This is a genomic window from Blautia caecimuris (genome assembly GCF_024622975.1).
GTDB lineage: Bacteria > Bacillota > Clostridia > Lachnospirales > Lachnospiraceae > Blautia_A > Blautia_A caecimuris.
In genome coordinates this window covers 1-48,837 of the sequence record NZ_JANJZT010000028.1, presented here as the reverse complement: position 1 = coordinate 48,837, position 48,837 = coordinate 1, and the positions used below count along the sequence as shown (strand labels likewise).

General features: G+C 39.9%; 45 protein-coding genes and 1 pseudogene. 32 read left to right on the top strand and 14 right to left on the bottom strand.

Annotated elements, in window-relative coordinates; all coding sequences use genetic code 11:
- Window positions 1-73 precede the first annotated feature (73 nt).
- Both NSA57_RS15400 and NSA57_RS15395 read left to right on the top strand, forming a co-directional pair.
- Window positions 74-646 (top strand): annotated as a pseudogene (locus NSA57_RS15400) (type IV secretory system conjugative DNA transfer family protein); the annotation flags it as partial.
- Between the two features lie 25 nt (window positions 647-671).
- Window positions 672-1,601, top strand: a complete 930-nt coding sequence (locus tag NSA57_RS15395; RefSeq protein ID WP_004223626.1) for a S1 RNA-binding domain protein — start codon at window positions 672-674, stop codon at window positions 1,599-1,601.
- Between the two features lie 587 nt (window positions 1,602-2,188).
- On the opposite strand, the gene NSA57_RS15390 is transcribed toward NSA57_RS15395, so the two are convergent.
- Genes NSA57_RS15390 through NSA57_RS15380 form a run of 3 tightly spaced genes read right to left on the bottom strand, consistent with a single transcriptional unit; the run spans window position 2,189 to window position 4,201 of the window.
- Window positions 2,189-2,881 (bottom strand): hypothetical protein, encoded by a 693-nt coding sequence (locus NSA57_RS15390; protein ID WP_005340366.1) that lies wholly within the window; start codon window positions 2,879-2,881, stop codon window positions 2,189-2,191.
- Between the two features lie 10 nt (window positions 2,882-2,891).
- Complete coding sequence (locus tag NSA57_RS15385) at window positions 2,892-3,332, bottom strand: hypothetical protein (RefSeq protein ID WP_005340365.1); 441 nt, start codon at window positions 3,330-3,332, stop codon at window positions 2,892-2,894.
- Between the two features lie 2 nt (window positions 3,333-3,334).
- Window positions 3,335-4,201, bottom strand: a complete 867-nt coding sequence (locus NSA57_RS15380; RefSeq protein ID WP_005340364.1) for an MBL fold metallo-hydrolase — start codon at window positions 4,199-4,201, stop codon at window positions 3,335-3,337.
- A 272-nt stretch (window positions 4,202-4,473) separates the two neighbouring features.
- Between NSA57_RS15380 and NSA57_RS15375 the strand changes: the two genes are divergently transcribed.
- The 13 genes from NSA57_RS15375 (at window position 4,474) to NSA57_RS15315 (ending at window position 20,965) form a co-directional block, all read left to right on the top strand.
- Window positions 4,474-5,847: an AAA family ATPase gene (locus tag NSA57_RS15375; RefSeq protein WP_257465327.1), complete on the top strand. Its 1,374-nt coding sequence runs from the start codon at window positions 4,474-4,476 to the stop codon at window positions 5,845-5,847.
- A gap of 392 nt (window positions 5,848-6,239) precedes the next feature.
- Complete coding sequence (locus NSA57_RS15370; protein ID WP_005340361.1) at window positions 6,240-6,620, top strand: hypothetical protein; 381 nt, start codon at window positions 6,240-6,242, stop codon at window positions 6,618-6,620.
- Window positions 6,621-6,644: 24 nt separating this feature from the next.
- The gene (locus NSA57_RS15365) at window positions 6,645-7,355 is read left to right on the top strand and encodes a conjugal transfer protein TrbL family protein (RefSeq protein WP_004223652.1); all 711 of its coding nucleotides are present in this window, start codon (window positions 6,645-6,647) and stop codon (window positions 7,353-7,355) included.
- Window positions 7,356-7,368: 13 nt separating this feature from the next.
- Window positions 7,369-8,292 carry a hypothetical protein gene (locus NSA57_RS15360; RefSeq protein WP_015526852.1) on the top strand — a complete coding sequence of 308 codons (924 nt, stop codon included), beginning with the start codon at window positions 7,369-7,371 and terminating at the stop codon, window positions 8,290-8,292.
- 2 nt (window positions 8,293-8,294) lie between these two features.
- Window positions 8,295-10,118, top strand: a complete 1,824-nt coding sequence (locus tag NSA57_RS15355) for a lysozyme family protein (protein ID WP_257465326.1) — start codon at window positions 8,295-8,297, stop codon at window positions 10,116-10,118.
- A gap of 11 nt (window positions 10,119-10,129) precedes the next feature.
- Window positions 10,130-10,753 (top strand): DUF5038 domain-containing protein, encoded by a 624-nt coding sequence (locus NSA57_RS15350; RefSeq protein ID WP_257465325.1) that lies wholly within the window; start codon window positions 10,130-10,132, stop codon window positions 10,751-10,753.
- A complete protein-coding gene (locus NSA57_RS15345; protein ID WP_257465324.1) occupies window positions 10,750-13,932 on the top strand; it encodes a TraG/VirB4 family ATPase in 3,183 nt (1,060 codons plus the stop codon). Before NSA57_RS15350 ends, NSA57_RS15345 begins: the two co-directional genes overlap by 4 nt.
- Before the next feature lie 54 nt (window positions 13,933-13,986).
- Window positions 13,987-17,970: a VaFE repeat-containing surface-anchored protein gene (locus NSA57_RS15340; protein WP_257465323.1), complete on the top strand. Its 3,984-nt coding sequence runs from the start codon at window positions 13,987-13,989 to the stop codon at window positions 17,968-17,970.
- Window positions 17,971-18,030: 60 nt separating this feature from the next.
- Entirely contained in the window at window positions 18,031-18,393 is a 363-nt protein-coding gene (locus NSA57_RS15335; protein ID WP_257465322.1) for a hypothetical protein, read from the top strand.
- A 446-nt stretch (window positions 18,394-18,839) separates the two neighbouring features.
- Window positions 18,840-19,250, top strand: a complete 411-nt coding sequence (locus NSA57_RS15330) for a zinc-finger-containing protein (protein ID WP_004223692.1) — start codon at window positions 18,840-18,842, stop codon at window positions 19,248-19,250.
- Between the two features lie 15 nt (window positions 19,251-19,265).
- On the top strand, window positions 19,266-19,835 hold the full coding sequence (locus NSA57_RS15325; protein ID WP_257465321.1) for a sigma-70 family RNA polymerase sigma factor: 570 nt from the start codon (window positions 19,266-19,268) through the stop codon (window positions 19,833-19,835).
- Between the two features lie 13 nt (window positions 19,836-19,848).
- Entirely contained in the window at window positions 19,849-20,535 is a 687-nt protein-coding gene (locus tag NSA57_RS15320) for a cell division protein (protein WP_257465320.1), read from the top strand.
- Window positions 20,536-20,548: 13 nt separating this feature from the next.
- Window positions 20,549-20,965 carry a hypothetical protein gene (locus tag NSA57_RS15315; protein ID WP_257465319.1) on the top strand — a complete coding sequence of 139 codons (417 nt, stop codon included), beginning with the start codon at window positions 20,549-20,551 and terminating at the stop codon, window positions 20,963-20,965.
- 113 nt (window positions 20,966-21,078) lie between these two features.
- Here NSA57_RS15315 and NSA57_RS15310 read toward each other — a convergent pair whose 3' ends face one another.
- The 8 genes from NSA57_RS15310 to NSA57_RS15275 form a co-directional block, all read right to left on the bottom strand.
- Complete coding sequence (locus NSA57_RS15310; protein WP_118014659.1) at window positions 21,079-21,288, bottom strand: putative bacteriocin precursor; 210 nt, start codon at window positions 21,286-21,288, stop codon at window positions 21,079-21,081.
- A gap of 64 nt (window positions 21,289-21,352) precedes the next feature.
- Window positions 21,353-22,900 (bottom strand): radical SAM protein, encoded by a 1,548-nt coding sequence (locus NSA57_RS15305; RefSeq protein WP_257465318.1) that lies wholly within the window; start codon window positions 22,898-22,900, stop codon window positions 21,353-21,355.
- Window positions 22,887-24,665 (bottom strand): ABC transporter ATP-binding protein, encoded by a 1,779-nt coding sequence (locus tag NSA57_RS15300; protein WP_257465317.1) that lies wholly within the window; start codon window positions 24,663-24,665, stop codon window positions 22,887-22,889. Before NSA57_RS15300 ends, NSA57_RS15305 begins: the two co-directional genes overlap by 14 nt.
- A gap of 77 nt (window positions 24,666-24,742) precedes the next feature.
- On the bottom strand, window positions 24,743-25,978 hold the full coding sequence (locus NSA57_RS15295; protein ID WP_257465316.1) for an ABC transporter permease: 1,236 nt from the start codon (window positions 25,976-25,978) through the stop codon (window positions 24,743-24,745).
- A complete protein-coding gene (locus NSA57_RS15290; protein WP_257465315.1) occupies window positions 25,978-26,865 on the bottom strand; it encodes an ABC transporter ATP-binding protein in 888 nt (295 codons plus the stop codon). The genes NSA57_RS15295 and NSA57_RS15290 overlap by 1 nt, the downstream gene beginning before the upstream one ends.
- Window positions 26,837-27,607, bottom strand: coding sequence for a hypothetical protein (locus NSA57_RS15285; protein ID WP_257465314.1), 771 nt, complete (start codon window positions 27,605-27,607; stop codon window positions 26,837-26,839). The genes NSA57_RS15290 and NSA57_RS15285 overlap by 29 nt, the downstream gene beginning before the upstream one ends.
- On the bottom strand, window positions 27,597-28,115 hold the full coding sequence (locus NSA57_RS15280; RefSeq protein ID WP_257465313.1) for an RNA polymerase sigma factor: 519 nt from the start codon (window positions 28,113-28,115) through the stop codon (window positions 27,597-27,599). Before NSA57_RS15280 ends, NSA57_RS15285 begins: the two co-directional genes overlap by 11 nt.
- A 262-nt stretch (window positions 28,116-28,377) precedes the next feature.
- The gene (locus NSA57_RS15275; protein ID WP_117576858.1) at window positions 28,378-28,617 is read right to left on the bottom strand and encodes a flagellar export protein FliJ; all 240 of its coding nucleotides are present in this window, start codon (window positions 28,615-28,617) and stop codon (window positions 28,378-28,380) included.
- A gap of 180 nt (window positions 28,618-28,797) precedes the next feature.
- Here NSA57_RS15275 and mgtA (NSA57_RS15270) point away from each other — a divergent pair, with 180 nt between their 5' ends.
- The 17 genes from mgtA (NSA57_RS15270) to NSA57_RS15190 all read left to right on the top strand — a co-directional run bounded on the left by mgtA (NSA57_RS15270) (window position 28,798) and on the right by NSA57_RS15190 (window position 46,333).
- Window positions 28,798-31,461 carry a magnesium-translocating P-type ATPase gene (gene mgtA / locus NSA57_RS15270; protein WP_257465312.1) on the top strand — a complete coding sequence of 888 codons (2,664 nt, stop codon included), beginning with the start codon at window positions 28,798-28,800 and terminating at the stop codon, window positions 31,459-31,461.
- A gap of 14 nt (window positions 31,462-31,475) precedes the next feature.
- A complete protein-coding gene (locus NSA57_RS15265; RefSeq protein WP_257465328.1) occupies window positions 31,476-31,979 on the top strand; it encodes a winged helix-turn-helix domain-containing protein in 504 nt (167 codons plus the stop codon).
- A 167-nt stretch (window positions 31,980-32,146) separates the two neighbouring features.
- Window positions 32,147-32,386 (top strand): conjugal transfer protein, encoded by a 240-nt coding sequence (locus tag NSA57_RS15260; RefSeq protein WP_227164722.1) that lies wholly within the window; start codon window positions 32,147-32,149, stop codon window positions 32,384-32,386.
- Between the two features lie 15 nt (window positions 32,387-32,401).
- Complete coding sequence (locus tag NSA57_RS15255) at window positions 32,402-32,713, top strand: DUF3784 domain-containing protein (RefSeq protein ID WP_257465311.1); 312 nt, start codon at window positions 32,402-32,404, stop codon at window positions 32,711-32,713.
- A 165-nt stretch (window positions 32,714-32,878) separates the two neighbouring features.
- Window positions 32,879-35,644 (top strand): magnesium-translocating P-type ATPase, encoded by a 2,766-nt coding sequence (gene mgtA / locus NSA57_RS15250; RefSeq protein ID WP_257465310.1) that lies wholly within the window; start codon window positions 32,879-32,881, stop codon window positions 35,642-35,644.
- Between the two features lie 12 nt (window positions 35,645-35,656).
- Complete coding sequence (locus tag NSA57_RS15245; protein ID WP_004223734.1) at window positions 35,657-35,836, top strand: hypothetical protein; 180 nt, start codon at window positions 35,657-35,659, stop codon at window positions 35,834-35,836.
- A 295-nt stretch (window positions 35,837-36,131) separates the two neighbouring features.
- Window positions 36,132-36,776, top strand: a complete 645-nt coding sequence (locus NSA57_RS15240) for a single-stranded DNA-binding protein (protein ID WP_257465309.1) — start codon at window positions 36,132-36,134, stop codon at window positions 36,774-36,776.
- Window positions 36,777-36,875: 99 nt separating this feature from the next.
- Entirely contained in the window at window positions 36,876-37,661 is a 786-nt protein-coding gene (locus NSA57_RS15235) for a hypothetical protein (protein WP_257465308.1), read from the top strand.
- A gap of 11 nt (window positions 37,662-37,672) precedes the next feature.
- A complete protein-coding gene (locus tag NSA57_RS15230; protein WP_257465307.1) occupies window positions 37,673-39,490 on the top strand; it encodes an AAA family ATPase in 1,818 nt (605 codons plus the stop codon).
- Complete coding sequence (locus NSA57_RS15225) at window positions 39,378-39,755, top strand: helix-turn-helix domain-containing protein (protein WP_257465306.1); 378 nt, start codon at window positions 39,378-39,380, stop codon at window positions 39,753-39,755. The genes NSA57_RS15230 and NSA57_RS15225 overlap by 113 nt, the downstream gene beginning before the upstream one ends.
- Window positions 39,752-41,881, top strand: coding sequence for a vWA domain-containing protein (locus NSA57_RS15220; RefSeq protein ID WP_257465305.1), 2,130 nt, complete (start codon window positions 39,752-39,754; stop codon window positions 41,879-41,881). Before NSA57_RS15225 ends, NSA57_RS15220 begins: the two co-directional genes overlap by 4 nt.
- A gap of 17 nt (window positions 41,882-41,898) precedes the next feature.
- On the top strand, window positions 41,899-42,642 hold the full coding sequence (locus tag NSA57_RS15215; RefSeq protein ID WP_257465304.1) for a hypothetical protein: 744 nt from the start codon (window positions 41,899-41,901) through the stop codon (window positions 42,640-42,642).
- Between the two features lie 62 nt (window positions 42,643-42,704).
- A complete protein-coding gene (locus NSA57_RS15210; RefSeq protein WP_257465303.1) occupies window positions 42,705-43,253 on the top strand; it encodes an AbrB/MazE/SpoVT family DNA-binding domain-containing protein in 549 nt (182 codons plus the stop codon).
- 1 nt (window position 43,254) lies between these two features.
- Window positions 43,255-44,310: a TRM11 family methyltransferase gene (locus NSA57_RS15205; protein WP_257465302.1), complete on the top strand. Its 1,056-nt coding sequence runs from the start codon at window positions 43,255-43,257 to the stop codon at window positions 44,308-44,310.
- A 55-nt stretch (window positions 44,311-44,365) separates the two neighbouring features.
- Window positions 44,366-44,608, top strand: a complete 243-nt coding sequence (locus tag NSA57_RS15200) for a hypothetical protein (protein WP_015526832.1) — start codon at window positions 44,366-44,368, stop codon at window positions 44,606-44,608.
- Window positions 44,605-45,165, top strand: coding sequence for a hypothetical protein (locus NSA57_RS15195; protein ID WP_257465301.1), 561 nt, complete (start codon window positions 44,605-44,607; stop codon window positions 45,163-45,165). The genes NSA57_RS15200 and NSA57_RS15195 overlap by 4 nt, the downstream gene beginning before the upstream one ends.
- A gap of 70 nt (window positions 45,166-45,235) precedes the next feature.
- The gene (locus NSA57_RS15190) at window positions 45,236-46,333 is read left to right on the top strand and encodes a hypothetical protein (RefSeq protein WP_257465300.1); all 1,098 of its coding nucleotides are present in this window, start codon (window positions 45,236-45,238) and stop codon (window positions 46,331-46,333) included.
- 72 nt (window positions 46,334-46,405) lie between these two features.
- Here the strand turns inward: NSA57_RS15190 and NSA57_RS15185 are convergent, their stop codons facing one another.
- Genes NSA57_RS15185 through NSA57_RS15175 form a run of 3 tightly spaced genes read right to left on the bottom strand, consistent with a single transcriptional unit; the run spans window position 46,406 to window position 48,633 of the window.
- Window positions 46,406-46,993: an SOS response-associated peptidase gene (locus NSA57_RS15185; protein ID WP_257465299.1), complete on the bottom strand. Its 588-nt coding sequence runs from the start codon at window positions 46,991-46,993 to the stop codon at window positions 46,406-46,408.
- 43 nt (window positions 46,994-47,036) lie between these two features.
- Window positions 47,037-47,345, bottom strand: coding sequence for a hypothetical protein (locus NSA57_RS15180; protein WP_257465298.1), 309 nt, complete (start codon window positions 47,343-47,345; stop codon window positions 47,037-47,039).
- 19 nt (window positions 47,346-47,364) lie between these two features.
- A complete protein-coding gene (locus tag NSA57_RS15175; RefSeq protein ID WP_257465297.1) occupies window positions 47,365-48,633 on the bottom strand; it encodes a Y-family DNA polymerase in 1,269 nt (422 codons plus the stop codon).
- Window positions 48,634-48,837 lie beyond the last annotated feature (204 nt).

Genomic DNA, 48,837 nt, shown 5'->3' with positions numbered 1-48,837 from the left:
TCGAGAGGTGTACGTGCGGTTTGGGAGGGAGGGGATGCAAGTCCTGTAAAGGACAAGCTGAACCTTACCTCATGACACCCAGCTCTTTTTGGGCTGCACAGATGAAGTTACTGCTACCTTTATCAGTAACCGCAGCGGCGATGTAACCGTAGGGGTAAGCAGCGAAGCCAAGCAACTCAATAGCTGGCGGGTATCCGACTATACACCGGAATACCGGCAGACAAAATCTATCGGCAAACGAAAACTCTTAACACCAGATGAAATCTTGCGGCTCCCGCTTGATACTGCTTTGGTTATCCTACGTGGACAAAAAGTCCTAAAAGTAGAAAAGTACGATTATACCCTGCATCCAGATGCCCAAAAGCTGACACCAAGAAAAGCATCGGAACACATACCTGAATGGCGCAAAAATGGGTCCTCGGAAGAAACAGATTATCGACCACAGCCCTCATCCGGATTATCCAAAAGGAAACGCCGTTCATCTTCTGCATCAATGGCAAAACAGAAACCACATTTTACATCCGAACCCGTTTATCAGGAACCTACTCCCGATGATTTTATGGAGGATTTACTTCCGGAAAGTTTTATAGAAGATTCCCCCGACTCTGGCATGGTTCCTTTAGATAAAGATTCCATCATGTCATAACACATTTTGAAAGGAGATAACATTTATGGCAAACGAAACAATGAACCTCAACACCCCTATTTTAACCCTTGACTCCGATACTGTATTAGAAACTGCTCAATCAAAAGCGGATTTAATCTGGCATGACATCCAAAATGCCTATCGTACCCGGAAAATTCTCACCGGCATTCTGGGAGGTATTGAAAAGACCGAAGCCGGCAGCTTAATAGCAATTATTTACTATAAAGATTATCGGGCAGTCATCCCCATCTCGGAAATGATGATCAACCTGATCCAGGATGAAACTCATGATTACGGAGATCTCTCTCTTAGACAGAACAAAGTCCTTAATAATATGCTTGGTTGTGAAATCGACTTTGTAATCAAAGGACTGGATACCAAATCCAGAAGCATCGTTGCCAGCCGGAAAGATGCTATGCTGAAGAAACGTCAGATTTTCTATTTTGATCAGGACTCTTCCGGACAGACTAAAATCCACGAAGACCGTATTGTGCAGGCCAGAGTCATTGCCGTTGCTGAAAAAGTAGTCCGGGCAGAAATCTTTGGTGTAGAAACTTCCATCCTTGCAAGAGATCTGTCTTTTGACTGGCTGGGTGATGCCAGGGAACGATTCCAAGTAGGGGAACATATTCTGGTCCGGATCTTAACTATCCAGGGAGATTCCCCGGAAACGCTCTCCATCCATGCAGATGTAAAAAGCGTGGAAGGCAACACCAGCAAAGAAAATCTGAAAAATTGTCGGGTACAGGGAAAATATGCCGGAACGGTGGAAGACATCCACAAAGGAACTGTTTTTGTCCGGTTAGAACTGGGTGTCAACGCCATTGCTCACAGTTGCTACGACAGCCGCACCGTTGGGAAGAAAGATAAGGTGTCCTTTGTTGTGACACATATTGACGAAGATCGAAATGTTGCAGTGGGCATCATTACACGAATTATTAAACAGAATTTATAATCCAGGCATAACACCTCTTATGAACAAGAACATAGCACTTTCAAAATCTTACTTTGATGGTGCTATGTTCTCATATAAACTTATTTTCATTCGATATATACTTCATTTCTTTATCCAAACTCAAAAGGAATTTGACAACTTCCTCTATCTCTGATAGAATAAAAATAGAAAAAGGCACTACCGATAAGCGGTTAGTCCAAAGATATATGTATACTTTTTAAAAAGTAACCGTTTCCTTGGCCGGGGCGGTTACTTTTTTGTATGATCTATGTATGCAATCAAAATCGATACTACGATACCAAGTATCATCAGTACGATGGAGAGCAGTTCAAAATCAGTCATAAAGTTTGCCCTCCTTTCCCAGATTTCCCATAAAGGATTTCTATGTAATCAGAGGGTCCAGTCCCTCTGTTGAAGGACTAACCGCCTACCGTTTTCAAGTAGTGCCCACAATCATTTTACCAGAGTTGTTTTGTTTTGACAAGATATAGCCTTTTTTATCTTGCAATCCTTATATAGTAAAATGGCATACTCGAAAACTTTGGATAAATTTTAATGTTAGGAATAAGCTTTACTGAACCCGCAAATTATCCATTATTTGACATTGTATCTAAAGCTCCAAGCAATGCATAAGCATACTTTTCATCCAGAACAGTATATATCTTTTTATTAACTCCCAAAATCCAAAATAACACAAAGGATATATCTATTATAAGTACGCCCATATTTAATGAAGAATAAAAAAATTCTTTCATATTTATGGGTAACGAAATTGTTATAAGAATAATTATGGCAATAATAGAAAAAATAATCCCAATTATTTTTAAACTTAATAAGTTTTTATAAAATCCCCATAACATATTTTCTTCTTGAACAAGTCTATTCTCTCGTGTATTGTTACGCAACCATTGAATGGCACTGGCACATGCTTCCTTAAACTCATTGCTATTTGTTGGCGTGTCAAAAATACTAAATCCTTCATCCATTAAGCTAAGTTTTCTATAATAACGCTTTTTAGTGCAAGCATTTATATGCCCATCTTCCAAATAAAGATATTTAGCAGTCGTATTTCCATATATCTTATCTTTTTGTATATATCGTTGGAGTGCAAAAAGATAATTAGAAAATGCACATAAAATAGCAATAAATACAACTGAAAAACTAAAACTACGAACCGGCTCATACATTGCGTACAATGTCAAAATAACAGGTGCTATAATAATAATATATACAGACAGTCTCGCTCGTATATTATAAACATCAAATATTTTTATATTCATAGTCCTTCCCTCATAAGTGTTGAAAACATTTTTCTATTCTTTCCATAACTTCCAACTTGGAACAATTATAGAAATCAATTTCTGATTCTGTTATGTCAAATTCAAAACCATAGTCCTTTCCTCTATAACAATATGACAACTCATTTTCTGCAGTAGAGACAAACCATACTTTATCATTTTTCTTAAATCTTTTTAATTTACTTGCATAACAAGTAATCAACACTATAGTTCCTTCCTCGATATTTCTAATATTACTCTTTAAATATTTTCTAACCTGATCATAATGTCCCACAATAAATATTACGGAAAATTCCGCAGTGCCCAAAGGCACTAGCGGAATAAAACCATCAACCGGGTTCTGTGGTATAAAATAAAGTTGAAATATATCATAGAGGTATTTCTGTCTGGCTGCAATTTCTTTGCTTTGATTTTCAGCAATCAAATATCTCACTTTTAATCACCTCTATAGTATGAACGAACCGGTGCATTAATTAGTCCGACTGAATTGGAAGAACATTCCTGATCTCCTTTCAGGGTATTCTTAATATTATATCCCTGTACTGGTAAATCATCTGAACCACCATTGCTGTTACCTGTATTATCCGATACATAATACGTTATACCTACAGAGCCCTTCTGTTCAAATATTCTATCAGCCTGCTCTTTCTTACCATGATGCGGTAACTGAATTAAACTAAAACCAGAAAGTTTATTCTTGATTGCTTCATAACTACTATCTCCACATAGCAACAGATTCTTAGTTCCAACAATAACCTTCACCTGAGTACTGACAGCATTTACAATCGTTTCTTTATCAATTGTATCTCCTTGCCTATTATCAATACGCTTAGCCACAGCATCTAATGCATACTCTTTATCTGGTCCTATAATACTAATTCCATTGCATATAAATGTATCACTGAAAATATCCTTTAGCACCACTTTGCCAGAGAGTGAATAAATGTTTGCAAATATTTCTGAAATCCTTCTTGTTAATGAATCTCTCGTAATACGCTTATCATTTATTTTCTCTAACAGATCATCCTTATATTTTAATAATAGAAGTGTATACACATCTGATATTTTCCCTGCCTCTATAAGATACGGAATTCCATCGAAATGATCCGCATCATTGTGAGAAAGTACCAATTTGGCTTTTGAGTAATGGTGTTTATCCATATAATCGATTACTCGATTTGCATGTTCTTCACACCCACAGTCATAAATAACTAATTCACTGTTCGTGTCAATGAGAATACAGTCTCCCTTATTTTCTCCTGAGTCCTTGTAACCTTGTGATGATAAAAAAATTACTTTCATATACTACTATCCCTTTCTTAAAATATTATGTGCAAAATCAATAAGTTCCTACGGGCGGCCTCCCAATTAATCCGAAAGTAGCACTCACCACTTCCGTCTGCTAACAAAAAGATACCACCTATCCAAGAATATGTCAATCCTGTTTTTTAAGTTTAAACGATTTTTTCGTTTTAACAGCGCATCTTTCTGTGTGATATACTAATTTTATGCATTTTTAAAATTGACAAATTCGTTTTTTCAATATATTATATAAACATATGAGGTGACAAACAATGTTAATAAAATTTTCATTAGCGAACTTTTTATCTTTTAACCAAATGCAAACCTTTTCCATGGAAGCTGGCAAAGCACGAAAAAATTCTAAGCGAGTATACAAAGATAAACATATTAAATTAACGAAATGTGAAGCGATCTTTGGAGCAAATGCCTCTGGAAAGTCTAACTTAATAGAGGCTTTTCAATTTGTTCAGGACATGGTTATAAATGGTTTACCAAATGGATTTACAAATAAATACTTTAGGCAGGAGCCTTGCAACCAATCGCTTCCTTCTTCATTTGAGGTCGAATTACTTCTAGGAAACAAGCATATTGTTTATGGATTTTCTGTCCTACTTAAAACAGGCTCGATTCAAAGAGAATATCTTTATGAAATAACACCAACAAATGTCCAACGACAAATTTTTTGCCGTAATCTTTTAGATGGTACCTTTTTTGTTGGTGACTATTTCAAAGCTACTTCTGGAATTGAAAAATTAAACATATACGGTGAAGATAGCATAGCTGATTCTGAGCTACTCTTTCTTTCAATCATTAATCATGGAAAGGCTAAAATGTATGAAGATAATCCTGAACTTAGAATTCTTCGTAAAGTATATGTTTGGTTTGGGAGTTTACTAACCGTAAGTAACCCCGACAGCATCCTTACTGGATATCCTTATTTTTCACATTCAAACCTGAACGAAATTGCTAATCTTTTAAATGCTCTTGGAACAGGTATAAGTGATTTAAAAATAGTAGAGGTCCCTGTAGATGTTATTAGAAATAAAATCCCAGAAGAATTATTCAACAAAGTTATTTCGGATCTGGAGAAAGACAAAGCAGGAAATGAAAAGCATGACCCTTCCATCATGCTCCGATCTTATAAAGAATTTTATACTTTTGAGTTAGATGAAAATAATAATCTTGTAATCAAAACAATTGAATTTAGCCATGAAAAAAAATCTATCTATTTTAATTTAAAAGAAGAATCCGATGGTACTGCACGTTTATTGGATTTAATAGAAATTCTTCTTAAAATTTCTGATAGACGTACTTTTGTTATTGATGAAATGGATCGCTGCCTCCATCCCATTATGACGACTAGAATAATTGAACTATTCCTCAAAATGGCAGAAGAAAGAAACACCCAACTAATTATTACAAGCCATGAATCACGCTTGTTAGCAGCAGAAATTCTTCGTAACGATGAAATATGTTTTGTTATAAAAAATGATAAAGGAGAATCTATCCTCAATCCATTAGAAAAATATCAATTACGAGCAGATAAAAAAGTATATGCAGCTATGTTCGATGGAACCTTAGAAGATGTACTTCCTTCTTATGACGAACATAAAATACAGAATATTTTAGAAAAAGATAGAAAGTAGAAAATGTCAAAGGACTATTATAACAGAATATGTCCTTTGGCATTTCTTCATATTAGCCTTTTTCAGTAATTTATCACACATCTTCTTCTGTCACATTTCTTTCCTCATCTTGGCTCAACTTGGCACACTTCTGCGATTTACAGGGAAATCTACCCATGTTAGAATGATACTGTCAAAATTATATGTAGCGAAAACGTAGCTTTCCAGAGAATGCCTCTTTTCTGGTGCAAGCTGCGTTTTTTAGTGCATGGAAAGGAGTATCACAACTAAATATGGAATAAGCGTTCCTCCGTATTGACCGGACTGAAGCTTTTATGAGGCAGGAAAACTATAAGCCAGGGCAAAGTGAAAGATCTCACTTTGCCCTCTTTTTATGAAGGAGGTTCATTTACTTGAAAAACCATGTACACAAAGAAGCCCCACCGGGCATGAAACATCATCGGAACTATGGAAAATATCTCTATACTGCCTTCCTTGTCTTCACTCTGATTGCCTGTAATGTACAACCAGTTATGGCTGCTACCATCTGGGACAAAGCTTCAGAAATCATGAAAGACGTATATAACCAGATTATCCTGATTTCCACCATTGCGGCTGTTGTAACTGCATCGGTTGCTTTGCTTTTGATGAATTTTTCCAAATCCGGAAAAACCGTGGATGAATCCAGGGCATGGCTCAAACGAATCATCATTACATGGGCGATTCTCAATGGTCTGGGATTTATCATGGCTTACATCACTCCGTTCTTTGCCGGCGGTCAGTGGAATGGATAATGCAGATAAGGAGGTGGCTCTGTCATGGGAATACTTGACGGAATTGTAGAATGGATTGCCGAACAGGTCATGAACATTCTGGATTTGATTACTACTTCTGTTCTGGGTGCACTGGGATGTTCCATGGATACTTTTCTCCGGTATTTTCCAGCAGCGGAAACAATGTACCAGATTTTTCTGGCACTGGCTATCGGACTCATCCTTTTAAACTGGGTTTGGCAGCTTTTTAAGAATTATTTTATGGGGACAGGGATTGACGCTGAAGATCCAATCAAATTATCACTGCGGACATTTATGTTCCTTTTCCTGACATTTTATGCCAAAGACATCGTGGATCTTCTATTGAATATTGCAGGAACCCCGTATAGCTGGATTCTGACTGAAGATCTTCCACCACTGGAATTTGCCAAATTCAATTCTGTGATTACAGTAATCCTGGGGGTATGTGCCAACGGTGCTGTTGCCATTGTTGCCCTCATACTGGTACTGATCCTTGCCTGGAATTACATCAAGCTGCTTTTTGAAGCTGCGGAACGTTATATACTGCTTGGAGTTCTGGTCTACACCGCACCTGTTGCGTTTTCCACGGGTGCTTCCCAGGCTACCGGAAATGTTTTTAAGAGCTGGTGCCGTATGCTCGGCGGACAGTTCTTTTTGCTTTTAATGAACGCCTGGTGTTTACGGCTGTTTACTTCCATGGTCGGAACATTCCTTGCAAACCCTTTATCACTCTAGGAAGGAGGAGATTATGAAACATAAGAAAACACTGCTCTGCAGCCTGCTATTGATTTCTTGTCTGATTCTTGTAACTTCCATGCCGGTCTTTGCCGCTGAACTTACAGAAGCAGAGGTACAGCAAGCTGTAGATGCACAGGGAAAAGAAACGGTAACCGGTAATGTCTTTATCTGGTTTCTGTGTGCCATTGCTTTTTTGAAGGTTTCTCAAAAGATTGACAGCTTTATGGCAAGTCTGGGAGTCAATGTTGGAAATACTGGTGGAAATATGATGGCTGAACTTTTAATCGCCGGAAGAGGTCTTGCAAGTTCCTTTCGAGGGCATGGAGGTGGAAGCCATAGTAGTTCCCATTCTTCCTCTCCCGGAAGTGCTGCAGTACAAAGTTCTTTCCTTTCCGGAGGATTAGCCGGAGCCGTTGGAAGGCAGACAGAGCGTTCTGCGGTAAATGCAGCCACCGGATATACCGAAGGGCCAAGTATCGGAAATGCACTCTATCAGTCTTCCCTTGAAAAGGGCGGAGATTTTGCCAATAACGTTATCAGCAATATTGCTCAAGGAAACTATGGTCAAGTTGGCTCGATCAAAGGTGATGGGGCTGTTTCTGCATTTCAATCCTACATGGGAATTCAAAATGAAGATAAAACGGATCATTCCTATACCAATGTTGAGATTGGCGGCGGCAGGATAACAGGAGTTGAGTCCGGTTCCAATGGGGACAGCCGGGAATTTGCTATGTACCATGCCGATCAATATACGGCTCCTACCCAGGGAACCTATGAAACTGTTCAATCTGTAGACGGAGCTACCTGGTACAAACAGTATGCTGAAAATACGGTATCCAAAATTCCTTATGATGCTGGCGATGGAAAGATAGCCTACAACGAATCCATTGTCCAAAAGCTTCCCCCTACTCCTCCAAGAAAGGATCGGATTTAGTGATGGATACAGAACGCTCTGGACTTGACGAAGCAATGGATGTAGGCTCCAGTACCATTTCTCATCTAAAGTCCTTAAAAACAGCAGCCACTTTCTCCAAAGCAGGATATGGTGCAGCCCTTGGCGGGCCTTTTTCAGCAGCGATTGGCGCAGTCATAGCCAACCGGAATCAGTTCGCTAAAATTCTTCTTGTTATTCTCGCCATACTGCTGCTTCCGGTTTTATTTATTGTGATGCTCCCTGGTCTGATCTTTGGAAGTCTGACCGACCAAAGCGATGTGCTAAACAGCAACTCTATGATCAGTGAAAACATCCGTGCTTCCCGTGAAGCCATCGTTGTAGTGTTAGAAGAAAGCCATGAAGACATTCTGGCAGAGATCCATGCAGCAATTTCCCGTCTTCCACAAGGTGATACTGCATCCATCAATGATCCCTATACATACAGCATCTCCGTCAATGCCAATCTGCTGATTTCACAATTTTGTGCCAGCCAGGATGACTATAAAAACATCAACCTAAACCAATTAAAGAAACTCATCCGTGAAAACAAAGAAGGACTTTTTTCTTATGATGTAGCAACCGAAACAGTTACCATGGAAGTTACCGTTGATGGCGGTGCAGAAGGAGAAGCCGGCACAGAACAGGGACAGGCACAAACACAGACGGTTACTTTTACGAAACACACCTATACCGTTGTTTATGCTGGGGATTCCTATTTTGCAGACCATGTATTCCATCTTACAGACAAGCAGAAAGAACTTGCCAAAAACTATGCAGAAAATCTGACTGCTTTCTTTGGAACTGCTTCTTCCGGCATAGTAGCTGCTATCAATCTTAGTGATGAGGTATTGTCCTACCGCCCTGCTGTAGAAAGAGCCGCTGCGAAATATGGTATGAGTGATTATGTGGATTTAATCCTGGCAGTCATGATGCAGGAATCTGGCGGACGAGGGCTGGATGTTATGCAAGCAGCGGAAGGTGGATTTAATACCCGCTATCCCCATGTGCCAAATGGGATTACAGATCCTGAATACTCCATTGAATGTGGTATTCAGGAATTAAAATATGCCCTCGACAAAGCCGGCTGTACCGGACCTACGGACTTAGACCGGATTAAACTGGCTCTTCAGGGTTACAACTACGGTTCTGCATACATTGACTGGGCAATGGAGCGTGACGGTGGTTATACCAAAGAAAATGCGATTGCCTACTCTGATATGATGTGTGCAAGACCAAGCTGGCCTTATGACCGGTATGGTGATAAAGAATATGTGGAGCATGTCCTTCGGTATTACCAAATTACTGCCAGTGGCGGCAGCTATCCCGCAAACGGCATGCAGATTCCACACTATCTCCAGACAGACTATGGAAACATTCCATACGGCGGGGGTTCCATCGCCAGCAGCGGATGCGGTCCGACAAGCTTTGCTATGATTGCCAGTTATCTTACAGGCACTACCATTACACCTATTGATGCAATATCCTGGTGCGGAAATTCCTATTACAAACCAGGAGTCGGCACTTACTGGTCTTATTTCCAGGCAGCGTCCGATCATTTTGGGTGTGGGGCTGTCACACAGACCAGTGATCCCAACCAGGTACTTCAGGCTTTATCTGAAGGTCATCCGGTCATCAGTTCCCAAAGAGCTGGGCTTTTTACCAGTGGCGGACATTTTATTGTCCTTCGTGGTGTAACGGCTGGAGGTAAAGTATTAGTCAATGATCCCAATGACAGTTCCTCCAAAAACTACATCAACCGTGAATTCGATATGATGACGGAAGTGCATGCAACCGCAAATGCCTATTGGATCTTCGCTAAAAAATAAAGGAGACACTTATGAACAGAAAAAAAGCAATTCTGGCTATCTTTATGATGGCCTTTTTAATTATCATCGGATTTGTCTTTCCCTCCATCTGGAAATCCCAAAAAGGAAACAAAAAATCCGAGACAGAAAATACTCAACACGATAATAATGAAAATACCGAGACAGAACAAGCAGAAAATAACGAATCCATAAGCTTTCAGGATTTTGAAGCTTTGGAAGACTTTTTCTCCAAGGAACAGGTGAAACTTTTTCAGGAAGAATTGACCTCCTATCTTAAAAACGTAAAACAGATATCTCTAACTTCCATCCGTTTCCTTGCTGATGATACTACCTATCCCAATGCTTCTGATATTAATTTTTTGTTCCAGCTTCCGGATAAGTCCGTTCTTCCTGTGTACTACACTTCCTCTACTGGAAGATTCTTTTTCGGTGAGGAACGTACCCCTGATTCTGGAAAAGAAATCATCTATGAACGTCCGACAGATGACAAACTTCCTTCCATCACAACAGAGGAAATTGAACAGTTGCAAGAAGGAGGTTATGACGATACCTCCGTGAATTCGGAAAAAGTTGCCCCTGTCACAGAAGTTCCTGAAACTCCTTCCATGGAAGAACCAAAGGAGGTGCATCCATGAACAATACTGAAGAACAACATCCTGTCTTCATCCCTCGCAATTTTATAGAAAAAGGGACCTTTATGGGCGGAATGTTTAAAATCCGTAATGCCATCGAAGGCGGTATCCTAGCAATCCTGATCACCATTCCTGTTATCAATCTGCCTCTGACACTCACTGTCAGGATTATTATTCTCTGTATGACTGCTCTGCCTGCAGCTATGATTTCTCTAATTGGAATCGGTGGGGAAAGCATTACTGCGTTTTTAATGAACGCTCTGCGTTTTCTGAAAAACCGCCGGGTTATTTACCGTATGGATGTACATCCGGAGCCGAAAAAAAAGTACCGGATAAAAAAGCCCCGCAACAAAGAACCCAAAACCAAGAAACGCAAACGGCATCCAAAACAACCTGCAGAATCTTCTTCTGAAGAGAACTGCTCACAGATGTCTTCCGAAGAGGAGACAAAAGAATCATCTGCTATTAAAAAAAAAGAACGTCGGCAGTTTGACACTTCTACAAAACGTGGAATACGCAAACAGGCTCGTGAAGACATCCGGATTCTTAAATTTGAGTCCCGACAATTAAAAAAAGAACAAAACGCTGCACGTAAAAGTGCGAAAAGGCAGGCAAAACTTGAAAAACAACAGATAAAGCAGCAACTTTTGGATGAACGAAAAAAAGAAAGAACTGCGAATAAAGCTTCCAACCAGTCATCTGCTGCTTCTGGGAAAAGCAAAAAGAAAAAACGAAAAGAAATCACCTTAGAAGATTATCTTCCTATTGATAAAATTGCCAATGGTGTTATCTACACGACAGACCATCGTTATGTAAAAATTCTGGAGATTGAACCGATCAATTTCCTCTTACGCAGTGCTAGGGAACAACAGGGGATCATTTTCAGCTTCATCTCCTACCTAAAAATCAGTCCTGTGAAACTGCAGATTAAGATGATCTCCAAAAAAGCGGATATCAACAAACATCTGGAACAGTCCCGTTTGGAAATGGAACGGGAATCAGATCCTAACTGCCGGCAGTTACAAAAAGACTATATCCAATTTGTCCGGCAGTTAAGTTCCAGAGAAGCGGTTTCCAGACGTTTTTTCCTAATCTTTGAATACGAACCTTTCAATGTGAATCGGAAGGTGGAGGAAAAGGAAATCCTGGCGGCTTTGGAGACTGCTGCACAGACCGCTAAAACCTTTCTATATCAATGCGGCAACGATGTGCTGGTTCATGACAATGAAGATGAGTTTACAACCGATGTACTCTACACTTTACTGAACCGTACCAAATGTACCGAAACCCCTTTGCCAAAACGGATTAACCAGGTACTTACCCGCTATATGGAATCTGGTCGTGAGCAGGAAGTGGATAACATCCATATCAATGAATTCATTGCACCAGAGTCTTTGGACTTTAAGCACAGCAACTATGTGCTGGTAAATGGCATCTACCATTCTTACCTGCTGGTGCCGTGCGATGGTTACAAAGCAAAAGTAATGCCAGGCTGGCTGTCCCTGCTTATCAATGCTGGCGAAGGAATTGACATTGACTTTTTTCTGCATAAACAGCCCAAAGATAAGATCCAGCAACGTCTTGGACAGCAAATCCGGATCAACCGTTCAAAGATCAAAGATGCCTCTGATACCAATGCGGATTTTGATGATCTGGATTCTGCCATCCGTTCCGGCTATTTCCTCAAACAGGGACTTGCTAATAATGAAGATTTCTATTACATGAATCTTTTGATTACGATTACGGCAGGTGATCTGGAAGAACTGCAATGGCGGATTCAGGAGATGAAAAAACTTCTCATCTCACAGGATATGGATCTGCGGTCTTGTTACTTCCTGCAAGAACAGGGATTTTTATCTTCCCTTCCTCTTGTAAACCTGGATAAGAAGCTCTATGAACTCTCAAAACGAAATGTCTTAACCACCGGAGCTGCCAGTTGCTATCCTTTCGTCAGCTACAGCATTTGCGATGACAACGGCATCCTATTTGGAGTAAATAAGCATAACAACTCTTTAGTGATTGCTGATATTTTTGACTCCAAACAATATAAAAACTCCAATATTGCGATTCTTGGCACTTCTGGATCCGGAAAAACCTTTACCATGCAGACTATGGCACTTCGTATGCGGCGTAAAGGAATCCAGGTATTTATCATCGCACCGTTAAAAGGTCATGAGTTTTATCGGGCTGCCAGAAATGTAGGAGGAACCTTTATCCAGATTTCTCCTGCCAGCCAAAACTGCATCAATGTCATGGAAATCCGAAAAGTAGATAACTCTGTCAATGAGCTGCTGGACGGTCCAACTTTAGACGCATCTGCCTTAGCCAGTAAGATTCAACGTCTGCACGTTTTCTTTTCTCTGCTCATTCCAGATATGAGCCATGAGGAAAAACAGCTTTTGGACGAAGCACTGATTAAAACCTATGCAAGAAAGGGAATCACCCATAAGAATGAATCCCTCATTGATCCCAAACACCCGGATCATTATAAAGCGATGCCAATTCTTGGCGATGTATATGATGTTTTGATGGAAACCGAAGATACCAAACGACTGGCTCACATCCTGAACCGTCTTGTCCATGGCTCTGCTTCCTCTTTTAACCAGCAGACCAATGTAGATCTGACCAATAAATATACCGTTTTGGACATTTCAGAGCTGACTGGTTCCAGTGATCTCTTAACGGTAGGGATGTTTGTTGCTCTGGACTATGTATGGGATAAAGCCAAAGAAAATCGTACCGAAGAAAAAGCCATTTTCGTAGATGAAGTATGGCAGCTCATCGGTGCCTCCAGTAACCGCCTGGCCGCTGAATTCGTTTTGGAGATTGCCAAGATCATCCGGGCATACTCTGGTGCCGGTATTTTTGCAACCCAGGATCTCAACGACTTTTTTGCTCTTGATGACGGAAAATATGGGAAAGGCATTATCAATAACTGTAAAACCAAAATTATTCTTAACATGGAAGATGAAGAGGCACAACGTGTAAAAACCATTCTTCGTCTTTCCGAAACCGAAGTTATGAATATCACCCATTTCCAACGTGGAAACGGGCTGATCTCAACAAACAACAATAATATCACTGTGGAATTTAAAGCTTCCAACCTGGAAAAAGAATTAATTACCACAGACCGACAGGAACTCCTGGAAATCTTGAAACGCCAGGATAAAAAAGTCGGTTAATGTTATCTGCAGCCCGAATGTGGCTGCTTTTCTTTTTAACAAAGGAGGAGATTTATGTTAAAACCAGCAAAACAACCTCATATCCGGCTAACCGCCCTTTTTCTTTGTGTCACGATGTTTTTTAGCACACTCTTTTTCAATGCCCATACCGCTTATGCTGCAGATGGAACCATTGATTATAAGGCAGGAGCCAAAATTCAATATGGGGACTATTATACTTCCCGCATGAGCTTTGATGGCAATAACACGGCTTATTGCGTAGAACCATTAAAGAAAACACCGGCTTCCGGAAAGTATCCTTATAACCTTTTGGGAAAAAATTCCCCACTCAGAAAAGCTCTTTACTACTTAAACGGTGGATATGGTTATGAAAAGGTAATAAAAGATCAATATTTCCAAGGATGGTCCGATGACAATTCTTATGTCATTGGTCATCTGGTCGTTTCCTATATCCATGCAGGAAATAATGGGGACACTGGTGCCTTTCATGGTGCACCCCAAAATTATATTGACAAAGCATTGGAAGTTGCCAACGCCATTGAAGGGCTTCCTGCCCCACCAGAATCCTTCCGTGCTTTTATCGTTCCTGGCGATGCTTCCCAAACTTTTGCAGGAAGCTGGTATCAGGTTCCAAACGGCTTTATCGAACTGCAGAAATCCTCTGCCAATACCGATATTTCCGATAAAAATGGCAATTACTCTTTAGAAGGAGCCAAATACGGAATCTACAAAGGGGAAGAACTGGTAGAAACTCTTGTTACCGATAAAAAAGGATATGCAAAATCCAAAGAACTGGCAGAAGGAAGTTACACCGTTAAAGAAATCAGTGCCCCAGAAGGGTTTGCTATAGATACTTCCGCCCATAATGTTACGGTAAAAGCAGAAGGAACATCTACCGTAAAGGTAAAGGATATTCCTCAAAATAATCCCGTAAAACTGCTCCTTAAAAAGCTGGATGCTGACACCCAGCAAAATTCTGCACAGGGAACCGGCTCTCTCGCTAATGCCGAATTTACAATAAAATTCTATACAGAGCAGTCAGCTACCGATCCCGGAGCAAATGGAAAGAAACCGGTTCGCACCTGGATATTGAAAACAGATGCCTCTGGAGAAATCCATTTTACAAAAGATTATTTGGTATCCGGTGATGAATTTTTCTATGCCAGTGATGGAAAGACCGTCTGCTTCCCACTGGGTACAGTAACCGTACAGGAAACCAAAGCCCCTGCCGGCTATCTTCCAAACGAATCTGTTTTCGTGCAGCAAATCACCAGTACCGGTACGGAAGAAACTATCTCTATTTATAACGCTTCTTCTGTCGAAGAACAGGTCTTCCGAGGCGGCGTCAAAATTCAGAAGCGGGATCTGGAAACTCAGGGAACACAAGCACAAGGAACCGCATCTCTTGCAGATGCCGAATTTACCATTACCACTCTGAACAAACAGCCGGTATGGGTAGATGGAAAGCTCTATGAAAATGGTCAGGCAGTGCTTACGATCAAATCGGATGTACATGGTATTGCTGCAAGTGCCGCTGATGCCCTGCCCCTTGGACATTACCGGATTGAAGAAACCAAAGCGCCTTCCGGATACCTGACCGATGGTTCAAAGGCTCTTGAATTCGACATCACCCAAAATGGAGAAATCGTAGATTTAACAACAGAAGAGACTTCTGTTTCTAACCAGATTATCCGTGGCGGCGTCAAAATCCAAAAACGGGATCTGGAAACAGAAGAAGCCAAACCACAGGGAAGTGCTTCTTTGAAGGATGCAGAATTTACAATCACCAATCTTGGTCCAAATCCTGTTCTTGTGAATGAAACCCTTTACGAAAAAGATCAAGTAGTTCTCACTTTGAAGACAGATGAAAAGGGGCTTGCTTCCACCAAAAAAGATACGCTCCCTTATGGACATTACAGGGTTGATGAGACAAAAGCACCGGAAGGTTATTTGAACGAGGGAAAACTCTCTCAGGAGTTTCATGTCACAGAAAATGGGAAAATTTTGGATTTAACTGCAAACGAAACAGCGATTTCCAATCAGGTAATCCGTGGCGATTTAGAATTCGTAAAGGTCTCTGACGGAGATTTAAACCGGCTGGCAAATGTCCCATTTTCCATTACCTCCAAAACTACAGGAGAAAGTCATACCATTGTAACAGACAAAAATGGCTATGCCAGTACTTCCTCAGAATGGAATAAGCACACTACAAATACCAATCGTGGGGAAACTTCTGAAGACGGAATCTGGTTTGGCTCTTCTAAACCTGATGATACCAAAGGAGCCCTGATTTATGATACCTATATTTTGGAAGAACAACGCTGCGATTCCAATGAAGGTATGAATCTCTTAAAAATTGAGGTCTCTGTATATAAAAATCACGTAGTCGTGGATATGGGAACTTTAACGGATGATCAGATTACCATTGGAACTACTGCCCTTGACAAAGACAGCAACTCCCACTTTGCCAAACCAGAAGAAAAAATCACTCTGGTTGATACCGTAGAATACGAAGGCTTAAAGAAGGGACAGTCTTATAAGCTCATCGGCACACTGATGGATCAGGAATCCGGAAAGCCAATTGAAATAGATGGAAAACCTGTCACAGCAGAAACCACCTTCAAACCAAAAAAATCTTCTGGTTCTGCAAAAGTGACCTTTACGTTCAATGCCTCTTCTCTGAAGGGCAAAACAATCGTAGTATTCGAGGAACTGTACCAGGAGGATTTAAAACTGGCTGTTCATGCGGACATTACAGATCAGGATCAGACTATCTATTTCCCAGAAATCGGGACCACTGCAAAAGATAAGGAAACAGATATGAATCTTTCCCAAGCAGATAAAGAAGTTACCCTTGTAGATACGGTAGCTTACAAAAATCTTCTGCCCGGCGAAGAATATGTTATGACTGGAACCCTTATGGATAAAGAAACCAGAAAACCTGTCGAAATAGATAAGAAAGAGGTTACTGCCGAAACCACATTTACTCCTAAAGAATCCTCTGGAACGGTAGATGTGATTTTTTCTTTTGATGGGACTTCCCTTGCCGGAAAAACCGTAGTTGTTTTTGAATCTGCTACTTATGACGGCAAAGAATTTGCAACACACGCAGATCTTGAAGATAATGGGCAGACCATCTACTTCCCAGAAATCGCTACTACTGCAAAAGATAAAGCAGACGGAGATCATTTTGCCAAAACCGATAAAGAGATTACTATCGTTGACACGGTTAAATATAGTAACCTAATTCCAGAAAAAGAGTATGCACTTACCGGTACCTTGATGGACAAAGAGACAAAAGAACCTCTTCAAGCAGATGGTAAACCGATTACTGCCACTACGACCTTTACTCCTGAAGATGCCTCTGGCAGTATTGAACTTACCTTTACATTTGATGGCAGCATCCTGTCCGGCAAAACAATTGTTGTCTTTGAGTCTTTAACGTATCAGGAAAAAGAGATTGCTGTTCACGCCGATATAGAAGACCATGAACAGTCTATCTACTTCCCAGGAATTGGAACTACTGCGAAGGACAAAGCGGATGGGGATCAGGAAGCCGTTGCTACGAAAGAAGTAACCATCATTGACACCGTATCCTACCAAAATCTGATTCCGGATACTCCATACAAACTGGTCGGCACACTGATGGACAAAACAACCCAAAAGGAAGTTCTGATTGATGGAAAACCTGTCACGGCAGAAACAGAATTTACACTAAAGGATTCCAATGGTTCTGTCGAAGTCATCTTCACTTTTGATGGAAGCACATTGGCTGGACATGATGTAGTCGTTTTTGAAAAACTTTTTTCCCTTGAAGGAGAAACAGCACTTGAAATTGCTTCCCATGAGGATCTGGACGATAAAGGACAGACGATAAAACTTACGGAAGTTCCAAAAGACACACCTGAACCTTCCAAACCAGTCAAGACCGGAGATGAAACAACCATTCTTCCTTATCTTTTACTGGCAGGTGCCGCACTCCTCTTTGCTGCAGGATTTGGTATCTTATATATCCGTAAGCGGAAAAAAGATAAGTAACTATCAATAGATATGCTCACAGGCAGCTTATTACGGCTGCCTGTTATAAAGGTGATGAATATGGAACAATCTCGTTGTAATGCCGATGCCAAACACATCCGGCATTTTTTAGATATTTGTGATGGAAATTGGCATTCCTGTATTTATGTTCGCTGCGTTTCCTGTAAAACCCCAGGTTATTGTAATGGCCCACACTTCTTATATCATCCAGATGAAAACGGCCGTCCTTGTGTCCTGCCCATGGCAGATGCCCGTATGCTCTTCTCCCGCATACCGGAACCAACGGAATGTCTGTCCGCCATAACACTGGAACAGTTTCAGTCCTTATATGGACTCTACTTTACCAAAGAAGCATTGACCGATAAGCCATGTCCTTGTTTTGCTTTACTGCGGCATCAGGAAGCATCCCATTATCACTGGTAAAAGGTTGCACTTTTGGCACTTTCTGCGTACAGGATAAGAAAGGAGGCGATTTTATGTTGAATTTCACTGCTATGATTCAAGGAATCGATACAATATTTACGAACTTTATTTTTATTCCTGCACTTTTAATCCTGTACCTGAAGTTTCGTCCTAGAAAGCCCTGGAGCAGACGCACCAGAAATCTGTATCGGCTATGTATAGCTCTGATTTCTGTTTATGTCATCCGGATTTTCTGTGCAGGGTTCATCTTTACACCAGTAAATTACTCACGTTTTGTAGACAGCGGTTTCTTTCCGCTTATCAAGGCACTGTTCTATTCTTAGATTTTCTGCCATTTTGTGCCATTTAGTCCGAATCTGGGAGTAGTTTCTATGCCCATCCTATGGGAATTCATCACCTGCTTTCTTACAATATACGTATAAAACACGTAAGCGAGGTGAATCTTTATGAAACAGAAACAAATCCGCTGCCCATACTGCGGCAGCATCGCAATTTTAAGGGATGCGTCCTATGTATATGGAAATAAAGCGAAAGATGGAAAACTCTATGTGTGCAGTCACTTCCCACAGTGTAATTCTTATGTAGGAGTTCATCCTGGCACTACCAATGCCAAAGGAAAACTGGCAAACAAAGAGCTTCGTCAAAAAAGAATCCAAGCACACCGGGTGTTTGACCAGATATGGCTAAACCACATCTTTACGAAATCGGAGGCTTATCGTTGGATTGCTGATAAATTCTGTCTGACTGCCAAGGAAGCACACATCGGAGAATTTAGCACTTATATGTGTGATCAACTGATTCTGGAATCCATGAAGATTCTGGAGAATAACCATATCCCTCTCAGGGCCATTGGTTGAAAGGGGGGGATATGCATGATCATCCCGATGACAGATGATGAACGCCGATTGACAGAGGAGTACTTGTATTTGGTACCTGAAATGGTAAAAAAGTTGACTACCCGTTGTGCTTATGTCTCATACGATGAGCAGCAAGACCTTCTGCAAGCCGGAAACTTAGCTTTATGCAAAGCCGCCATGAATTATGACAACACCCGTCCCTTTGCGGTTTACGCCAGAGTTGCCATACGAAATGCCATTTACAGTTATTGGAGAAAACTGCAAAAAGAACGAAAATACACCTGTTCCATGTATGCATCTTCCGAATTTGACATGGAACCCCTGCTTGTAGACCCCAAAACAGAACTGTGGCAGGAACAATGTATGAACCAGGAACCCATTTATAAGCACCTGCAGTCCTTAGAAGCGGGAAGCTGCAATACACTCAGAAAAGGAATACATGCCCTGCTCCTGCAGCAAAAAGGATATACCAACCAAGAAATTTCCAAACATTATGGTGTCCCAATGAATCATGTCCGGGCATGGCAAAGCAAAGCCCGGAAATACTTACAGCAGGATACCAAATTATATACTCTTTTATCTTGAAGGGAGAACGATTATGCTGACACTTTATACTGCAGTCGGAATCCTACGATTCCAGGATTCCATAAAGGAACATAGAACACCGACTGTTATCAATAACCGGCAGGAATACGGACTGACAGAAGAAGAATTCTTTCTGTGGAGCAGCCTCGCATTTCAAATCCGACAGATCCATGAATTGCAGTCTGCTTTTTCTGAACGCTTGAAAAAACATCACCGTTCGGAAAATATCCCCATTGAACCTTACCTGAATCGCCTGCAGCTTCGGGGACTGATTGTAAAAGGGGATGGTTTAACTGGTGTGGATGCCCTGTACCGCCTCTTAGGAGAACTTTATATCAGCCCATTGCAGGACAGTTTTTCAGTACGGCTTTTTACCTGCATCTATCTCTGCATGAAGAAAAAACTGCACACAAAGGAACTGATCCATTATCTAAAAAAGCCGGCACGGACTGCTATAGAGGACACGGTACTCCAAATAGCAAAAAAAGTACAGATTTCTACGGCAGAGCTTGTAACCTGTGTAGAACAGGGCATCCATCCACAAAATACAGAGCAACTTTTGACGCAGCTCTATGAAACCTCGGATGCAACATTCCGTACCCTGGCACAGGATATCCAATTCACCCATGCCGGTTATCCTGTACTGGAAGCCATCAGTAATTTGTACCTCAATAAACAGATTGCATTTGAAAAATTATAGGAAGGAGCAAATTATGCCAAAACCATTTCTTAATAAGCTGATTGTCCATGGGGCAATCGGCTTTTTCTGTGCCTTATTTGGATGTATTTACGGATTTGTAACAGATGACCAGATATTTCTCCTCATGAGTCTTTGCATCGGTGTTGGAACTGCCATACGAATTGTGAGTCTGCTACATACCATCAAGATGCATGACTATACCGAATTAACTGGAACCTGTACAAAACGTGAAGTCAGCCCACTTACCAAGAAACAGAAAATTATTTTCCGGTCCACTGACCAGAAAGAATATCACTTTACATTCGATAAAAATATCCGCCTTTTATCTGGACATTATTATCGCCTATATTTTCGGAATGTAGCAAACCTTTCGGGTGAAGAAAAGGTTCCTCCGGATTTACTTGCCTATGAGGAATTATCATCCCCTTAATAAAAATCTTTCCTCGAAGAACCAGATTTTTTTCTAAATATATCAGAAGAAGGTGTCGCTCAATCATCTAATTTGATAACTTTGCGACACCCTTCTACCTGTATCATGCTAATTTACACGCTTGCTCTGTCTGCGTTACTTGCTGTGGAAGCATTAGAACCATGATTCCAAGGCCAGCAGTTGCAACCGCAGTTGCTGCAGTTATCACTGTCACCTAACGCACTAGAAAGTGCAAAACCATTACGGCACATACACGCTCTAGGATTGATATCATTATCAGCATTTAATGATACATTTCTTCCTACAGGATTTGTGAGTTTCATGCAATCTCCTCCTTTCTTTTGTATTTTTATACAAAGATAATCAGTAAATCTGATATCCTTATATCTAATCCAATTCCATTTCATTTAAAGGAATTAATAATTTAGGATTTCTTTCTAAAATTTCGTGGTATTGAATCAACTGGTTTTCAATTCCAAACTTTTCACTGATACAACGAATTTTCTTTGTATCCATATCTAAGCCATTTTCGTCATAACAAGACGCATAGCATATGCCACATAAATGAGCTGCCCAGCAATTTTGACAATATTTTCGTGACTGTTCTATATATTCATCAATATATTTTTCTTGTATTCTAGGAATATTAATTCCATCCATAACATTTCCGATATTTGGAGCTTCACCAATTCTTTCACAGATATGATATTCACCATCAACCGTTATATATAAGCGTCTTCCACCTGGTATGCAGCATCCATTAAAATAGTATTTTTTCATTGGTGTATCTGATAATCCTCTTTTTTGTATTTTTAATAAACCTTTTAACATACTTCCCCACGTAAAAATCCTATTTGGTTCTTCTATATCTTGGAATTTCTCAATAGACCAACATTGAATCGGATTGTATCGTTCCATAAATTGAATATTATTTTCTATTTTTTCTCTCCTTCTCAGTTCGTCTATATCATGTCGCTTTCCATTATCTGCATAACTAAACATAATTGTATTTCTTTCATTTATATAAGGACATTCCTCAATGAATCCTTGAATCTTATCGAAGCGTTCTCTTGTATACGGTGGAGTAATTACCATATTTACAATAATATTTTCGTCCCTATCTCCATAAGCATTACGAAGATTTTTTAATCCCTCCATAGCACGTTCAAAGCTTCCGCTTCCATCTGGACCTTTACGATGTTCGTCATGTAACTCTTTGTTTCCATCAATGCTACAAACTACAGTAAAGTTAGGTACTCCTGCTAAATAATCTGCTATTTCTTTAGTCATCAAAGTCAAATTTGTCGTCATCGAGTACATAATGGTATTGCTCAAATTTAGGGATTTCACATACTCAATACATTGTTTGATCAATTTAAAATTAAGCAGTGGTTCCCCTCCATAAAAAGTAATATAGAATTCATCTTTCATTTTATCTAATGAATAATCTATAACCTTTTTTGCGATTTCAAAGGACATATCTCCATGTTGTGAAAAATCCCGAAACTTTGGATTTTCCTCCTGATATATGCAATAATCGCATCGCAAGTTACATTTCTGTGTTACTTCAAAGGTAATTTGTCCCAATTTATTTTCCAAACTCTTCTTTAAATCTGTCACTTGTTCTCCAGAAAAGGTTTCTAACAATGGAGCTTTCAAAATATTCTCATTATTTACACTTTCCATAATTTGCTTTAATGCACTTTCTATTTCTTTTTCGCTCAACTCCAGTTCTTTTAATCGTCCAAATTCATTTGTATCTTGAAGTTTTTTCAAAACCTCATACACAACCTTCTCACATTCAAATACTTTTCCTGTTCCAGTATCATAATAGTAAAAACGATTTCTGGTTTGAAATACTTTTCCTCTCCTTCTATAATTCCCGTCTTCAACTACTTTTGAAAAAAACTGCTCATAAACCTTATAATTGTTCATTTTCCACATCCTCCTTTGTATGATCTCTTCTCCACATTTGGAAAAACTTTCCCTTCTTCAGTATCAATTCTTTCTCTGTTCCTTCTTCTACTATTTGCCCCTCATCTAATACTAAAATCTTATCCATACCTGACAAATCATGTAAATCATGTGTTATTAAAATCATCATCTTATCCGGATATGTTGTTTCCATTTCTTTTAGTATTTTATTCGCAGATATATGATCCATGCTACTAAAAGGTTCATCTAAGATTACTAAATCTGCTGTTCTAAATAAAGTTCTAGCAAGTCCTATTTTCTGCTGTTCACCTCCCGACAAATAAATTCCTGCTTTATCAAACTCTTTAGACAAAACAGTTTGATTTTTTAATGGCAAATTTTTAATTTTCTCATACACATTTACTGTTTTTAACAATCCATCTACTTGTTCTTCTTCATTCTCATATTCCATAGAAACATTCTGGTTCACCGTCATAGAAAACAATCGAAAATCCTGATACAGAATAGAAAGTCTATTTCTATAATCCTTTTTAGATAAATCACGTAATTCACTGTCGTTAACATAAATGTTCCCACTATATCCTTCGTAAAACCCTAGCAGCAACTTTATAATTGTTGATTTTCCAGATCCATTCTTACCTACAAGTGCAATTCTTTTATTGTTCCTTCCAATAGAAAAATTGATATTATGTAAAATATCCTTATTACTATCCCCATATGAGAAATTCACATTTTCAAAACAGATTTTCTCAATCGTATTTACTTCTTCTTTCCCTTCTCTGGTTCTTCTGTTCATAAATTCAAAATACTTTTCTAAGTCTAATGCATTTGAATATATTTCTGGAACACTTGCAATGGCTGCCTTCATCTGTTGAATCATCTGCTGGATACCTGTATATAAAACAATAAATTCTCCGATAGGTATTTTCCCAAATATTGTATTATATCCTAAATAAATGAGAATAAATATTTCTGTAATGGAGTCAATTAGCATAATGCTTATGTACTGCATACGAATTCGTTTTCCCCATTTATTTGTTATTTTATTCATTCCACTCCACGCAGCCTGATATTTTTTTTCAAAAACTCTACTATTGCTAAATGTGATAATCTCTTTAATATATTCATGAAGATAAAATATTCGATGTATATAATTTATTTCTCTGTTATAAGGAATTGATTCAATCTTAAATTTATATTGAAGATTTTTCATTCTTATGGAACACATGCAGGATATTCCTACACCTATGAACGCACAAGAAATAACCAGAAAGTCATACTGAAGTATAATACTACTTATCCCTATAACACTCATTAAACTAGTAAGTATCCCTGTAGTTAAAGTAATGGCATTCAATATACCAATTTTCCCGTTCTCAGCCACAAAATAATACAAATCATAGAATTCTTCATTATCATATTCTTCCAAATTAAATGTTTTTGCTTTTGCATAAATATCGCCCTGAATTTTTTCAATAATACGGTTTTGTAATAATGGTTCGTATAAATAACTTGCACTTCCATTTATAATTGCAATCACTACTGACAACAGCAACATTACACCTATAATCATCAAGAAATATCTCATTTCTTGCATCGCAATAGTTTCTGTTATATATCTTAAAATGCTTAGATTAATAATATTAAATAAACTTGTAAGTATAGATATTACTATCATTAATAAAATGTATTTACGATCAATTTTCCAAATGTATTTTATACAATATATAGTGTTCTTTATCACATAATTTTTTTCTTTTTTCAATCCCTCACATCCTTATATCACTGTGTCTAGGGAGTATTCCTAGACACAGTGGAGAGGCCTCTCCACTGAAAACTTTGCTATTTATTTACTTGATGTTTCCGGAAAACAATATATCCCAGAACTGAACAGATTACTGCCACTATTGCATTTATCAAAATTGCCATAATCGGCCAACTCAATACTATATTTCCTATGCTATATGACGTATATGACTGGAACGAAAAATCTGCTATTTTAGGTGGTAATAAAGATAATACATGACTCCATGCATATCCTCCTGTATCAGGTGATAAAAATGTCGGAATTATAATCAGCAAAAATGCAACAATAATAACCGCATAAGTATTTTTCAATAAAGCAGACATAAAAAGTGTTATTCCCATAATTCCTAATGTAAAGAAATATCCCAGCAATAATGCTATTCCTACTGCTTCTCCCATTGTAAGATTATATCCAACAGACATAGCTGGATACTTTAATTGAATAGGTAAATCTGCACCTTGTGTCCCTAAAAAGATCATATAAACACTTGAATAAATCAATGTTATTCCCCAGTAAACACATGTTGCATATAGCCATCCTGATACAGTCTTTGCAAAAATCAACTTACTTTTTCCATATTTCATACATAAAATTAATGAGTCACATTTAGACTGATATTCACCGGCAAATATCGGTGCAATTCCTATACATATTATCATCATTATTAGCACAGGCCACGTTAATGTATCTAAAATCATACTCCAGCCTTTGTGATAACCATATTGATATTCCTGCAAATTTCCCGTCTTTTCTTTCCAATAATTTGCTTCACTAGACGTTAATCGCCCCTGCTCTTTTTTCAAATCTATATATGTGTTGTCTCTTTTTATTTGTGCTTCCCGAAAATCTTTCCCAACATTTTCTTCCAGAACTTCTTTCATACTGCTACCGCTTCCCGGTTCCCTATATACATTAGTAATCAAGCTCAATAAATCTCTGTTCGGAAGGTAAAATGTTCTATATACCTCTTCTGACAAATAATGATATGTTTCGCTTTCTGAATTTGTATTAGGATCTGAAGTGTACTTTAAATATTGTCTTACTATTTCATCAACATTTTCCTGTGTTAATTCTATTTTCTTCTGCGTATCCTTCATCACTTCTACGGCACTCATTCCCGAAAAATTTTCACCTTTTTCATTTGTCGCACTTATTTGCATAATACTGGACCAGACGCAAAACACTAAAAACAATCCGCAACCAATTATAGATAATTGAGCCAATCTACTCTTCCATATTTTTTTCCATTCATATTTGATCATCCCACTCATTAAATGCACGCTCCTTCTTCTTGTATCTCATCAGAAAAAAATTTTAAATATAAATCCTCCAAAGTTGGTTCTACAGTTATTGCGCCTTCTATCGGAGATGACACCGAAATGACCCTTGCTTCTATAACTTCTTTCATTGCATGCGAATTAGCAACACAATGTGTTCTTTCAAAATTACTCCATTGATTATTGGGTACTCTACACGACCATACCTCATTTTTTACTTCTTTCAGCAATTCCTCGGCTGAACCCTGTAAAATAAACTTTCCTTTTTTCATAATCAATACTTGATCTGAAATATACTCTATATCAGACACAATATGCGTAGATATAATAATAATTTTATCCTTTGACATTTCCGCAATAATATTTCTAAAATAAGCACGTTCTTTAGGATCCAGACCTGCTGTCGGTTCATCCAAAATCAATATTTTAGGATCATTCAATAATGCTTGTGCAATACCAAGTCGTCTTTTCATTCCTCCTGAAAAAGTCCTAATTTTTCTATCTGCATCTTTTTCTAAATTCACAAGTTTCAACAGTTCTTTTGTTTTCCTTTTTGCAAATCTAGGAGGCAATCCTTTAATGGACGCAATGTATAACATAAAATCTTTAGCCGTAAAACCAGGAGTATATCCAAATTCTTGCGGCAAGTAACCTAGCATATCTCTAAATCGTTCTCCCATCTGTATATTATTTTCGCCGTTAATTTTCACTTCACCTGCGGTCGGCTCAATAATTCCACAAATCATCTGCATTAAGGTTGTCTTCCCTGCACCGTTAGCTCCTAAAAAGCCATACACGCCTTCTCTAAGTTCTGTATCTATGTTTTCAACAGCAATTTTATTTTTAAATTGCTTAGATAAATGTTCCATTACTAATCTCATTCAAATTCCCTCCTGTTTTTTTCAACAACTGCTTTATTTCCACTCCAACACCGCTAACTGCAATTACTCCAAATACTAACCAAATAGCAAAATAACATGTCGCAAATAATTCCACTCCTGATATTTTCAATATAACAATGCTGCTACTCAAACATATTCCCCAGGTCGTTGAATATAGTAAGATATTTTCTTCATGACATTTATTTAAAATATACATACATCCAAAACACATTATTACATAAGGGACTGTTCCATATAGAATAATCTGCCATATTACTGTTTCCTTTACAATCGATAGTAATGTAGCACTACAAATCAAAAAAAATAGATCAAAAATACCGAAAGCAATTAAACGTATCATTAAAACTTTACTAAATGAATGTTTTGCAGCTATTTGTATTTCAAGCATTCCGGCTTGAAATACATTACATATTTCTTTCGCATTAAATAGGCATAAAATAGGTCCCGCGATTGCTAGTAAAGTCCACATCCAATTATTAATGTTAATATCCTCTGCTATGAACAAATACAATATGAAAAGTGAAAAAATTATCTTTAACCCCCACACTTTTTTACTGATAAACCCTACTTGGTTGAAAAAGAATTCAGTATTTGTCATCCTTTGATTTCCTGGAAAAAAATCTATGTTTTTCGCTTCCGAAATGACTTTTTCTAATTTATGTTCGTCATATTTTGGTATATGTAGTTGTTGCAATTTTCCTTTCAGTTCCCTATCTTTCATATTTCAGTTCTCCCAATCTGATCTTTAATAATTTTTCTATTCTTTTAATTTTATATCCCACAGTAGAAGGTGGCATATTTACAATTTGTGCAATATCCTTCACTTTGAGATCTTGATAATATCGTAGAATAATCAACTCTTTATCTAATGGATCTAACTTCTGTATTTCTCGCCATATATCAATCTGCAATGGAACATTATCTAATCCTCCATCACAAGAAATTTCTGTTTCTAATTCATCTATTGTTTCATATCTTTTCCGAAAAAAATCTTTTATTGTGTTCTTTGCCACTACATACAAATAATTTTTTAATTTTCCATATTCACGATATGTATCAAGACTTTTTAAAAATTTCAAAAAAACATCTTGCGTAATATCTTGTGCTGTTTCTTTATTTCCAAGGTGAAAAAAACAATATTTATATATATCGGAATAATATTTCCGTACCAAATCCTCTACTTTTTCTTCATCCAAAAGCAGATCTCGAATTTTTTTCTCTTCAAACACAAATCTTCTCCTAAAATGTATCTACTACTTTTTTCTCTATATAATGTATAACGATTATCCAAACAAAAAAAACAAATTTTATTAAACATTATTATTATTAAATTAAAAATTCAAAAATAATTCTTCAAATTAACTTCTAAAAATCACTTCAAAGTCCCAAGATATTTTAAACTCAAGTGATTGTTTCTTAGTAAAAATCAATATTTTTTTCATAAAAATACCGTTACAAGTTCACCACCCGTAACGGCATTTCTCATTTACCTTATTCAGCCTTTTCTTCATTACCGGATTTCAAATACATCATTACTTCTTCAACAGTTTTTCCGGAAGCAAGCAATGCACTAAATATTTCATCCTTCTGTTTCTCTTCTATCTTTTTTCGAATCTCTTTTGCTTTATGACGCAGTTCCTTCAAATCGGACTCTTTTGTACGAATCTCCTGCTCCACATACTCCAGTTGCTCTTCCAAAGATGTGTTTTCCAGTTTTTTTCGTCTTGCCATAATGCATCCTCCTAATAATTTTTCCTCATTCTACCACATTTTACATGTTCTGAAAAGGTCGTAGCGTTTAGAATAAATCCCTCCATTGAATCGCAAGAAAAAAGCAAGAATATAAATCTGTTATTTTCACAACTCTATGTTAAAATATTCTTACTCATACTGAGAAAGGAGGACCTATTTTTGTCGAAAGCAACACTATTTGACAGCCGTATCAAAAAATACGCTTACTGTAAGCCGCCAGAAATCTGCCGGGATCTTGGTACATCTTCCCTTGGGCTATCCAAAGAACAAGTGGATGCAATGCGGGAAAGATATGGTAAAAACAGTTTTCAGGAACGTAAAACGGATACCACCATCCAGCGATTGCGGCGAGCGTTTATTAATCCATTTCATGTGATTCTATTTATTTTAGGTATTGTTTCTCTCGTTACGGATGTTTTTATGGCCTCTAATTTTACACGGAACGCTACTACTGCCCTTATCATTTTTTCCATGATCGTAATCAGCGGTATCATCCGTTTAATTCAGGAACTGCGGGCGAAAAGCACCGCCGCACAGCTTGACCGTTTGATTCACGAAAAGGTTACCGTAAGACGGAATGGGGAACTACGGGAAATCCCTGGTGAAGAATTAGTGGTAGGCGATCTGGTTCTGTTTTCTGCTGGTGATCGTGTTCCTGCGGACATCCGGCTGACAAAAGTAACCGATCTATTCATTTCCCAGGCCGCTATCACTGGAGAAAGCGCCATTTTGGAAAAAAGCTGCCGTACACTTTGTTACAAAGAACAGGAACCCATAACACAATTGGAAAATCTTGCGTTTATGGCGACCACAGTTATCAGCGGAAAAGGGGAAGGCATTGTGCTAGCCGTAGGAACGGATACGCTGTACGGAGGATTTACCAAACCGGATTCCGAAGATAAAAATTCTTTTCAAAAAGGAGCCAATTCCATTGCCTGGGTCATGATCCGGTTTATGGCAGTTCTGGTTCCCATTGTATTTCTTATATTGGGAATCACAGGTGGAAAATGGCTGGAATCCTTTGCATTCGCACTGTCTGTAGCGGTAGGGCTGATGCCGGAAATGCTCCCCATGGTCATCACCGCCTGCCTTGCAAAAGGAAGCCTTGCCATGGGTAAAAAACAGACCATCATCAAAGATCTGAACGCCATGCAGAGCTTTGGAAGCATGGATGTGCTTTGTATGGATAAAACAGGAACACTGACCAATGAAAGTATCCTGCTGGAATATTATATGGATATCCTGGGCAATGAAAATACAGAAGTCCTGGATCTGGCTTATCTGAACAGTTCCTATCATTCCGGCGTCCGTAATCCCATTGACAATGCCATTCTTGCCTGTAAATCCATGCCAGGCAGAGAAATCCATTATGCCAAGCTTCTAACAGAATATCAGAAGGAAGATGAAATTCCCTTTGACTATACCCGTAAGTTTGTCAGTACCCTTGTGCAGGACAGTACCGGAAACAGCCATCTGATTATGAAAGGGGATATTGCACACATCCTTTCCCGATGCAGTCATGTAGAATATCGGGGAACACGACTTCCCATGGAGAAAGATGCCAGACAAAGCGTATTTTCTGTGGTAGGGGAAATGCTGCAGGATGGGATGAAGGTTATTGCTGTGGCTCGGAAACATGTGGGAACACGAAAGGAAATCACACCTGACGACGAAAAGGATATGACTTTGGTTGGTTATCTGTCTTTCTTTGATGCCCCAAAACAGACGGCAAGCGAATCCGTAACAGCACTGAAGAGATTAAAAGTAATCCCGAAGATCCTGACCGGAGACCAGGCAGCCATTGCACTCTCCGTCTGCCGCCGGGTTGGAATCTCGGCGGAGCATATCCTGACCGGCACCCAACTGGATGAGATGACAGACTGTGAACTGAAAAAGGTGGTAGAAGAAACCCATGTTTTTGCAGAGCTTACTCCCGGTCAGAAAGTGCGTCTGGTTTCTGCACTCAAAGAGAATGGTCATACCGTTGGCTTTCTTGGAGATGGGGTCAACGACATCCCGGCACTAAATGAGGCAAATGTGGGGATTTCTGTAGATACAGCAGTGGACGCTGCAAAAGATGCTGCTGATGTTGTACTGCTGCAAAAAGACTTAAATGTATTGGAGCAGGGTGTCCTGGAAGGGCGAAAAACTTTTACCAATATGCTGAAGTATATTAAAATCACTGCAAGTTCCAACTTTGGAAATATTTTTTCCATCATTTGTGCCAGTGCCTTTTTACCGTTTCTTCCTATGACCTCCATTCAGATCCTGCTTCTGAATCTGTTATATGATACGCTGTGTATCGTACTTCCCTGGGACAATGTAGATGAGGAGGAAATACTGTCCCCAAGAGACTGGTCCGGCAAGACACTGAAGCAGTTTATGCTTTCTTTCGGACCGATCAGTTCCCTGTTTGATATTGTGACTTTCCTGTTTTTGTATTATTTCCTATGCCCTGCACTGTGCGGAGGGGCAACTTACCTGCAGCTTACCGACCCTTCCCTGAAACTTCAGTACGCTGCTTTATTCCAGACAGGCTGGTTTTTGGAGTCCATGTGGACACAGGTTTTGATCCTGCATTTCCTGCGTACTGCCAAAATTCCGTTTCTCCAAAGCAGGGCATCTGCACCGGTCATCTCTATCACTTTGGTGGGGATTCTTGCTTTTACAGCCCTTACTTTTACCAGCGGGGCATCACTGTTTGGACTGACAAAATTACCGCTTTGGTATTTTGCCTTTTTGCTGCTTGTGGCATTTTTCTATATGCTGCTAAGTTCCGTAACCAAATATTTTTATAAGAACAAATATCAAGAGTTGATTTAAAGGAGGCGTTCATGATGAAAAAGAATATCAGTTATATTCCCATGGATCATGCCCTTGAAATCTGGCTCTTGGAAAAATTATTAAAAGAACCGCCGGAAAGTGCTTATACAAAAGAGCTTCTTTCCGGTATTCAGGACATGATAAGCGGAGAAGTATCCTCGCTGTTATTAGGAGCCTTAGAAGATACAGAGGTGGCTATTGGCGTACACACGGATGAACTTCTGATCGGTGATCTGGAGATTCATCCAAGGAGCCGGAAAGTCCTGATGAAAGGTTCTGAAATCAGCCTGACACCAAAGGAATTCGATATTTTATATTTTCTTGCTAAGAATCGTGGAGAAGTATTTACAAAAGAGCAGATTTATCGTGCAGTATGGGAGGAGGATTATCTTTTGGATAACAGTAACATCATGGCCTTTATCCGGAAACTGCGAAAAAAGATTGAACCTGCCCCGGATTCTCCCACATACATTTTAACGATCTGGGGGATTGGTTACAAATTTAATGATGAGTTATGAAAAAGGCGGACTGAGACCATTTTAGGTTCCAGCCCGTCTATTTTCTTGCCAAATCGCAAGAAAATCGCAAGACTTTAGCCATAGGATTCCCCTGCTGTTTTTTATATACTTTTCGTGGTCAAAGAAACGTATCCACAAATACGGTAATGATTCATACCAATTGGGAGGTGTTGCAATTGAAGCGAAAACGAAAAGATTTGAAAGGAGCAATCCTTTTTGCTCCCTACCCCATATTTACAATCCTATGCAGCTATCTGGGCTGGCATTTTTCTGGATATAGAATGATTATCTTTCAGTTTTGGTATCAGGTAAGTGCTGTGGTCTGGGTTATTCTTGCTACCACCATGATTGTACTTATCACCAAACTTTTGAAACTAACAAAACGAAGCAACCGCTTCTATCACTAAAAGGAGGATCAGACAATGGACTTTACCTGCATTTTTTTTGGAATCCTATTTACCCTTGCCGGTCTTTGGTTTGCCTTTGGAAAAGGCTACCTTCATCTTTCCCTATGGAAAAATATGCCGCAAAAAGAGAAGGATAAACTCCGAATTATCCCTCTTTGCCGCAATATCGGAGGAATCATTGCCTTAAACGGTGTCATCTTTCTGGTAAAAGGATTTTTGCCCTTATTTTCAAACCACTGGTTTGTATCTGCAATGATTGTATGGATGATACTTGCCGGCTTAGATGTCTGGTATATCGAAAAAAGCAACCGATACCGCAGACCGTAATTCCCATTGCGGTTTTACATAGATAGCTTTTAAAGATTGTGAGGTGAAAGACATGGACTCTGAAGGCAGTCCACGAAGGCAGAGAATATTGTATGAGTGTCCACAGATTCCGTGTCCCTCATAGAATCTTCCTTGCCCCTACAAAAATTCAAGGAGGTAAGACCAATGAACAAAAAAGAAAATCGTATGGCTGTTCGCCAGACTGTAGAAAAGGCAGTCATCCGTGACGAACAGAACCGTCGCATCCAATCTGCAGCAACCAACCCGGTAAAAGAGGTTTTAAAAATCCTTCATACCACACTTAGGGGGTTAGAAGCAGATACCGTATCCGTAAACCGTTCCAAATACGGTACGAACAAAGTCACCCACGAAAAAAAGAAATCCCTGGCAAAACGTGTGGCGGGTGCATTTATCAACCCTTTTACTGCTATTTTATTTTGCCTTGCTTTTGTTTCCACGATTACGGATATGATTTTCCCGTATTTTTCACTCTTTGGAAGCGTACCAGAGGACTTTGATTTTTTGACAGTCGTTATCATTTTAACTATGGTATTTATTTCCGGTACCCTTCGCTTTGTGCAGGAATCCCGCAGCGGAAATGCGGCGGAAAAGCTGCTTGCAATGATCACAACCACCTGTACCGTCACCCGCATAGGACAGGAAAAAACAGAGATACCCATGGATGACCTGGTGGTAGGTGATATCGTCCATTTATCTGCTGGGGACATGATTCCGGCAGATGTCCGTATCCTGGATGCAAAAGATCTATTTGTCAGCCAGGCAAGCCTTACCGGAGAAAGTGAGCCGGTTGAAAAGCTCCCTCATGTAAGCCCACATAAGGACAGTGTAACGGATTACACCAATATTGCATTTATGGGCAGTAATGTAATCTCCGGAAGTGCAACGGCTGTCGTTATCTGTGTCGGCGATCATACGCTGTTTGGCTCTATGGCCGCTGCTGTTGCCGGAGAAGCTGTGGAAACCAGTTTTACGAAAGGTGTCAATGCTGTGTCATGGGTACTGATCCGTTTTATGCTGGTGATGGTTCCGCTGGTATTCTTTGTGAATGGCATTACAAAGGGGGATTGGCTGGAGGCTTTCCTATTTGGGATTTCCATTGCAGTGGGACTCACACCGGAAATGCTTCCGATGATTGTAACCACCTGCCTTGCAAAAGGTGCTGTTTCCATGAGTAAAAAACAAACGATTGTAAAAAATCTCAATTCCATTCAGAATTTTGGTGCTATGGATATCCTCTGTACAGACAAGACGGGGACACTGACACAGGATAAGGTGGTATTGGAATATCATCTCAATGTAAATGGAGAAGATGATACCAGAGTCCTTCGCCATGCCTATCTGAACAGTTATTTTCAGACAGGATATAAAAATCTCATGGATCTGGCTATTATCCATAAAACAGAGGAGATGGAAGCGGCAGATAAACGTCTGATTGACCTGTCCGAAACCTACGTCAAGGTGGATGAGATTCCCTTTGACTTTAAACGCCGCCGTTTATCCACTGTGGTACAGGATAAAAACGGAAAGACACAGATGGTAACAAAAGGTGCTGTGGAAGAAATGCTTTCAATCTGTAGCTTTGCAGAATGTGACGGGCATGTACAACCTCTGCGTGATGAAGTGCGCAGCCGGATTTTGAAAACTGTAGATGGATTAAATGAAAAAGGCTTTCGTGTTTTGGCTATCGCCCAAAAGAGCAACCCATCTCCAGTAGGAGCTTTTGGTGTTAAAGATGAATGCGATATGGTGCTGATTGGTTATCTGGCATTTTTAGATCCACCGAAAGAATCTACTGCCGATGCTATCCAGGCATTGAAAAACCATGGGGTCCTTACCAAAATCCTCACAGGCGATAATGAAAAAGTAACCCGAACCATCTGTAAACAGGTCGGTCTGAAGGTTCGCAATATGCTCCTGGGTTCTGATCTGGAACACATGAATGATGCGGAACTTGCCAGGGCGGCAGAAACCACCGATGTATTTGCGAAACTGACACCGGAGCAGAAAGCCCGTATTGTTTCTGTTCTTCGTGAGAATGGTCATACCGTTGGATTTATGGGTGATGGAATCAATGATGCTGCTGCCATGAAGTCTGCGGACATCGGAATCTCCGTAGATACAGCGGTAGACGTGGCTAAAGAATCGGCAGACATCATTCTTTTAGAAAAAGATCTGATGGTTTTGGAGCAGGGCATCATTGAAGGGAGGAAAACCTATGCCAACATGATCAAGTACATCAAAATGACGGCTTCTTCCAATTTTGGAAATATGTTTTCCGTGCTGGCTGCATCGGCTCTTTTACCATTCCTGCCAATGGAAAGTGTACATTTGATTTTCCTGAACCTGATCTACGACCTGTCCTGTACGGCAATCCCATGGGACAATGTAGATGAAGAGTTTATTGCCAAACCACGAAAATGGGATGCCTCCAGTGTAGGCAGTTTTATGATCTGGATCGGACCAACCAGCTCCATCTTTGATTTTACCACATACATTTTCATGTACTTTGTATTCTGCCCATTCTTTGTATCCAAGGGTATCCTGTTCAATGACCTGCCGTCCCATTTTAGCGGAGCAGAACTGACGGCGATGCAGACACAGTATATCGGAATGTTCCAGGCTGGCTGGTTTGTAGAATCTATGTGGAGCCAGACATTAGTAATCCACATGATCCGTACACCGAAGCTCCCATTTATCCAGAGCCGGGCATCTGCTCCTGTGACATTCCTTACAATGACAGGGATTACGATTCTAACCGTCATACCATTTACGATATTTGGAAAACTTCTTGGGTTTGTGGCACTGCCAGCAGCATACTTTGCATATCTGCTTCCGTGTATCTTATTGTATATGGTTTTGGCAACAAGCTTGAAAAAGGCTTATGTCCGTCATTTTGGCGAATTGCTTTAAGGAGGTGCAACAATGAACTGGAAAGAACTTTGGATGACACTTTTTGGAACTACGGAATGGCTTGGTCTGAACATAGGATTCTGGGTGGCTTTAGCTGCTGTATTACTAATTGTAATTCTTATGAACGTCCTATTTTGGTCTATGAAGCCGAAAACAGACACCAAAAACTGTCCTAATAAAAAAGACGCATAAAAGAAGCAGGGGAGATACACAAATTTTCGTGGAGTCTCCCCCTCATGTATTTTCTTTCAGCACAACACAATATACTGTATTTTTATTATTGACCTGCTCTACATCTTGTGTTACTATGATATTGTATTTAAGTTTTGTGTTATCCCTTTATAGGGTGTCTGGATACTATCTCCAGTACACATGCAGTTTAAGTTGGAAAATCGTGTCATTATAATGCCGTTTTATACGGTGCTATAATGGCACTTTTTTTATTTATCACTATTTTATCGCCCAAAGGGCAGAAAGGAGAATTTTTATGTCATCTATTATCATTGTAACAGGAAGGGTAACTGCCGATCCGGTTATGCAGCAAGCAAAGAACTCCGGAACTGAATACATCAGTCTGGGGCTTGCTACCAACCAGAGAGGTCAAAACGGAAAGGAAGAACCCATCTTCTATCAGTGTTACTGCAACAAGTTTCTTGCAGATCGACTGATAAAAGCCGGTGTCAAAAAATCAACGTGTCTCATGGTCTACGGAGATTTAGAACTCCATCCGTATATTCACCAGAAAGGCAATAATGCAGGTCAAGCAGCTATCACGCCGCAAATTATGGTAAAGGACTGGCAGTTCTTACCTGCGAATCGTAATGATACCAATGCAGCAACACCTGTACCGGGTAATCCAATGGTCGGAAATCCGAATGTTCCACCAGTACCAGCAAACGGTGCTACTTATAATGGAAACCCGGCAATGGGAATGAATCCTTCCGGTACCATGCCTACTGGCGCAATGCCAGTCAATAACAATATGATGCCACAAGCCGCACAACAGATGTCTTATGCTCCGGCAGGGGGATCGGCTTATGCACCACAGGGATTTACGGCTGGCAATGTGTCAAGTGATGGATTTACCAATATTCCGGAAAATACACCACCACAGCAGCTTCCATTCCCGTAAATTATCAAAGATCCCTAAAATGAAGGAATTGCGACTTTCCAGTATCTACTGGTCTGCTGCAATTCCTTTTTCTATTGAAACAAACATGGAGGAAATGAAGTGAATACACAAAAGAAATTTCTTAAAGTTCTAAGTATGCTCACAATAATTTTGTTAATTGCAACTATATTCATACCAGGAAATGGAAATCGTAATGCAGTCGCAAGTATCGGAATCCTTGGCATCCTGCTGCTATTTCTTTCCACACTTCTTCCCAAAATCCATAAACTGACTCTAAACCTACTCAAGAACCAGGGCAAAACAAGCCCTTGGTCTTCTTTGAAATCATCTGAGCCAGTTTCCGAAACAGAAGAATTGCTTTGGAGACAAATCAGCTATCAGATTACCGACAAACTACAGGCTGCATTTCCAAATGCAACATGGGAATTCCAGAAGCCGCCATCCATGAAGCAGCTTCTTTGCGGAAATCCCATACGTCTGAGAACCTTTCATACGGAGGACTACAACTTTGCGGAAGCACGTATGAACCAATACGGATATCTGGAACTTCAAATGCTGACCATTGCCAGCCTCAAAAAGACTGTCACAGTTACCGATGAGGACGATGTTCCGTTTGCTGATCCGGAATCCTGGTATTCCTTAATTGGCAAGAAAAAACTGGAGAACCTTATCGGGCAGCTCCATGCGAAAGGACACCATAAACTCTATATTAATGAAAACGGGCAAATTTACATCCAAAATGGTGATACAGCGGAAATCAAGGATTGTTTTGATTATTTCCCGCCACGAAACTATTGGGATGTTCTCATTTCCATCTTCCAAAAAGATGAATTGACCGCAAAAGAAAAGGACCAGGCCCTCGAATTATCCTGGATGAAAGAATAGGAGGAAATCTTATGTCAAATGTGAATTTTTTTCCAAAATGGGCTTTTGAACGGCCACTGCCAAAACCTTTTGATTGTTATTCCGGACGTGATGCCGTTTTTAAGGGCATTTCTTCCAAACACTGCATTCAGCCAAGAAAGCAAGCCACTCTGCATTCTGCTACTTTGCAGGCAGTTTTTACTTATATGGATTTGGAAAATCCACCTGCTGGAAAAGCAGAGGAAGAACTCGGAGCCATTGGAAGCCAGGCAAACAATTTTACAATCGCAGAATATCCAAGCCGTACTGGGTTGCTGCATGTAGTGGTCTACAACCGTATGACTGGGAAATTTATAGCCGGAAAGTATGAAAAACCTTTGGATCTGGACAGTAAACCAGAGCCATATCAGTTTAAAAAAGATGATGATTCGGGAAGTGCTCTTTATTTTGCTTTAATGCCTACTTTCCTTTCAGATGACGAATTCAATGAAAAATATCAGGAATTAAAGCAACACCGTGATGACGGTTTTCCTGACCTGCCCAAAGCGGCAGAAACGGCTGCACTCCTTTGTGATAACGTGTACCGTAGGATCCGTTATGGCGATTCCCTTCCTATCGGGAATATCAAAATTGATACTCCTGCAAATGGCGTGATCCAAAGACTTACACCACTGAATATCCAAAAAGGTGTTTATGCACCAACGGAAATTATCCAGGGTGCCTTTCAGGTATTAAAAGGTGGACATCACTATATTGCTTCCGCCGTTTCAATTTCCAAAGAAGATTTTGTCGATAAATACATCCTGTCCAATTCTCGGACATTAACTCCCCAAGAAGAATCAACCGTTCCTATTCTCGAAGATTGGTATGTAATCCCAAAAGAAATCCAAAGAATATGTGAACATGCCAAATTAACAACTAACAGCAAGCAGCCTATGCGGAATTTTATGCTCCGTGGGCCTGCTGGAACAGGAAAGACCGAAGGTGCCAAAGCCATTGCTGCAGGACTTCACCTGCCTTACCGATGCATCACCTGCTCGGCAAATACAGAAATTTTTGACCTTCTTGGACAGATTTTACCTGATGTAGATGAAAAACAGCTTTCTTTGGTAGGGGAACTGCCCTCTTTTCAAGACATTACCCTCGATCCGGCTACTGCCTATGAAAAATTAACGGGTACTTATGATGAAAAGGTATCAGAAAATACAGTTTATGAAGAATTGATCCATCATATATCTGAGGAAATGAAACAGAAACAAACTGCTACCTCCAACAGCCAACAGTTCCGCTATGTGGATACACCACTGGTTGAAGCCATCCGAAACGGCTATCTGGTAGAAATACAGGAGCCTACGGTGATTGCCAATCCTGGTGTACTGGTAGGGCTTAATTCCCTGTTGGACCGTTGTAACAGTGTATTTCTGCCAAACGGGGAAGTCATCCATCGGCATCCGGATACTACCATTGTAGTCACAACTAATCATGACTATGCCGGCTGTCGTCCCATGAACCAGTCTGTCATTTCAAGGATGAATATGGTCATAGATATGGATGAACCGGATGAAGAGACCATGGTAGAGCGTGTTCTTGCTATTACCGGATGTTCCGATAAAAAATCAGTACGTACCATGACACAGATTGTACGTTCCATCGCACAGTATTGTCAGGATAACCTGATAACAGATGGCTGCTGTGGAGTCCGGGAATTAATTGCCTGGGTTCAGTCTTTTATGGTATGTGGCGATATACAGGAAGCTGCTCATTATACCATTTTGTCTTCCGTCACTGCCGATTCTGAAAGCCGTATCGAAATTGAAGGTTCTTGCTTGGATACAGTTCTTGCATCATAACACACTATTGAAGAACACCTTTTATACCGAAGCCGAACTACGCAAAACTCTGGCAGAAAATCTCGTTTATTTAAGAAAATCCAAGCAGACGAAACTCTCTCAGAAAGCCGTAGCAAGACTTCTGCATCTACCGGAAAAAACAATTATGAACTATGAAAATGGGCATACGCTTCCATCTGCTTACGCCGTCTTTCGGTTAGCCCAGTATTACGGCTGTACAATGGAAGATCTCCTAACCCAAAATATGAAAAAGAAAGAAAGGTGAAAAAATTGAATAACACTCAAAAAGCTTTAAAAAGAATGATCCGGGATACGGAGTCAAAAATCACTGATGAAGAACTCTTTCTTTCATCGGCTTTCCAAAAATACCAAACATCTCTGGCGAAAGCGGCTACTGGCCGTTCTCGCTATGGACTTCAGGTACTTATGGAATGGGACAGTTCTGAAAATGCAGACATCGCTTATACAGATAATTATAGAATTCACTGTAACGCTGCAAACCCGATAACCCAAAGCTTTCCTTCCCGATTTCTACGTTCACAAAGCCTGACAGGATTGACCGGACATGAAATCGGACATCTGCGTTACTCTGATTTTGCATCACTACAGCTTTATCTGACCAATATGGAAAATGGTTCCTTCTATCCAGAAGCACCAGACAGTCTGCCTTCTGGATACAAGGCAAATCTGCAGGACATCTTAGATGCCATGGAAGAAAAAGATAACGCAACGTGTCTGACGCTATCCCGCTGTGCTGCACAGTTTAATAATATACTGGAGGACATCTACATTGAAGCCCGGATGTGTGAAGAATATCCCGGAACTTTTAAGCAGGGAATACAGATTAATAATCTGCGGATGTCTGAATTGATTCCTTCTATACAGGAACAAATTGATTGTGGCTATCAGCCGTTTTCCATCATGAGTAATTTAATTTTGTCTTATTGCCGGACTGGTAATATAAATAACCGCACGAATTATTCTGGAGAATACACAGACACACTTTCAGACTGTATGGATTATATTGACGATGCCTTAATTGCCACACAGGGGAAAGAACGCTTCCGTGCTTCCAACTATCTTTTAGTACTTTGCTGGAACTATATTCAGCCTATAGTAGAGCAAACCAGAGAGTCTTTAAAAAAGCAGGATAGTACCCAAGTTGGCGATGCTCTGGAAGATCTGCTGCAGAAAGAATCAGGTAGCGGATCTCCTCTTCCAACTGGTAAAAACGGAGGAATCCCCAAAAACATTCCAGGTCCTACAGAAAAATCAAAAACTCCTATAACCTGTGACTTATCTGGTCTTGATCCAAATTACAGGCAAGATGCGATCAACCAGGCAGAAAAAGTACTGCAGGAAGAAGGAGGAAGAATTGAACTTGCTAAAACTACAGCAATATTAGATGGAAATAATCCAGGAATCACATACGCATCACAGTATGCCGGTTCCGGTTATGAAAATGCAGCGAATGATCTTGCACGCATCCTAAATGATGTTGCTACGGAAAAAGCCCAAAATGATTATGAACAGGAATTAACAGAAGACTTGCAAAAATCGGCGGATGAAATACATTACGGAAATGCCCATGCAGGCATCCATGTAACAATCCACCGCATCAATCCAGTTTCCGACTTTTTTATCAAATCTTATCAAACAGTGGCTTCCCCTCTTTTGCGGACCTCCAAACGGCTGCAAAGTTCCATTCTTCCTTTATTAAAAGAAGAGGCAGAAGGCGGGAAACAAAAAAACCTGTTATTTGGTAAAAGGCTGGATATGCGGGCTTTACACCGAAAGGACGGCGGTATCTTTACCAGAACTAGGCTTCCGGATGAAGAACAAAAACTTTCCGTGGGACTTTTGGTTGATGAAAGTGGTTCTATGGGCTGGGGAGATCGTATTACCCATGCCCGGAAAACTGCAATCGTGCTGTATGATTTCTGTACGAGCCTGGGAATTCCTATTACCATTTATGGGCATTCTACAGATTCTAAGGGTGTTGCTTTGTATTCCTATGCTGAATTTGATTCTCTGGATGCCTCTGACCGTTACCGGCTGATGGATATGTCTGCCCGTAATGGCAACCGGGATGGAGCTGCACTTCGTTATGTTGCGGAACACCTGGCAAAGCGTCCGGAATCACAAAAACTCCTCATCATAATTTCTGACGGACAGCCCGCAGATTGTGGGTACAGTGGTACGGAAGCAGAAGCAGATCTTCGTGGTATCAAGAATGAATATCGTAAACGTGGCATTGTGATCTTTGCTGCAGCAATTGGTGATGACAAAGAAAACATCCGCAGGATCTATCAGGATGGTTTTTTAGATATTACCAAATTAGAAGATTTACCCAAAAATATGACACAGCTTGTAAAACAATATTTGAAATAGAAAGAAGGAAAACATACATGAGTGAAAATTATCAAAACTCAATTACAGATCAGATATGCAAAGTACAGACCAGTAAAAAATTAATTGCACTGTATGACCGCCTCCGCTACACAAGTTATAACAGCTATGCACAGCTTCATGCAAAAGGAGAATTTGAAGAAAATGGTCATAAAGTTCACTCCCTTATTGGAATCTCCATACAGGATTACTCTAGTGGTACCGGTAATAAAAATATTATCACCCGTTTTCATCTGGCACCCGAACAAATTCAATTTCTGCTGTCCAGAGTTACCGCTGGCTTTCCTGAATTTGAATGGTCGCAAAGCAAAATATTTGGTGTACCGGATGGCAATGGCTATTCTACTGCACAACAGTTTTTTATTTCCCGCCACGTATATAACAACCAGCAGGAAATACTGACCAGCCCATGGAGAATTCAAATTAATAACGGAAAAGGTATCAAGAAAAAGAATCATAACGGCGGCACTTATATGCAGGCTCAAAGTTTTATCTCTGAAAAAAGTGCTTTTATCCAATTGACAGATATGGATTTTTATATGCTGTTAAAACGTGCTGATTCCTATATCGTAAATTGGGAAAACTATGTTGCATCCTTCCTGATTCAAAACGGCAAACAACAATTAAAAAAGCAACAGGAAGCACGAATGACGCAAAATATACAGCCACAGCCAGATGAAATGACTTCCTATATGCAGGGACAGCCACAAGAGCAATATCTGAATGGTATGTATGTCGCTTAAAGAATTTCAACAAAGAAGCAGCCGAAAAGACTGCTTCTTTTTATAAAGGAAAGGAGATCTCTATGGATTATGCTACAACACTAAATATTGACCAACAAGGGCGGATCATTATTCCTGCCAAAGTAAGAAAAGCCCTACAGCTTCATACAGGCGATGTATTGATGTTGGAAGCTGACACACACAACATCTGTCTTCGTAAATGCGACTCCCATATCCCTATGGATATCCGGTTAGACAGTTTTCTGGATATTTTACATAGTAATGTCCCTTGCCGGATCCTGTTATGTAATCATTCCAAAATCATTGCTTCCAAGAATTATCATACAGCACTTAATATGCCTGTAACAGAAAGTATTCAAAGGCTTCTGCAACAGGGAAAGATGAAATTATTCTCTGATAAGGAATGCATATACCCTACTATGACAGGAAAATATCCCATATCAGCCTTTTTCCCTATTTCTAAAAAAGACGAATTTGGTGAAACGTTGGGACTTTTACTGTGTACAAAAAATCAACAATCTTTCAGCGAAATGGATTTAGGCTGTGCCAAAATGACTGCGGCGGCGATTTCCCGCTATCTCCAACAAAATTATGAAAGGACGGTGATATAAAATGAATGACTTACTGCTGCATCGGGCAGCACAATTATTAGAAGCTGAATTTGGTCCCCAATGGCGTACTGTCGCTGACATGCTTGGAACGGAAGGATTGCGAAAACGTGTAGGAAAGGAACTGACTTCTTTCATGGCATACCCAGAACGGGGAGAAGGCGGTAACAGCCAGTGGCGTGGTAACTGCTCTCCCGAAGTGGTTGCAGCACTTCTACGCTATTGCCTGGACGATAAGCGGTATTACGGAAAAGATACCAGCACCTTTACTCTCTTAGATCCTATGAGTGGCTCTGGGACTTCAAAGGCAGCTGCTGACCGTTATCAGGTACGCTCCCTGCTCTATGATCTAAATCCGGCACCTGCTTATGGAAAAGGTAACTGGAATGCTCTAAAAGATGAAGTGGAGGATTCCGCTGATCTCATCTTTTTCCATCCACCTTACTATAATATGATCCAGTATTCCGGAAATATCTGGGGAAACCCTCACCCGGACGACCTATCCCGCTGTGAAAACTATTCGGATTTTCTTGAAAAACTAAATCACTGTATCCGGAAATTTTTCCTGGCACTTCGGAAAGGTGGCAGGCTTGCCATACTGGTAGGCGATATGCGGCTACATGGTAAGTTCTATAGTATGCAGCATGATTTAATGCGGATGGGTGATTTTGAATCCTTTCTGGTAAAGGGCCAGTTTAATTGTGTTTCTGACAATCGGACGTACAAAAAGCCTTTCATTCCCATTGTGACAGAATATGCTCTGTTGCTGAAAAAAACGGATTCTTTCATTATCCCCTTCAGCATCCGGCAAGAAGGTGTGTTTTCTGTACAAAATACAGATATTCTTGCACTGACTTGGCATCATCTAATCCGGATGACAATGGAGAGTATTGGAGGAAGAGGAGCTTTAAAAGACCTGTACGATTTATTAAAGGAACACCCAAAAGCGAAAAAGAATCCGCATTATCAGGAACGTATCCGTGCCACCTTATATGAACACCCAGACGAATATATACCTGTATCGAAAGGATATTTTCGTTTGAGTTACCCTGTTACATAAAAACGAGCCATGAAAAACAGATTCTCTATGGCGCTACAAAAGGAGTGTGAACACTATGACAAATCGAAAGCACCATGTGAAAGATAAACAAATAACGACACTCTCAGGATGGTTTCATTCTCCGCTACGGGTTGGGGAACGTGCTATTATTTCCGGAGTCAATGGTTTCTCTATTCTGACATCTCCTATCCTAACGATTTTGGAAGTATCAAATGACAGTATCGTTTTCGAAACAGAAAATACCATTTACCATTTGGTTCATACACCAGAGACCGTATCGGAAGTGATGTGTGCTTGAATAACATATATGAATTGGGAAGCAGGCTTTGTGAATTACTTTCAACTTTGAAGAAAAACCGGGAATACGTTCCACTTGAAATTTTACAAACACAGTATCGGGTTCCTTATGAAACCCTAAAAAAGCAAATTGGTGATACAGCGACAGCTTTTGTAAAAGAAATTACATTATCAAAGCTTATGATAAATCCAGATGTATCTCTGGAAGAGCAGATTTCTGTTATCCAACAGGCCATTACAACATCCGGGATGCTCAAAGAAATGAGCTATACCTTATCAAAACTGTATGATGTGGAACTACTGCACAGGCAGGCATTAAAATTAAGGACATATATTGAAGATGCTCTATATCCATATATTGCCCTTCAGGATTGCCTTGTCGTTGATATGGAACGTATAGAGGATACGCCAATTATCTCCAATACAATTACCCAAAAGGTTTATGAGAATGGGCAATGGAGTAAACAGGATTTGGATCTGCATGGGAAACTATTAATCTATGTAAAATCCAGTCCTCCTATGCCTGCAGCAACAGAACAAATAAACAATGGATTCTAAATTCAAAAATTTTTATGTCAAGAAGGGAAACTTTTATGGGTTTCCCTTTTTTGATAGAAAGGACGATTTTATGCATTTTTTATCATTAGTAACACTGGAAATCCCAGAGATTATCGAAGACGAGAATACAAATAAAGAGATTGAAGAGCAAATAGAAAAAGAGAAGGAAGTGCAAAACCATATTTTGCGTGAACTTATGTTAGGGAAATTACGCAGCTTAAAAACCACTTTTTCCAGAGAGGTCACATCATGCATCAATGACATTATGGAACCATACAGCGAAACTACAACGGATCAACGCTATCTGGAATTTATCGACCATACACAAGAGCTGGAGTATGATTATGAAAAGGGGACGACAGATTGCATCCGATTACCAAATGGTACTTTGGTAACGGAAAATCATCCCTCTTTCTTTAAAAAATATATCCTGCATCAAGGAAAAGTTTTTCAACGTGATGCAGGACCATTGCATCACATGAAACGTACCAAGCGTGCAAAAAGGATGCGGGCAATGCTCTGTTATCCTAACAAAAAACTGTATCCAGATTTCCAATCATTTGCCGATGATGGATGGATTCCATTTAATGAAGAAGTACAAAAATATGGCTATTTTTGCAATCCAAATGCTATGTGGGACTGGTACTCAATCGGAGGCCGATGGGCAGATATGCTTTTAGTGAAAACCACCTGTAAAGATTATGTTCTTGGTGAACCAAGCTGGGCTATAGCAGATAAGACATGCCCGGCACCAGATGGTTATATGTGGGTTTCAGCGGCACGAAAAAAAGACATTGCTTGGCAATGTATGCACGACTGGGAAATACATACGGCAAAAGAACACTATCAAAAACTAAAACATATCTTTGAAACAGGAATCTGTGAAAAAGATTTCTACGGAAAAATGAACGATATTGGTATTTCCATATATGGTGAGTATGTCTATCAAAAAGGGCAGTCTCTTTCTTCCTATCTGAAAAAGAATACCATTTCCCCAAAAGTGAAATATCCACTCCCACTTCATGACATCATTGATGAATCCATGTGGAGATCCCGTGATGATATTGTGATTGGGAAAGAAAGTTCTGATTGGTCTGAAGAAATTGACGGATATATTGATGGTTTATCAGAAGATACCGTATTAGCCTGTGTTGATTATCATATATAACTCTTTTCTATGTTCACAATCACAAAAAATGAAATGTTACAGAATTATCTGAGCCGCACTATGCGGCTCTTTTTATGAAAACAATTTCAGTTGTTCATATTCTGCTGTCCGATTCAACAGTATGGGCTTCTTAGCAAGAATAAATTCTACCGCTGCATCCTCCATAATCCAATCTTCCAGTTCTTGTCGTTCCAAAAGCAATGGCATCCGTTCATGCACCGGTGCTACGGAAGCATTTGCCTGCGTAGTCAGAATTACAAAACGATTTTGACCATTATAGATTTGATAACACCCTGCCATAAATAATGTGGCATCCTGCTTTGGACTTTGAAAAGTATATTTTTCTTTGTTTTTACTCCATTCGTAAAAGTGATGGGCAGGAATCACACATCTTCGATGCAGCACACTGTCCCGAAAGGTCTTCTTGTCCAGTATAGCCTCTACCCTTGCATTGATAAGCAATCCCTTTCCCTGGAACCCCGGAAAGCCCCACTGCATCTGCCTTGCAGCCACTTCCCTACACTCCTTTGTAAGTACAACTGCAGATTCAGACGGATGGATGTCCTGCCCATGCTCTATCTTTAAACGCTGGTCCAGTTTCTTTACAATCTTCCCAATCTCCTGTGAAGTTTCATCATCCACATAATATCTTCCGCACATTTTCTGTCCTCCTTCATTCATATTTTACTTCATCCTGGGTATCTTATACAACCAGTTTCCATGCACAATCCTCCGGACAAAATAGAAGCACAAAATTGATTTGTTTTCCCAAAAGTACCGCCTGACATCTATACTTCCAGTTCACAATCCCCGCATACCACTGTTTTTCTACAGCCAGAACCTGGATATGATTGATCTGGATAATCTCTTCATCCTCCCCTTTTACCTTCAACATCAATGGCAAAGATTTTCCGGTAGCTGTGAACCAGCACTGGACTGCCACCTCATGATAGGTTCCGGATAAAGGCTCCTGCTCTGTATGCTCTGTATTTATTCCGATTCCAAATGCCACCGTTTCTTCCCCCTTCCCGCTATTCTGTCTTTAATTTCTCATAGTCCACAGAACGTTTTTCCCGTGAAATGCCACCACTCATGTGATCAATACACCCACCTAAAAAAGCTGCACGTATTACCGAATCATTCCCATACCGTTTTCTGATCTGATCTATCGTTTCATCCATTTTTTCCAGCTTCTCATAATCATTCGTATCAAATAGATCCAATTGCCTCATATTCACCTGATCCTTGATGCGGCTGGTATGGATTCCCAGATGCCGGATGGGTGTCCCATCCCAGAGCTGGTCAAATAACTGGCAGGCACACTGATGAATCTCTTTCGTAATATTGGTTGCATTCTGAAGCGTCATCTGGTGACTGGCATAACTGAGATCACAATTCTTGATCCCTACTGCAATCACTTCTGCCCTGACTCCTGCTCCACGAAGTCTGCTTCCTACTGTCTCTGCCAAAGCCAACAGCACCAATTTTGCTGTAGATGCATCTGTCACATCAAAAGGAATCGTTGTAGAATTGCCGTATCCTTTATTGGCAGATGGGGCAGACTGGACTACAGACACATCAATCCCATTTGCAAACCCCCAGACAACTTCCCCATGTTTCTTCAAATGTTGTTTTAAGTAACTCGGATCACTCTTTGCCAAATCTCCTATGGTCCGAATTCCCAACTTGAAAAGTGTCTTTGTTGTTACCCGTCCTACAAAAAACAAGTCGCTTACCGGCAATGGCCACATCTTTTTCTGTAACTCAGACTTCCATAGCGTGTGCACTCTGTCGGGCTTCTGAAAATCACTTGCCATCTTAGCTAACAGTTTATTCTCTGAAATACCGATATTCACTGTAAATCCAAGCCGTTCCTTAATCTGTCTCCGCATCTTCTCCGCTGCTTCCACTGGTGTCCCCCAAAGCAATTCCGTTCCAGTCATATCTACAAACGCCTCATCTATCGAGTATTGTTCCACTGCGGGAGAATACTCTTGCAAAATTCCCATAAAAGCTTTGGAACACCTCTCATACAATCCATAATTCGGAGGCACTAAGATAAGATTTGGACATTTCTGTTTTGCTTCCAAGATTGATTCACCTGTCTGTATCCGATATTTCTTTGCTGGAATGGATTTTGCCAAAATGATTCCATGACGCATCGCCATATCCCCACCTACCGCCGACACCTGTTCTCTTAAATCGCCTCTCCATCCCAAATGATGCAGCCGATATACCGCTTCCCAGGACAAAAAGGCAGAATTTACATCTATATGAAAAATCACTTTTTCCAAACTCACGTTCCCCTCCTTTACACCTCATTATATAGAACATACGTTCTGAAATCAAGAGATAATATTTTCCATATCCATGCTTCCTCTATATATAGTAATTTTTCGCTCAGGCTAAACTATATATAGTGTTTTTCTTGAGTTTCCGCAAAATGTAATTTCAAAATGAATAGAATCTCCTAAAGTGTCAATCTGCCGATTTTTGAAATTTTA

Coding starts and splice junctions, on each gene's coding strand:
- NSA57_RS15360 (WP_015526852.1), top strand. CDS start 7,369: ATGAAACATAAGAAAACACTGCTCTGCAGCCTGCTATTGATTTCTTGT.
- NSA57_RS15390 (WP_005340366.1), bottom strand. CDS start 2,881: ATGAATATAAAAATATTTGATGTTTATAATATACGAGCGAGACTGTCT.
- NSA57_RS15295 (WP_257465316.1), bottom strand. CDS start 25,978: ATGAGTGGGATGATCAAATATGAATGGAAAAAAATATGGAAGAGTAGA.
- NSA57_RS15255 (WP_257465311.1), top strand. CDS start 32,402: ATGGACTTTACCTGCATTTTTTTTGGAATCCTATTTACCCTTGCCGGT.
- NSA57_RS15375 (WP_257465327.1), top strand. CDS start 4,474: ATGTTAATAAAATTTTCATTAGCGAACTTTTTATCTTTTAACCAAATG.
- NSA57_RS15310 (WP_118014659.1), bottom strand. CDS start 21,288: ATGAAACTCACAAATCCTGTAGGAAGAAATGTATCATTAAATGCTGAT.
- NSA57_RS15330 (WP_004223692.1), top strand. CDS start 18,840: ATGAAACAGAAACAAATCCGCTGCCCATACTGCGGCAGCATCGCAATT.
- NSA57_RS15320 (WP_257465320.1), top strand. CDS start 19,849: ATGCTGACACTTTATACTGCAGTCGGAATCCTACGATTCCAGGATTCC.
- NSA57_RS15335 (WP_257465322.1), top strand. CDS start 18,031: ATGGAACAATCTCGTTGTAATGCCGATGCCAAACACATCCGGCATTTT.
- NSA57_RS15285 (WP_257465314.1), bottom strand. CDS start 27,607: ATGAAAGATAGGGAACTGAAAGGAAAATTGCAACAACTACATATACCA.
- NSA57_RS15210 (WP_257465303.1), top strand. CDS start 42,705: ATGGATTATGCTACAACACTAAATATTGACCAACAAGGGCGGATCATT.
- NSA57_RS15200 (WP_015526832.1), top strand. CDS start 44,366: ATGACAAATCGAAAGCACCATGTGAAAGATAAACAAATAACGACACTC.
- NSA57_RS15265 (WP_257465328.1), top strand. CDS start 31,476: ATGAAAAAGAATATCAGTTATATTCCCATGGATCATGCCCTTGAAATC.
- NSA57_RS15345 (WP_257465324.1), top strand. CDS start 10,750: ATGAACAATACTGAAGAACAACATCCTGTCTTCATCCCTCGCAATTTT.
- NSA57_RS15240 (WP_257465309.1), top strand. CDS start 36,132: ATGTCATCTATTATCATTGTAACAGGAAGGGTAACTGCCGATCCGGTT.
- NSA57_RS15355 (WP_257465326.1), top strand. CDS start 8,295: ATGGATACAGAACGCTCTGGACTTGACGAAGCAATGGATGTAGGCTCC.
- NSA57_RS15395 (WP_004223626.1), top strand. CDS start 672: ATGGCAAACGAAACAATGAACCTCAACACCCCTATTTTAACCCTTGAC.
- NSA57_RS15190 (WP_257465300.1), top strand. CDS start 45,236: ATGCATTTTTTATCATTAGTAACACTGGAAATCCCAGAGATTATCGAA.
- NSA57_RS15340 (WP_257465323.1), top strand. CDS start 13,987: ATGTTAAAACCAGCAAAACAACCTCATATCCGGCTAACCGCCCTTTTT.
- NSA57_RS15365 (WP_004223652.1), top strand. CDS start 6,645: ATGGGAATACTTGACGGAATTGTAGAATGGATTGCCGAACAGGTCATG.
- NSA57_RS15380 (WP_005340364.1), bottom strand. CDS start 4,201: ATGAAAGTAATTTTTTTATCATCACAAGGTTACAAGGACTCAGGAGAA.
- NSA57_RS15245 (WP_004223734.1), top strand. CDS start 35,657: ATGAACTGGAAAGAACTTTGGATGACACTTTTTGGAACTACGGAATGG.
- NSA57_RS15215 (WP_257465304.1), top strand. CDS start 41,899: ATGAGTGAAAATTATCAAAACTCAATTACAGATCAGATATGCAAAGTA.
- mgtA (WP_257465310.1), top strand. CDS start 32,879: ATGAACAAAAAAGAAAATCGTATGGCTGTTCGCCAGACTGTAGAAAAG.
- NSA57_RS15275 (WP_117576858.1), bottom strand. CDS start 28,617: ATGGCAAGACGAAAAAAACTGGAAAACACATCTTTGGAAGAGCAACTG.
- NSA57_RS15290 (WP_257465315.1), bottom strand. CDS start 26,865: ATGAGATTAGTAATGGAACATTTATCTAAGCAATTTAAAAATAAAATT.
- NSA57_RS15350 (WP_257465325.1), top strand. CDS start 10,130: ATGAACAGAAAAAAAGCAATTCTGGCTATCTTTATGATGGCCTTTTTA.
- NSA57_RS15305 (WP_257465318.1), bottom strand. CDS start 22,900: ATGAACAATTATAAGGTTTATGAGCAGTTTTTTTCAAAAGTAGTTGAA.
- NSA57_RS15230 (WP_257465307.1), top strand. CDS start 37,673: ATGTCAAATGTGAATTTTTTTCCAAAATGGGCTTTTGAACGGCCACTG.
- NSA57_RS15315 (WP_257465319.1), top strand. CDS start 20,549: ATGCCAAAACCATTTCTTAATAAGCTGATTGTCCATGGGGCAATCGGC.
- NSA57_RS15205 (WP_257465302.1), top strand. CDS start 43,255: ATGAATGACTTACTGCTGCATCGGGCAGCACAATTATTAGAAGCTGAA.
- NSA57_RS15325 (WP_257465321.1), top strand. CDS start 19,266: ATGATCATCCCGATGACAGATGATGAACGCCGATTGACAGAGGAGTAC.
- NSA57_RS15185 (WP_257465299.1), bottom strand. CDS start 46,993: ATGTGCGGAAGATATTATGTGGATGATGAAACTTCACAGGAGATTGGG.